Raw genomic sequence first — 47,896 nt, forward strand, 5'->3', positions numbered from 1 at the left:
CGTCGCGCACGCCGCCGCGTTCACCCTGCCGGTGTGTCCGGTGAGGGAGTCGCCGAGTTGTCGCCTGGTGGTCAGGTCCCAGACGCGCACGCTGTGGTCGCTGGCCCCGGTGACGGCGATGGGTCGCCCGTCCAGCGTCGCGCACGCCGCCGCGTTCACCCTGCCGGTGTGTCCGGTGAGGGAGTCGCCGAGTTGTCGCCTGGTGGTCAGGTCCCAGACGCGCACGCTGTTGTCGCTGGCCCCGGTGACGGCGATGGGTCGCCCGTCCAGCGTCGCGCACGCCACCGCCAGCACCCAGTCGGTGTGTCCGGTGAGCGGGTCGCCCAGCTGGACGCCCGTGGTCAGGTCCCAGATGCGCACGGTGTGGTCGTCGGCTCCGGTGACGGCGATGGGTCGTCCGTCCAGCGTCGCGCCCGCCACCGCCAGCACCCAGTCGGTGTGTCCGGTGAGCGGGTCGCCCAGCTGGACGCCCGCCCTCAGGTCCCAGATGCGCACGGTGTTGTCGCTGGCCCCGGTGACGGCGATGGGTCGCCCGTCCAGCGTCGCGCCCGCCACCGCCCGCACCCAGCCGGTGTGTCCGGTGAGCGGGTCGCCCAGCTGGACGCCCGCCCTCAGGTCCCAGACGCGCACGGTGTGGTCGTCGGCTCCGGTGACGGCGACGGGTCGGCCGTCCAGCGTCGCGCACGCCACCGCCCGCACCCAGTCGGTGTGTCCGGTGAGGGGGACGCCCAGTTGGACGCCCGCGGTCAGGTCCCAGATGCGCACGGTGTGGTCGTCGGCTCCGGTGACGGCGACGGGTCGCCCGTCCAGCGTCGCGCACGCCACCGCGTTCACACTGCCGGTGTGTCCGGTGAGGGTGTCGAGGCCTGCAGAGTTGAGGTTTCCCCCCGTTGCCGCGACTGCTGTCCAAACGCCGGCCTCGATCTTTCTGTCGAGTGCTTTCGACAGTGTCGTGGCGTTGTGGCGTGTTGCGTCCAGAGCGAGGAGTCGGCGGCGGGTGGTGGGGTCGGTGTGGCGGTGGACGCCGATGGAGGCGCGGTAGACGGCGCGGGCCAACAGTGCCTCGCCCGTGTCGGCGCGGGGGAGCGTGGTGACGAGCGCGGTCGGGTCGCCGTGGACCAGGTACTCGGTGTCGACGAGGAGTTCGTCGAGGCGGCCGGCGTGTTCCGCGTGCGCCGGGGCGTGGCGCAGGAGGTAGGGGGGTGCGGTGTCCCAGGTGCGGATGGGGCCGTCGTGGGTGGTGTGGCCGGCGAGGAGGTGGTCCAGGACGTCGCCGGGTGTGGGGGCGAGGGTGTCGGTCGTCGGCTGCCGCGTGAGGTGGTCGACCAGTCCTTGGTGGAAGAGGCGGTACAGCAGGGTGCCGTCCCGGTCGGGGGTCGCGCGCAGGTAGAAGAGGGCGTCGGGCATGAGTGTTCGGGCGCGTTCGGGGTCGAGGTCGGCGAACAGGCCCGCGAGGGGCAGGGCCACGTCCAGGGGCATGCCCTCGCCCTGGGCCAGGGCCAGGGCCGCCAGGATGGCGCGCATGCCGGGACCGCGGGCGTGGGCGGCCAGGTCCAGGTCGAGCACCGACGGAAGCGTCGTGGGTGCCGAGCGGCCCAGTTCCTCGGCTCCGTCGACGCTGTCCGGGGCGGGAATCTGTGCCAGGTAGCGGGTGAAGATCTCGGCCACCAGGAATGCCCCCCACTCGGCCCGTTGCCCCGGGCGTGGGGCGAGGCGGTCGGCGACGGCGTGGGCGAGGTGGTGCCGGATCGCGCGCATGCGGGGCAGGCCGTAGGCGGGAATGTCGGACAGGCGGCCGTTCAGGTGGTTCGCCACGTCGTCGCGGACCTCGCCGGGATCGGCGTCGTCCAGGTCCACCAGCCCACTTGCGGCACCTGCGAGGTGGAGCAGAGACGTGAACATCGGCCACGGCCGCGTGCCCACCAACAGGCGCACCACAGGTTCGCCGTCCGCGCGTGTGGCGCGTGCCAGACGGACCAGCTCCGCGCACATCGTCACCGGGTCGGACGCCTCGTCCAGGGCATCCACGATCACCGCCGGTACCTCGCCTGCGTCCGGCAGCAGACGCACGAGCGCGGTCGCGTCGACCAATACATCCGGCGTGGCGTTCAGGCCCAGCTGACGTGCCATCGAGGCGAACACCTCGACTGCGGTGCGTCCTCGGGCGTGCACTGCGGCCAGTCGGTCGTTGACCGAGGGGCATCCCAGCGGGTCGCGGGCCAACCGTTCACGGACCTGTGGTGCCACCGCGACGAGTTCGGGGTGCGCGGCGCACGCCAACGTGCCCAGCAACGCCGACTTGCCGACCCCGGGATTACCCGTGACCACCCGAAGACCACCGGCCTCGACGTCGTCCAACCACGGGCCGAGCAGGTGCAATTGGGAGCGCCGGCCGGTGAACCGGGTGCCGGCCTTGTCGGTGAAGTGCCGCGCGTCCCCGGGATCGAGGAACACCCGCAACGCCGGTTCCACGTCGGCCACACGCGCTGCGGCGGGGTCGTAGGCGAGATTGGGAAAGAACGGCAGGTCGGGTTCCTCCGCCGCCAGGACCATCGCGGTGCTCTGCACGTTCTGCACCATCCCGGGCGTCCGGTCCACCCGTTGACGGATCCGCCGCGCCACTTTCGAGAACGGCACGTGCGACCGCGCGGGGTCGGTGTCCAGTCCGGTGCGGGCGACCTCGTCGAACACCTCGGCGAGCGCGACGCTGAACCGCCCGTCGTAGGCGTCCTCACCGGCGCTGGAGGCCGCGATCACCCATGCGTTCGCCGGCGTGTCCGAACTGTGCACCATGTGCCGCCGCGTAGCGGCGCGGCCGGCCCGGCACAGGTCGAACAGGAACAGCGTCGGAGTGCCCAGCCGCTGCGCGTCGTCCACCCACTGCGTGATGTTCGTACCCCTGCCCACACACGCGTCCGCCGGCACCACGTCCACCCGGTCCGGATTGGCGGTGTCGGTGTCCCCGTGGGAGGCGACGTAGACCACCCGTGTGGTCCCGATCGCGTCATCGACGGCCGCGCGCAGCACCGGGGCGCCCACGTCCTTGTGGACGTCGGTCGCGTACCCGAGCCGGGTCAGAGCCGCCGCGACGGGCGGAACCACCTCGTCGACGAACGGCAGGTCCGCCCACACCGACGCACCCACCGGGATCTCGCCACCGGTGTCGGCCGCTTCGAAGCGCCCGATCCCCACCACCAACGCCCGCACCGGACCCACCCGCGCCCCCGCTTCCGAAAAGGAACACCCAGCGTGCCAGGCATCGGTCGACCACACCCGCCAAACGAGAGCAACGCGCCGAGGGTCAAGGCCGTTACACGACCGGAGAAGCCCCCTCGCATGTCTCGTGAGACGTCGCGAAGGCGAAGCCTGGGACGGGACTCGGTGCGTTGCCTCGATCGACGCCTACGGCAGTGTGCGGTTGGCGACCCGATCCGGGCACGACGCGAGCGCCACCCACCCGGAGTCGGCCGCGCTCGGCGCACGAGCGGACGGTCGCGCGGCGGTGTTGAACGGGGAGGTCGTGGCTCTGGACGCGGCCGGTAAGCTCGACTTCGGTCGGTCGCAACGACGGATGGACATGAGCATCGGCGCCTGCGCGACGGCCGGCGGTCGAAACGCCGGCGCACCCGACGATATTCGACGTAATGTTCGACGGTTGTCTCGCGGGCGTCATGCCCGAGCCGTCCGGGACGTTGCTCCGGGACACGCGAGAGGCCCTGCGGAGCTCCGTGCACGCGCATGTGGCTGCCATCGAATCCGGAACCCCGGAGCAAGAGGTGCTCGCGGAGGCGGGCGTCGCTCGTGTCATCCAGGCGATCGCCGACATGCCCGAAGGGGAGACGGCGCTGCGGGAATCGGCCGAAGGCGAGGACCTCGCCGTGCGGTACGTGGTGGCCGGCCTGTGGCGAGGACTCGATCGGTCCGCGGCCCTGCGCATCCTTCGAGATATGGACCTCGACTACTCCCGCCCCCTGCTCAGCTACTCCGCGCAGATGGCCGCAGCGCTGCTCCTCTCCGAGGGTGCTTGACGGAGGTACAGGGGGCCAAGGAGGTCGCCATGTGGCTCAGCACGTCGCTCAGCCCGCCGTCCCCGGCAGGCTGATGCGGGCGATGGTGCCGTCGCCCTCCGGGGCCGGTTCCAGGGCCACCGTGCCGCCCGCGTCGGCGACGGTGCGGGCGACGATGGCCAGGCCGAGGCCGGAGCCGGGGAGGCCTCGGGCGGCGGGGGCGCGCCAGAAGCGTTCGAAGACGTAGGGGACGTCGGCGGCGGCGATGCCGGGGCCATGGTCGCGCACGGTGAGTTCGCCGTCCTTGAGCCGGACCTGGACACTCCCCTCGGCGCCGCCGAACTTGAGTGCGTTGTCCAGCAGGTTGACCATCGCCCGCTCCAGGGCGGCGAGTTCGCCGCGCACGTACCAGGGGCTGATGTCCACCTCGATCCGCGCGTCCGGCGCGCGCAACCGGGCCCGGTCCACCGCGCGTTCGATCGCGGTGTGCAGCGCGGTGGACGTGGTCGGCGGCGCGCTGGGGATGTGCTCCGGTCGAGCCAGCAACAGCAGATCGCCGACCAGGTCGGAGAGTTCGACCAGTTGCGCCTTGACGTTGCGCAGCAGGCGTTCCTTGTCGGCGGGCGGGATCGGCCGCCCGGTCTGTTCGCTGCGCAACAACAGGTCGGTGTTGGTGCGCAACGACGTGAGCGGCGTGCGCAGTTCGTGTCCCGCGTCGGCGATCAACCGCTGCTGGCGCAGCCGGGACGCCTTGAGCGAGGCGGTCATCGCGTTGAACGAGCGGCCCAGGCGCGCGATTTCGTCTTTGCCCGCGATCGGGATCACGGTGTCCAGATCCTCGGTGCGGGCCACGTGCTCGGCTGCCTCGGTGAGCCGATCGACCGGTCGGAGCGCGGCGCGCGCCACCAACAGGCCCAGCGTCGCGGCGCCCAGGATGCCGATCGCGCTGACCACCGCCAGCCACACGGCGAGGCTGTCCAGCGAACTCTCGATTTCGCCGAGCGGCCGGGATACCGACACCGCCGTGTCCCGGCTCACGTGTTGCGTCATCACCCTGACGTGCTTGCCGTCCTTGGTCGTCGCGTCGTGGAAGACCACCTTCGTGTCGTCCACCGCGTTCGCCGCCGCGATGACCTTGTCCGCCGCGCTCACCGGCACCGGGGCGACCGGGTCGGTCGTGGTGCCCAACTGCGTGCACGACCACCCGTCGGCCCTGATCACCTGGTAGGTCAACAGGCCGCGCTGGAACGGCGGTGCGGGTCGGCCGCAGATGTCGGCGATGGTGGCACTGGGCCCGCCGCGCGGGTTCAGGAACGGTGTCCCGGTGGTGGCCAGGGTCCGGTCCATCTGCTCGCGCAGTTGGTTGCGCGTCAGTACCCAGCACGTGACCGCGGCCGCCGCGACGGCGAGTGCGACGGCGAGCGCGGTGAGCAGCGCCAGGCGGGCGCGCAGCGGCAGATGACGATGCATCAGGCCGGCGTCTCCACCGCACGCAGTACGTAGCCGACGCCGCGCACGGTGTGCACCAGCCGGGGCAGCCCGCCCGCCTCGGTCTTGCGGCGCAGGTACATCACGTAGACGTCGAGCGAGTTGGACGCGGGCTCGAAGTCGAACCCCCAGACGTTGCGCAGGATCTGCTCCCGGGTCAGCACCTGGCGCGGGTGGGTGAGCAACAATTCCAACAGGGAGTACTCCGTTCGGGTCAGGTCGATCGCCCGGCCGGCCCGGGTGACCTCGCGCGAGGCGGTGTCCATCCGCAGGTCGGCGAAGGCGAGGGCGTCGTCCGCCGCCTCGCCCGGGCCGGACATCGCGCTGCGCCGCAGCAGCGCCCGCACCCGGGCCAGTAGTTCGTCCAGTTCGAACGGCTTCACCAGATAGTCGTCCGCGCCCGCGTCGAGCCCGGTGACCCGGTCGCCGACCGCGTCGCGGGCGGTGAGCATCAGCACCGGGAGCGTGTCGCCCCGGGCGCGTAGTCGCCGGCACGCGGTGAGGCCGTCCATCCGCGGCATCAGCACGTCCAACAGGACCAGGTCCGGCGCGTCGCCGGTGATCGCGGTGAGCGCGGCCACGCCCTCGTCGGCGAGGGTGACCCGGTAGCCCTCGAAGCGCAGGCTGGATTCGAGCGCCTCGCGTACGGCGGGTTCGTCGTCGACGACGAGGATGTGCGGCGGCGTTCCGGTGTCGGCGGCGGGCGTCATGGCGACTCCTTCATTCGGCGGACTCGGGGGACCGTTACTGCGGGTGGCCCCACGGTCGCACGCGGATACCCTCCGTGTGGATTCGGCACAAAGCGTGTCGTGCCAATGTGCGCGCTCGACATGAAAGGAACATGAAAGCGACGCGGTTCGATCGCAGGTGACCCGCTCATGTGAGGATCTAGGGCCACAGCACCAGTATCGCGACGGGCAACCACTGCCGGTCGCGGCGCTGGGCTCGCGCGGCACGGGCCACCCCCGCTCGTCGCGCCCACCGCCCGAACCCCGGAGGAGAACCCGTGGACGCCGAGCCGGTACGCATCAACCTGGACGCCGAGCCGGGACACCCGACCCCGACCGACGACCCGGTGCACATGACCCTGGACGACGGCATCGCGACCATCACGCTCGATTCGCCCGCCAACCGCAACGCGCTCTCCGCACGCCTGGTCGCCCGGCTGCGTCACCACCTGGCCGAGGCCGGTGTGGACGAGCGGGTGCGCGCGGTGGTGCTCACCCATACCGGACCGACCTTCTGTTCGGGCATGGACCTGCGCGAGGCGGCCGCGGGCGGCATGGCCCACGGGGCGGAGCAACTGCTCGCGCTGCTGCGCCTGGTGGTGGAGGTGCCGGTGCCCGTGGTCGCACACCTGCGCGGCAACGCGCGGGCGGGCGGCATCGGTCTGGTCGGCGCCGCCGACCTGGCGATCGCGCCCGCGCAGGCCACGTTCGCCTTCACCGAGGCGCGCCTGGGGCTCAGCCCGGCGGTGATCTCGCTGACCACGGCGCCGCGGATGGACCCGCGCTCGGTGTCGCGGTACTTCCTCACCGGGGACGTTTTCGACGGTGTGGAGGCCGAGCGGATCGGGCTGCTCACCCGCGCGGTCGACGGCGCCGGCGGTGCGGACGACGCGATCGCGGCGCTGGTCGCCTCGTTCCGACTGTGCTCGCGGCAAGGGCTGATCGAGTCGAAGAAGCTCACCACCGGCGCGGTACGGGCCGGCTTCGACCGGGACGGCCGAGCCCTCGCGCAGCGCTCCGCCGAGTTGTTCGCCTCCGCGGACGCGACCGAGGGCATGGCGGCCTTCCGGGAGAAGCGCGCGCCGAAGTGGGTGACCGGGTGAGCAGTGGGCGATGTGCGGCGACCCGTGGTCGGCGTGCGGCGAATCGGCCGACCATCGAGGGGCGGCGCGCCGTGACCCCGAGCGACTCACCGCGTGTGCTTCGGTACCGAGTGTGAGCGGCGAACTTTTCCCGCTGCCCCGGGAGCGGGCCGAACTCGCGCCCGGGGCCTGGCACGTACCGGACTGGCTCTCGCTCGACGAGCAGCGCGAACTGGTGGTGGCGGCCCGGACGTGGGCCGCGCCACCGGCCGGCATGCGACGCGTGGTGATGCCCTCGGGCGGCGTGATGAGCGTGCGCAGCGTGAGCCTGGGACTGCACTGGGAGCCGTACCGCTACACCGAGCAACTGCCCACCGGCGAGCGGGTGAAGCCCTTTCCGCCGCTGCTGGGCGCGTTGGCCCGGCGGGCGGTGGCCGACGTGTACGGGTCGACCCCGACCGACCCGTACGACATCGGCCTGGTCAACTTCTACGACGCGGACGCGAAAATGGGCCTGCATCGGGACGCGGACGAGGACTCGCCTGCTCCGGTGGTGTCGCTGAGCATCGGTGACGCATGCGTGTTCCGCTTCGGCAACACCGAGACCCGCACCCGTCCGTGGACGGACCTGGAACTGCGCGGCGGCGATCTGGTGGTATTCGGCGGCCCGTCCCGGCTCGCCTACCACGGAGTGCCCAAAATCCGTCCGGGTACCGGGGATTCGGCCACCGGCCTGGCCGCCGGTCGGCTCAACATCACCATCCGGGCGTCGGGTCGACCCGCCGGATGATTCGCGCGACCGGAGTCGGTCGCGACCGCCCCGGGACGGACACGCACGACCCGTCCCGGGAGCCGGCCCGGCGCGCGAGGGAGTTGTGCCCGAACTCCGTGGTTTCCGAGCGTGGGACGGGGTTGACGGATCGCGCCCGGGATCCCCTGCGAAGCCGGCCGGTCCAGGCCCTGTCCGGCGGATCCTGGCGGGTCCGCCCAACGGCGGCCTACGGCTATTGCGCTGCCGCCGCCGCGAGCGCACCCAGGGCCATCCGGCGCAGCATCGGCGCCAGGATGCGCTGCGGGGTGCGCAGGGTGTGCGGGGTCGAGTTGATCAGGCCGAAGGCGGCATGCACCGCCGCGCGCGCCTCGCGGTCGTCGAGTCGGCCCGGGTGGGCCTTGAGGGCGACCTCGACCCAAATCTCCACGTAGGCGCGCTGCACCCGGCGGATCCGATGCCGCTCGGCCGTGGGCACCTGGTTGAGCGCGTGGTCGTGCAGCGTGATCAGGTCCGGATGGCGCAGCGCGAACTCGACCTGGCCCTCGATCAGCGCGGCCAACGCCTGCGCCGGTTCCTCGATCGCCGCCCGCTCCAGGCCCCGGGCCAGGAGTTTTTCGCTGATGTCGACCAGCAACTCGGTCAGCATCGCCTCCTTGCCCCGGAAATGCTTGTACAGCGCGGGGCCGCTGATGCCCACCGCCGCGCCGATGTCGTCCATGCCCACGCTCTGGTAGCCGCGCTCGGCGAACAGCCGGGCTGCCACCTGCAGGATCTGCTCTCGACGGCTCACGGTCATGTGTCCATGCTAGACACCCGGATTAACCGTGGTTAACCTCGGGGGCAGGTGAACGAAGGTTAACTTGAGGCGGTGTCATGGAGAGCGTGCTCGGCACAGCCGCCGACCCGGGGGCGAAGACGTACCGGGCCAACGCGGAAGCACACGAACGCGCGGTCGGCGAGCTGCACGACCGGCTGGCGGCCACCGCCCTGGGCGGCGGTGAACGGGCTCGGGAGCGGCACACCGCACGCGGCAAACTGCTGCCGCGCGACCGGGTGGAGGCGCTGCTCGACCCGGGCACGCCGTTCCTGGAGGTCGCGCCGCTGGCCGCCGACGGGATGTACGGCGGGGACGCGCCGGCCGCCGGGATCATCGCGGGCGTCGGCCGGGTGGCCGGCCGCGAGTGCGTGATCGCGGCCAACGACGCGACCGTCAAGGGCGGCACGTACTACCCGATGACGGTCAAGAAGCACCTGCGGGCGCAGGAGATCGCGCTGGAGAACCGGCTTCCGTGTTTGTACCTGGTCGACTCCGGCGGCGCGTTCCTGCCGATGCAGGACGAGGTCTTCCCGGACCGGGACCACTTCGGCCGGATCTTCTTCAACCAGGCGCAGATGAGCGCCAAGGGCATTCCGCAGATCTCCGCGGTGCTCGGCTCGTGCACCGCCGGCGGCGCGTACGTGCCGGCGATGAGTGACGAGACGGTGATCGTGCGCAACCAGGGCACGATCTTCCTCGGCGGCCCGCCGCTGGTGAAGGCCGCGACCGGCGAGGTGGTCAGCGCCGAGGAGTTGGGCGGCGGTGACGTGCACGCCCGGATCTCGGGCGTGGTCGACCACCTCGCCGCCGACGACAAGGACGCGCTGCGGATCGTCCGCGACATCGTCGGCACGCTCGGAGCCCGGCCGCAACTGCCGTGGGATGTGCGCGAGATCGAGCCGCCCGCGGTCGATCCGGCCGGGCTCTACGGCGTGGTGCCGCCGGACGCGCGCACGCCCTACGACGTGCGCGAGGTGATCGCCCGGATCGTGGACGGCTCGCGCTTCCACGAGTTCAAGGGCGAGTACGGCACCACCCTGGTCACCGGGTTCGCCCGGATCCACGGCCACCCGGTGGGCATCGTCGCCAACAACGGCATTTTGTTCGCCGAATCCGCGGTCAAGGGCGCGCACTTCATCGAACTGTGCGACCAGCGCGGGGTGCCGCTGGTGTTCTTGCAGAACATCACCGGCTTCATGGTCGGCAAGGACTACGAACACGGCGGCATCGCCAAGCACGGCGCCAAGATGGTCACCGCCGTGGCCACCACGCGCGTGCCCAAGCTGACCGTGGTGATCGGCGGCTCGCACGGCGCGGGCAACTACTCGATGTGCGGCCGCGCGTACAGTCCGCGCTTCTTGTGGATGTGGCCCACCGCCAAGATCTCGGTGATGGGCGGCGAGCAGGCCGCGACCGTGCTCGCCACCGTCAAGCGCGACCAGGTCGAGGCGAGCGGCGGGAGCTGGACCGGCGAGGAAGAGTTCAAGCAGCCGATCCGCGACCAGTACGAGCGGCAGGGCAACGCCTACTACGCGACCGCGCGGTTGTGGGACGACGGGATCATCGACCCGCTCGACACCCGCACCGTGCTGGGGCTCGCGCTGACGGCGTGCGGAAACGCGCCGCTGGCGCAGCCGCAATTCGGTCTGTTCCGGATGTGAGGGGTCACGACGTGTTCGAGGCTGTACTGGTCGCCAACCGAGGCGAGATCGCGGTCCGGGTGATCCGCACGCTGCGCCGGCTCGGGGTGCGTGCGATCACCGTGTACGGGCCGGGCGACGCCGACGCGCGGCACGTGCGCGAGGCGGACGTGGCGGTCGCGGTGCCCAGCTATCTGGACGTCGACGCGGTCGTCGCCGCGGCGGTGCGATCCGGCGCTCGGGCGATCCACCCGGGATACGGATTCCTCTCGGAGAACGCCGTGTTCGCCGCCGCCGTGGAGCGGGCCGGACTGGTCTTCGTCGGACCGCCGGCGGGCGTGATCGAGCTGATGGGCGACAAGATCCGGGCCAAGGAGACGGTCGCGGCCTTCGGCGTACCGGTGGTTCCGGGCGGCGGCGCGGCCGGCATGGGCGACGGCGAACTCGCGGATATCGCCCGCGAGATCGGCTTCCCGGTGCTGATCAAGCCGTCGGCGGGCGGCGGTGGCAAGGGCATGCGCCTGGTGCACGACGGCGCGCTGCTCGCGGAGGAGATCGCGGCGGCCCGGCGGCAGGCCAAGGGCGCGTTCGGCGACGACACGTTGCTGATCGAGCGTTGGATCGACCGGCCCCGGCACATCGAGATCCAGGTGCTCGCGGACACCCACGGCACGGTCGTGCACCTGGGTGAACGCGAGTGCAGCCTGCAGCGCCGGCACCAGAAGATCATCGAGGAGGCCCCGTCCGCCCTGCTGGACGCGGACACCCGGGCCGAGATGGGCGCCGCCGCCGTGCGCGCCGCGCGGGCCTGCGGCTACGTGGGCGCGGGCACCATCGAGTTCATCGTGCCGGCCGAGAATCCCGGCTCGTTCTACTTCATGGAGATGAACACCCGCCTTCAGGTCGAGCACCCGGTGACCGAACTGGTCACCCGGGTCGACCTGGTGGAGAGCCAACTGCGGATCGCCGCCGGCGCCGCGATCGGCAAGTCCGACGTGTCCATGCACGGCCACGCGGTCGAGGCCCGGATCTACGCCGAGGATCCCGACCGCGGCTTCCTGCCCACCGGTGGTCGGGTGTTGACGGTGTGTGAGCCGGACATGGAGGGCGTCCGGGTGGACTCCGGGCTGCGCGAGGGCGGCGAGATCGGCAGCTCCTACGACCCGATGCTGGCGAAGGTGATCGCGTACGGCGAGGATCGCGCGACGGCGATCACCCGCCTGCGCGCGGCCCTCGCGCAGACCCGGGTGCTGGGCGTGACCACCAACCTCGGCTTCCTGTACCGCCTGTTGGGCGACCCGGCGGTGCTCGCGGGCGACCTGGACACCGGGCTGGTCGAGGCCAGGACGGACGAGTTGACCGGGCACCCGGCGCCGCCGGAGGTGGCCGTCGCCGCGGCGCTCGCGGCGCGCGCCGAGCGCAACACCGGCACCGGCTGGGTGGATCCGTTCTCCGCGCAGACCGGGTGGCGGGTCGGCGGGCCGGCCTGGGACACGCACGTGTTGCGGATCGGGCCGGGCGAGCCGATCGAGGTGCGGGTGCGCGACGGGGAGGTCTCCGTGGACGGCGGCCCGCCGGTGTCTGCGTCGGTGCAGGTCGTGCCCGGTGGGCTCGCGGTCGAGCACGACGGCTTGACCAAGCGCTTCGACTACGTGGCCGAGACGTCCGGGGTGCGCTGGCTCGCGTACGGCCCGGACACCTGGCGGGTGAGCGAGGTGGACACCATCCGGGCCGAGGCGGCCGGCGGCGCGGCGGCCAGTGGCGCGTTGACCTCGCCGATGCCGGGCACGGTGACCGTGGTCAAGGCCGCGGTCGGTGATCGGCTCACCCGTGGCCAGACGGTGGTCGTGGTGGAGGCGATGAAGATGGAACACGCGCTGACCGCGCCCTTCGACGGCGTGGTCACCGAGATCGGCGCGCCGGCCGGCGCGTCGGTGGCGATGGATCAGACGCTGGCGGTGGTGACGCCGGAGGAACAGGCCGCACCACTCGACGGGTCGCCCGCGGAACCGGGCGGCGAGTCGCTCGGCGAGTCGCTCGACCGGGAGGCGAAGGGCTGATGACGCGACAACTGCCGGACATCCACCGTGAACCCGGGCTGCCGGAGCGGGTGTTCATCCACGAGGTGGGTGCCCGCGACGGATTGCAGAACGAGTCCGGTGTGGTGCCCACCGAGGCCAAGGTCGAGTTCGTCCGCCGGCTGGCCCGCGCGGGTCTGGGCACGATCGAGGTGACCAGTTTCGTACCGCCCAAGTGGGTGCCCCAACTCGCGGACGCCGCGGAGGTGTTCGCGGCGGTACGGGCGGACGCCGAGATCGCGACGGCGGACCGCCGGCTGCCCGTCCTGGTGCCCAACGAGCGCGGCTTCGACCGCGCGCTGGAACTGGGCGCGAGCCGGATCGCGGTATTCGGCAGCGCCACCGAGACCTTCGCCCGGCGCAACCTCAACCGCACGGTGGCCGAATCGCTGGACATGTTCCGCCCGGTGGTTGAGCGGGCCGGTGCCGCCGGGATCGACACGCGCGGCTACCTGTCCATGTGCTGGGGCGACCCGTGGGAGGGCCCGGTACCGCTCGACCAGGTGGTCCGGGTGGGCAAGGCCCTGGTCGAGATGGGTTGTTCGCAGCTCAGCCTGGGCGACACGATCGGCGTCGCCACGCCCGGACACGTCACCGCGCTGCTGACCGCGTTCGCCGAGGCGGGCGTGCCGGCCGAGAAGATCGCGGTGCACTTCCACGACAGCTACGGCCAGGCCCTGGCCAACACGCTCGCGGCGCTGCGCTTCGGCGTGGCCACCGTGGACGCCTCGGCCGGCGGCCTGGGTGGTTGCCCATACGCGGAAAGCGCGACCGGCAACCTGGCCACCGAGGACCTGGTCTGGATGTTGCACGGTCTGGGCATCGAGACCGGCGTCGACCTGGGCGCGCTGGTCGCCACCAGTGTGTGGATGGCCGAACTGCTCGGCCGCCCCAGCCCCTCGCGCGCGGTCCAGGCACTGGCGGGCAAGCGCGTGGACGCACACGGCCTGGTGTTGCCCGACCCGATCTCCTAGCGCCGCACCACCGTCGGCTGCCGATGTCCGCAGCCGACCGACCCACCCCCCACGGCCCGGTGTCGCCACGAGCGCGCCGGCCGCCCCGCCACCGAATCCGGGAGCCTGCCCCATGCTGGACCACCGCCTCGACGACGAGTACGAGCAACTACGGAGTACCGTCGCCGAGTTTGCCAAGGACGTGATCGCGCCCGCGATCGGCGAGCTGTACGAGAAGCACGAATTCCCGTACACGATCGTGCGCGAGATGGGGCGGATGGGGCTGTTCGGACTGCCGTTCCCGGAGGAGTACGGCGGCATGGGCGGCGACTACCTCGCGCTCGGCCTGGTGCTCGAGGAGTTGGCCCGGGTCGACTCCTCGGTCGCGATCACCCTGGAGGCGGCCGTCTCGCTGGGCGCGATGCCGATCCACCGGTTCGGCACCAAGGAGCAGAAGGAGACCTGGCTGCCCAAACTGACCAGCGGCGAAATGCTCGGCGCCTTCGGCCTGACCGAGCCCGGCGGCGGCTCGGACGCGGGCGCCACACGCACCACCGCGCGCCTGGACGAGGCGACGGGGGAGTGGGTGATCAACGGCGGCAAGTGCTTCATCACCAACTCCGGCACCGACATCACCGGCTTCGTCACGGTCACCGCGGTCACCGGCACCAAGGGCGACGGCGGCAAGGAGATCAGCACGATCATCGTGCCCGCCGGCACCAAGGGCTTCACCGTCGCGCCGCCGTACTCCAAGGTCGGCTGGAACTGCTCGGACACCCGCGAACTGTCCTTCACCGACGTGCGCGTCCCGGCCGAGAACCTGCTCGGCGAACGCGGCCGGGGCTACGCCCAGTTCCTGTCCATCCTGGACGAGGGCCGGGTGGCCATCGCGGCGCTGGCCACCGGGTTGGCCCAGGGCTGCGTGGACGAATCGGTGCGCTATTCCGGCGAACGCGAGGCATTCGGTCGGCCGATCGGCGCCAATCAGGCGATCGCCTTCAAGCTCGCCGACATGGAGATGCGCGCGCACAACTCCCGGTTGGCCTGGCGGCACGCGGCCTCGCTGCTGGTGCACGGCGAACGCTTCAAGAAGGAAGCCGCGTTGGCCAAGCTCTACAGCTCGGAAAGCGCCGTGGACAACGCCCGCGACGCCACCCAGATCCACGGTGGCTACGGCTTCATGAACGAATACCCGGTGGCCCGCTTCTGGCGCGACGCCAAGATCCTGGAGATCGGCGAGGGCACAAGCGAGGTCCAGCGCATGCTGATCGCTCGCGAACTGGGCCTGCCGCGCTGATCGCGGCAGGGACCGCGGTGAGACATCGGGGCCGACCTTCCCGGACGCGCGTCGTCCCGGCGGGTCGGCGTCGGTGTCCGGGGCGGGCGGTCTCACAGCGCGACGCTTTCGTGGCCCCACCCGGCAACCGGCCATGGGCTCAGGCCGGGCCGGCCGGCAGGCGGTCCGCGATCGCCGACCAGTCCACCGGTGCGTCGCCGCTGTGTGGCCGGCCGGTCGGGGCCAGGTGGATCGTGACGCCGTGCGAGGACAACGTCTCGATGCTGCCGGCGTAGGCCGGGTGTGCGGCGAGAGTGTCGTTGAACCACGGGACGGCCACGGTCGGGAGGCGCGTGCTCAGCCATTCCGCGAGGGTGCCCAGGGCGACGTTGTCGGCCAGGCCCAGCGTCCATTTGTTGAGCGAGTTGAACGTCAGCGGGCACGCGAGCAGGGCGTCGGGTGCGGGGAAGGGACGTTCCTCGCCCGGTCGGCGGTCGCGGGTGCGTGGCCGGCGGCCGGCCACGGCGCTGAGGGTGTCGAGGCTGTTCGACAGCCAGTCGGCCGCCGTCGGCGTGAGGATCAGGCAGGGGTCCCATCCTCGCGCTCGCACCTCGGCGAGGAGCGTGGCGATGTCGAGGACGGGCGGCGCCGCGCCCGCGACGATGTACAACACCCGGGATTCGCTCATGCGTCGGAGCATAGGAGGGGACCGTGCCGCGTCCACGGATGGCCGGCCGGCTTCGTACCCGACCTGATGCGCGCCCGGTGGCGTTGAGGCCGCAGACACCGTTCGCAGGGGCAGGGATCCGGCTACCGGGTTTCGGCCTGGCTCGGTCGCGGTGTGGGTGGTGCAAAGTGCGGTCACGGGGCTGGATGCGCTCCGGGGGCGGCGAGCGTGACTACGACGGGAACCCCGTCGGGGGTTGCCATTCGTGATCGAGGAGCCCGTACACGACGGAGTCTCGCCAGGCGCCTCGGACGTGGACGTGTTCGCGGATGGTGCCTTCCCGGGTGAATCCGGCGCGTTCCATGGTGCGCCCCGAGACCTCGTTCAACGGGGCGCGAGCACCCCGGATTCGGTGGAGATCGAGCCGCCGGAAGGCAAGAGCGGCGAGGAGGTGCACGGTCTCGACGCCGTACCCCTGTCCCCACGCGTCCGGACGGAGGGCGAATCCGATGGTTTCCGTCTCGGCGAACAAGGCCGGGAGTAGGAAGGCGATGCGACCCATGCCGTCGCCGGCGGTGTTGATCGGCAGCGGGTCGGCCAGGGAACGCACGCCGATGTTCCTCTCGCCGAGGTCGTGGACGAGGTTGAGAACTTCGCGCAGGTTCCGGCTGAGCCGGCCGCCGTGGCAGGTGGCGATGGCCGACCCTTCTTGCGAGGTGAATGGCGTTCACCTAGGGTGGTGAACGCCATTCACCTTCGAGGGAGTTTCGCTGTGCCCGCTGATTCGCATCCGTCGACGTCGCCGACCGCCGACCGTGGCGTCATGGCCGTTCTGGCGGCCGGCGGCATCGTCACCACGCTGGTGCAGACCGCGGTCGTGCCGCTGCTGCCGCTGCTGCCCCGTCTGACCGGCGCGGCGCCGGTCGATGTCGGGTGGGTGGTCACGCTGACGCTGCTGACCGGCGCGGTCGCCACCCCGCTGCTGGGGCGTGCCGGGGACATGTACGGCAAGCGGCGGATGTTGCTGCTCGCGCTCGGGGCGCTCGCCGCCGGGTCGCTGGTGTGCGCACTCGCCTCCACCCTCCCGTGGCTGTTGGTGGGGCGGGCGCTCCAGGGTGTGGGGGCGGCGGTGGTGCCGCTGGCGATCAGCTTCCTGCGGGGTGTGCTGCCGCCGCAGCGGACGGGTTCGGCGGTGGCGCTGATGAGTTCGACGGTGGGCATCGGTGCGGCGCTCGGGCTGCCGCTGGCCGCGCTGCTGGTGCAGTACGCGGACTGGCACGCGATGTTCTGGGCTATGACCGTGCTCTCGACGGGAGTGCTCGCCCTGGCCTGGCGGCTGCTGCGGGAGGAGCCGGTCCGGTCACCGGGGCGTTTCGACCTGCCGGGGGCGCTCGGGCTGAGTACGGGGCTGGTGCTGCTGCTGCTGGCGCTGTCCAAGGCGGGTGAGTGGGGCTGGGGAAGTCGGCGGACGCTGGGACTGTCGGGGGCAGCGCTGCTGATCCTGACCGGCTGGACCTTGCACCAGCGCCGTGCGCCGCGACCGCTGGTGGACGTGCGGCTGGCGACGCGTCCGGCAGTGCTGCTGCCGCACCTTGCCGCGTTGCTGGCCGGGTTCGCCTTCTACGCCAACTCCCTGGTCACCGCGCAACTGGTCCAGGCGCCCCGGGCCACCGGGTACGGCCTGGGGCTCTCAGTGGTGGCGGCGGGTGCATGTCTGCTGCCCAGCGGTGTGATCATGGTGCTGTGTGCTTCCTTGTCCGCCCGCCTGTCCGCAGCCCGCGGGGCCAAGGCCACCCTCACCCTGGGCACGGTGATCATCGCGGCCGGCTATGGTCTGCGCTTCGCCGACAGTCGGCAATTGTGGGCGGTCATCGCGGGCGCGGCCGTGGTCTCGGTCGGCACGGCGCTCGCCTACTCCGCCCTGCCCATGCTGATCATGCGGGCGGTGCCGCTGGAGCAGACCGCTGCGGCGAACGGCCTCAACGTCCTCATGCGCACCATTGGGCAGGCCCTGTGCAGCGCGGTGGTTGCCACCGTGCTGGCCCAGCACACCCGCCTGTTCGCGGACACGGCGGGCGTGACCGTGGCGGCGCCGACCCTGGACGGGTACCGCATCGCCTTCGCCGCGGCAGGCGCGGTTGCGCTGTCGGCCTGCGCGGCTGCCTGCCTCATCCCGCGCCGGCCGCGACCCGCGCTGTCCCCCCTCCAGGAGACTGAACAAGATGCCCGACCCGAACTCCGCCTCCCCGCGCGGCGCCCGCCCGCGAACGACGTCCAAGAACCCGCCGACACCGGCACCGCCGCCGACGCCCGACCCGGCCCCGACCCGGCCGGCACGACCGCGTGACGCCGACGCCCGCCGCGCGGACATCCTCGCCGCAGCCCGGCGCGCCTTCGCACGCCACGCCTACGCCGACACCACCATCGCCGCCATCGCCGACGACGCAGGCGTCAGCCCGGCGCTCGTGATGAAGTACTACGGCACCAAGGAACACCTGTTCACCCAGGTCTTCACCTTCGACGCCGACGCCACCGCCCTCTTCGACGCCCCCCTGGACCGCCTCGCCCGGCACATGGTCCTGCACCTGCTCGCCACCCAACGCGGCCAGACCCGCGACCCGATCCTGCGCATCGCCTTCTCCCGCCACCACCTGGAGCTCGGCGGACAGGCGCGAGCCAACTTCCGCACGCAGGTCATCGACGCCCTCGCCGCCCGCCTCCCCGGCCCAGGTGCCCCGCTGCGAGCGGAGATGGCCATCGGCGTGCTGCTCGGCCTCGGCGCCCTCTACGCGACCGTCCAAGCCGACCGGCTCACCCAACTGGACCCCGACGAAGTCGCCGACCTGTACGTTCCACTCCTGCAACCCCTGCTTGGGACCCCTGCCTGATCCTCACGTAATCCGAGCGCAGGCGCTCTCCACATCGGAATCGCTGGAACGCATCAAAAAAGGTGAGACCGGCGCCTACTCGAACCGCTGGTTCACGATCCGCTGACGTCGAACTCCCGGACGGGCGCCACCTCGACCACTACCTGATCCGTCAACGGCCCGTCGCCCTCGCCACGATCGTGGACGAGCAGGACCGGGCCCTCCTGCTGTGGCGCCGCCGTTTCATCACGGACACGTGGGACCGTGTCGCGTCCACGGACGTCGGCCGGTCCCGTACGCGACCGGCGCGGATGCAAAAGAGCGCCGGACGAGCGGATTTGGCCCGTCCGGCGCGTGGAGGCGGCCGGCTCCGTATTACCCCTTCGTGGCCATCGCCCGCAGGAAGAAGGTCAGGTTCGCCGGCCGCTCCGCGAGGCGCCGCATGAAGTAGCCGTACCACTCGGCGCCATACGGAAGATAGATCCGCATCAGGTCGCCGCGCTCGACGATGCGCGCCTGCTCCTCCGGACGGATCCCGTACAGCATCTGGAACTCGAAGCTGCCCGGCGCCCGCCCGGCCAGGTCCGCGAGGTGTCGCGCGATGGCGATCAGGCGCGGGTCGTGCGAGGCCACCATCGGATAGCCCGCGCCCCCCATCAGAATCCGCAGGCAGCGCACGTACGAGCGGTCCACCTCGCCCTTGTCCTGGAACGCGACCGACTCCGGCTCCTGGTACGCGCCTTTGCACAGCCGCACCCGCGAGCCCTCGTGGGCCAGGTCCCGGCAGTCCTGCTCGGTGCGGCGCAGATACGCCTGGAGCACCGCGCCCACCCACGGGAAGTCCGCGCGCAGCTCGCGCAGGATGCCCAGCGTCGAGTCGGTCGTGGTGTGGTCCTCCATGTCCAGGGTGACCGTGGTGCCCACCCGCGCGGCGGCCACGCAGATCCGCCGGGCGTTGTCCAGCGCGATCCGCTCGCCGTCGCCGGGCAGGAACTGCCCGACGGCGGAGAGCTTGACCGACACCTCGGCGCTGCGCGCGAGCCCGGTCTCGCCGAGCGCGCCGAGCAGCGCCTCGTACGCGTCCACCGTCGCATCGGCCTGGGACCGGTCGGCGGTGTCCTCGCCGAGGTGATCGAGCGTCACCTTCCGCCCGGACTCGACGAGTTCGTGGGTCACCCGGATCGCGTCCGCGAGCACGTCGCCCGCCACGAAGCGGTCCACGATCGCCCGGGTCGGCGGCAGGTGCTCGACCAGCGAGCGGGTCCGCGGCGAGCGCGCCGCCGCGAGGATGGGGCTGCGGAGCATGTTCTTCTCCCGAAATACCGGTGGGGTGAGGGTGGGTCAGCCCATGTGCGGGTAGCGGTGGTCCGTCGCCGGGACGAACGTCTCCTTGATCGAGCGCGAGCTGGTCCAGCGCATCAGGTTCTGCATCGCGCCGGCCTTGTCGTTGGTGCCGGACGCGCGTCCGCCGCCGAACGGCTGCTGACCCACCACCGCGCCCGTGGGTCGGTCGTTGATGTAGAAGTTGCCCGCCGCGAACCGCAGCACGTGCGCCGTGTGGGCGATCACCTCGCGGTCCTGCGCGATGATCGCGCCGGTCAGGCCGTACGCGGACACCGACTCCATCTGGGTGAGCATCGCCTCGTACGCGTCGTCCTCGTAGACGTGCACGGCCAGGATCGGGCCGAAGTACTCGTCCTTGAAGATCTCGTGGTCGGGGTTCGCCGAGACCAGCACGGTGGGTCGGACGAACCAGCCGACGCTGTCGTCGTAGCTGCCGCCCGCGACGACCTCGACCGTGTCGTCGGCGTGCGCGCGGTCGATCGCGGCCTTGTTCTTGGCGAACGCGCGCTCGTCGATGACCGCGCCCAGGAAGTGACTCAGGTCGGTGACGTCGCCCATCGACAGGCCGTCGACGGTGGCCAGGAAGTCGTCCTTGAAGCCGCTCTCCCAGATCGAGCGCGGGATGTAGGCGCGCGAGGCGGCCGAGCACTTCTGGCCCTGGTACTCGTACGCGCCGCGCACCAGCGCGGTCCGCAGCACATCGTGGTCGGCGCTGGGATGAGCGACCACGAAGTCCTTGCCGCCGGTCTCGCCGACGATCCGCGGGTAGGTGCGGTAGCCGGCGATGTTCTCGCCGACCGTGCGCCACAGGTGCTGGAAGGTGGCGGTGGAACCGGTGAAGTGGATGCCCGCGAGCGCGGGGTGTTCGAGCGCGACCTCGGAGACCGCGATCCCGTCGCCGGTGACCAGGTTGATCACGCCGGCCGGGAGCCCGGCCTCTTCGAGCAGACGCATCAGCAGCACGGCCGAGAAGGTCTGGGTGGGCGAGGGCTTCCAGACCACCACGTTGCCCATCAGCGCCGGCGCGGTGGGCAGGTTGCCCGCGATGGCGGTGAAGTTGAACGGGGTGATCGCGTAGACGAAGCCCTCCAGGGGCCGGTGGTCCGTTCGGTTCCACACGCCCGGGCTGCTGATCGGCTGCTCGGCCAGCACCCGGCGAGCGAAGTGCACGTTGAAGCGCCAGAAGTCGATCAGCTCGCACGAGGAGTCGATCTCGGCCTGCTGCGCGTTCTTGCCCTGGCCCAGCATGGTCGCGGCGGCGATCGTCTCGCGCCACGGCCCGGCGAGCAGGTCGGCGGCCTTGAGGAAGATCGCCGCGCGGTCGTCGAAGGACAGGTCGGCCCAGGCGGGCGCGGCGGCCAGGGCCGCGTCGATCGCGTCCTGGGCGTCCTGGGTGCCGGCGTGCGCGAAGGTGCCCAGGCGGGCGCCGTGGTTGTGCGGCTGGACCACGTCGCCGCGCTCGCCGGAGCCCATCCGGCGCTCGCCGCCGATGGTCATCGGGAGGTCGATCGGGGCCGCGGCCAGTTCCTTGAGCTTCGCTTCGAGGCGGGCCCGCGCGGGGGTGCCGGGGGCGTAGTCGTGTACCGGCTCGTTGACCGGGGCGGGGACCTGGGTCACAGCGTCCAAAACGGCGCTCCTGTTCGGTGATCCGGATGTCCGGCGATCCGGGCGTCCGGCGGTGCGGTGGTCCGGGTGTGCGGCAGTCCGGTGGTCGGGGTGTTCGGCGGACGAGGCGTTCGGCAGGCGAGGTGTTCGGCGCGCTGCCGAATGCCTGATCCACGACGAAATCGGGCATGGCTCTCGCGCTCAACGGTAGGCCGGACGCGACCTCCGGTGTTTATCCGATCGGCTAAACTCGAAACTCCACGCTTGACCCATCGGCCAACATCCACGAAGGGGCCGAAAGTGCCCGAAAGCGGCGTCCCGCTCCGCGAACTGCTGGCCGCCCTCGGCGGCCCGGTCGGCGACGGCCCGGTCCGGGTGGCCGCAGCCGGCGGCGGCCTGGAGGGCCTGGTCCGGCATGTGTCGATCCTGGACCCCGAGGAGGAGCCGCACGCGATGCCGGGCGACCTGCTCCTGGCGGTCGGCCTGCGCGGCCGGGCGGCGGCGGGCACGGTCCGGGCAGCGGGCGCGGCCGGCGCGGTGGCGGTCGCGGTCAAGGGCGAACACGCGGCGCTGCGCGAAGTGGCCGACGCGGCGGGTGTGGTGCTGCTCTCGGTGCGCCCGGAGGCCCGCTGGGAGCAGGTCGCCGCCCTCGCCCACGCCGCGTTGGACGAGCGGCCGGACGCCGAACCCCCGGACGGAGGAGACCTGTTCTCGCTCGCCCAGACCACCGCGATGCTCACCGGTGGCGGGGTGAGCATCGAGGACAGCGCCAACCGGGTGCTCGCCTACTCGCGCGCGACCGGGCCGGACGAGGCGGACGAGCTGCGCCGGTTGTCCATCCTGGGCTGGCAGGGGCCGGAGGAGTACATGGCCCGGCTGCGCGACTGGGGCGTCTTCCACCGGCTGCGCACCACGGCCGAGGTGGTCGCCGTCGAGGAGCGCCCGGACCTGGGCATCCGCCGCCGGCTCGCGGTGGGCGTGCACGCGGGTGGGCGCTGGCTGGGCACGATCTGGGTACAGGAGGGCCGGCAGCCGCTCGCCGAGCGGGCCGAGGAGGTGCTGCTCGGCGCGGCGAGGGTGGCCACGCTGCACCTGGTCCGGCGACGTACCCGGCTGCCCGCCGAGGCCGGCGTGACCCGGGAGAGCGTCGCGGGCCTGCTCACCGGCGCGGTCGCGGCCCGGACCGCCGCCGTGCAGCTGGGTCTGGACCCGGTGCGGCCGGTGCTGGTCATCGGCTTCGCGGTACAGGCGAGTACGCCGGACGAGTCGTCCCAGGAACTGGCCCGGACCGAGTTGGCCAACCTGGTCTCGGTGTACGCGGCGGCCCGGCACAGCCACGCGCAGGTCGCGTCGCTGGGCCCGCGGTTGTACGTACTGCTGTCCGCGCCGCCGGCCGAATCGGTGGCGCTCGGTTGGGCGCACGAGATCGCCGAGGCCGCGCACGGCCACCTGGACCTGGCGGTGCGCGGAGCGGTGGGCGATCCGGCGCCGAGCCTGGCCCGCACGGTGGCGGCTCGGGAATCGGTCGACCGGGTTTTGGACGCGATGGCGGCCGGCGGCGTGTCGGCCGAGGTGGCGGCGCTGTCCGAGGTGCGTCCGGAGGTGCTGTACGGCGAGGTCCAGGCGCTGCTGACCGACCAACGGCACATCCGGGACCCCCGGTTGATCGCGCTGCGGGCGCATGACGCCGAGCACGACACCCAGTACGCGGACTCGGTGCTGGCCTGGCTGGACGCACTGGGCGACGTGCGTGCCGCGGCGGCGGGGCTGCACATCCACCCCAACACGCTGCGCTACCGGATCCGCCGGGCCGGCGAACTCACCGGCCTGGACTGGACCGACCCCAAGACCCGCCTGCTCGCCGCGTTGCTGCTGCGGCTGCCGGAGTGAGGGTGAGTCGGGGGCGGTCCGATGAACGGGCGACGCATGCCGGATCGTTCGGTGCACGGGCCGTGGGACGCGATCGACCCGGTGGACGAGCCGTGGTTTGCGGGCGGTCCGGCGAACGGGCGGGGGGCGCCGCTCCGTTCGGCGAAAGAGCCGCGGTTCGCGGGCGGTCCGGCGAACCGGCCACGGGCGCGTCGTTCGGCGAACGAGCCGTGGGACGCGATCGGTCCGGCGGACGGGCGGTCGGCCGCGACCCGCCCGACAGCGGAACGCTCAGACCCTGATGCCCAGTTCGGCCAACAGGTCCAGGCTCACGTACTCGCCCCCGGTCCGCGACGCAGGTCCGTCGCACAATTCGAGGGTGGCGGAGACCATTTGGTCCATGGTCTCGATCTGATCGGGCCGCAACTGCCCGCCGACCAACTCCTCCGCACCCTCGCTGAGCACCGCGGCTCGCGGCTCGATGGTGTTCACCCGGATCCCGGTCCCGTACAGCTCCGCGGCCAACGCGTTGGTGATCCGGTTCAACGCGGCCTTGGACGCCCCGTACACCGCGGTCTTGGTACCCAGCACACCCGGTTCGAACGGCGGCCCCGCCCACGGCCGCGCGGTGCCGCTGCTCACGTTCACGATCCAGCCCTCGCCGCGGCCGGCCATCGCCGGCACCACCGCCTGACACAACTCCATCGGGGCAAGCACGTTCACCTCGAAGTGCAGCCGGGCACGTCGCTGCGGATAGACCCGCAACGACGCGTAGGAGGCCATCGCCGCGTTGTTGACCAGGATGTCGATCGGCCCGCCGAGCCCGTCCTCGGCGGCGGGTACGATCCGGGCCCGCTGCGCCTCGTCGGACAGATCGGCCACCACCACCGCGCTGCGCCGGCCGTGCCGGGCGATCAGCGTCTCGGTCCGCTCCAACGACCCGGCCAGGTTCCCCTGACGCAACGTCCGTGCGGTGACCGCCACATCGGCTCCCTCGGCAGCGAGCCGCACCGCCAACGCCGCACCGATTCCCCTGCTGGCCCCGGTGATCAATGCTCTACGTCCCTCGAACCGCTTGGCCACGGCGTCCCTCCCCTGGTTCCGGACAACTGCCTGCCGACACCATCCTCACAACAGTGGACTAGGTCAACCATCAGAACCGGAAATCCCACGACCCGGGATCCACGTTCGGGCCGCCACCGGCCGAATCGCATCCCACGAGTTCGCCCGGATCGATCCCACCGACGGCTGCGATACGGCCACTGCCGCAAAGCCGTCTGAGTAGGCTGTGCGCTTGATGTTCGCGTGATCGTCGGTAACTCGGGGGAGATACGACATGAGGGTCAACAAGCAGCTCGGCATCCTGGGCGCGGCGATCGTCCTGGCCGCCGGAATCGGAACGGCCGTCGCCCTCAGCGGCGCGGACGGGGATGGTAAGAGCTCGAAGGCGGCAGGGCCCGTGCCGGCCTGGTGCCTGGACTCACCCACCGACTATCACAGCCCGAACCACGGCGGTTGCGTCATCATCGCCGGCTGCCAGCACATACATAAGATCTTCGACCTGGACGACATCCTGGCGAAGGAGAACCCGATCGGCTCGTCCGGCTACCGCGGCGATACCGACGTGGCCGCGGTACTCAAGCAGATCCGGGACCTGACCACCGAGGAACTGAACACCCCCAACATTCCCCCGCCGATCAAGCGCGCCCGCGAGTCGGACATCGGCCACCTCACCCGGGCGATCACCCTGTACGAGGAGAAGGGCGACTGGACGCGGGCCAACCTCGACCGGACGCTGGACATGAAAGGGGGAGCCATGGCTTGCCTGAACCTCACGGCCGATCTGCACAACCCGGCGGCCTCTCCCAACGCGTTCAAGTAGAGCCCTGGCCTGCTACCGAGAACCCGGGAATTCATGAGCGTGCACGCAGGGGTGCTGATCGCAGGGCGGTACCGGTTGGTCGCCAGACTCGGCGGCGGCGGCATGGGCGAGGTCTGGCAGGCGCGCGACCTCAGTCTGAACGTCGACGTCGCCGTCAAGACCGTTCGCAACGTGGCGGAGGATCCCGAACGGCGCAGGGCGGCAATCGCCTACGCCCGGAAGGAGGCACAGCACGCCGCCGCGCTCCGGGACCACCCCAACATCGTGGCCGTCCACGATGTCGTCGAGCACGACGGCGCACCGGTCACGATCATGCGCCTGGTGCAGGGGCGGTCCGTGGCGCAGTTGCTGGACGCCGCACCGGGCGGGCTGGACGAGGCGACCGTGGAGCGCATCGCCCTCGGGGTGCTGGACGCCCTCGACGCGGCACACCGCGCCGGGATCCGCCACCGGGACGTAAAGCCACCCAACGTCATGGTCACCGACGCCGGGCATGTGTTGCTCACCGACTTCGGCATCGCCAAGCACGGTGCCGACACCCGGATCACCCGCGACGGGGCGGTGGTCGGTACGGTCGCGTACATCGCCCCGGAACGCCTGATGGGCCAGGATCTGCCGGCCGGGGACGTCTGGTCCCTGGGCGTGACGCTCTATCAGGCGGCCACCGGGATCTCCCCCTTCGAGCGCGACTCGGCCCCGGCCTCCATCCACGCCATCACCCACCACCAGCCGCCGCGCCCCGCAGCCGGTGCCCTGACATCGGCGATCGTGGCGATGCTCGACAAGGATCCCTCGACACGGGCGGGCGTCGCCCAGGTCCGCCGGATGCTGGGCGACGAGGTGGTGGCGATCCCGCGCAAGCGCGAATGGCTCGCGCCTGCACTGTCGGTCGTCGCCGTCACAATGGCCGGGCTGCTGGCCTTCGCAGTGACCAACGCGCTCAAGGACGACTCCGACACCCCCGAATCCATGCCGTCCGACCGTGGCACCAGCACGCCCGCCGCCACCACACCCGTCACCACCGCCCCGACGGTGAGCACCAGCCCCAAGTCCGCCAAGGCCACCGGCAGTCCCGGGCCGGACGCGAGCTTGTGCACCGCAGCGGTGACCATCTCGTCCAACGCACTCCAGCTGTCGATCATCGGGATGAACGACCCCAACAACAGCCCGGTCGACCGGATGACGTCCGCGGTGCAGCCGCTGCGGACCGGGACGACCCAGGTCAACGAGGTCGCCGGTCACGCCACGACGCCGGCCGCCAAGGCGAAGATCCAAGCCATGGCCAACGACCTGACCGCGATGGCGGACGCGCTCTACGCGCAACTCCCGGCCATCCGGAGCGGGCAGGACTTCAACACCAAGGCCGCCGACCTGGCAGGCAAGCAACTGCGAACCGATGCGGGCGACCTCGGCAGCATCTGCTGGACCTGAGCCGGAACCACCGTCGTCCGTGGCGAGCGCATCGAGCTGCCGAACACGCTTGCGGAGAACCACGCCGTTCTCCCCGAGGACCGCCGCGAGGAGTTCGACAAGGACATGTACGAGACCCCGCTCGATCGGCTCGAACGCGATGCCATCCTGCACTGGGCGCTCCCTCCGGAAGTGCAGGAGGACGGTGAGGCCGTGCACGCGCGTCTCAAGGCCGGCGACTTCTTCAGCGGCTGCGCGGACCGAGACGGTAGCGCGATCACATGAGCTACCGCGTGCAATACACGAACCCGGACGGGATGCGACTCGGTTCGGGTGACGTCCGGGCATCGGTCAGTGGGGGATGTCCACCGGGGGTAGGACGTCGGCTGTGGGGGAGAAGCGGGTGGGGATGGCGAAGGTGCTCTTGGTGGGTGGGGGTTCCTGGTGGTCGGCGGCGGAGTCGGTGCGGCGGAGGACGACCAGGCCCGCGATCGGTGGGGGAGGGGCGTCGGGGGTCAGGAAGGGCTCGTCGGCGACGCCGGCGAAGGCCTCGCGGGCGGTGGTTGCCGGGTCGGGAGCGGCGTACTCCAGGATGTCGGCGCCCAATCGGCGGCCGGTGTTGCGCAGGTGCAGGTAGGCCGTCGTGCAGTCCTCACGCTCGACGGTGCCGCAGGCCTCGGCCAGTGCGCGCTCGTAGGCGGCGTGCACCTCGGGCGGGGTGGCCGCCGGGGTGATCCCGAGGACGTCGTAGGGCGATCGCTCCGATGCGGGCATGTTCCGTGCTCCGAGGTGCGCTTGGTGGGGAATATCGATCAATCGCTCAGTAGTAGCCGTGGATTCGGGCTCGGATCTCGTCCAGGATCTCCCGGGTGCCTTCGGTCGGGTGGTATTCGTTCGCGCGCTCCAGGTGTACGAGCGCCGTGTGGTTGTGGCCCATGTTCGCTTGCCGAACCCCCTCGTTGTGCAGCGCCAGGGCCAACAGCACGGTGTTCTCGGGGGTCGACGGGATCGCCTCCAGGGTGCGGATCGTGTCCTGATAGCGCTCCTCGCGCAGGTACACCGCCACCAGCGCGTCCCGCAGCCTCGGTTCCTCGTGCTCGCCGAGCGCCCGCGTGAGCACCTCGATCGCCTCGTAGGCGCCGTCCTTGGCGAGCAGGTCGTAGGCCCGGTCCACGACCACCACGATCCACGCCTCGCGCAGCGACTCGATCTCCAAGCCGTCGGCGATCTCGCGGCGCAGCAGTTGCTCCGCGACCTCGTAGTGCCGCGCGTAGTAGTGGTTGAACGCCAACGCCCGGCGGATGGGCGGGTCGTCGCCGTAGTGCCGGGCCTCCTCCAGGAGATCGATGGCCCGGTCGAAGTCCTCGTCCCGCTCGCGCGCCTGCGCCGCCTCCACCAGCAGCGCGGCCACCCGACGGCGAGCCTCGGCCGCGACCGACGAGCCGGAGACTGCCGAGCCGGTGACCGAGGGTCCGGAGACCGCCGATCCCGAGACCGGTGAATCCGCGACCGCCGATCCCGGGGCCGAGGATCCTGCGGTCGAAGGGCCCTCCCCGGCACCCGCGTCCGCGAGTTCGAGCGCCTCGCGCATCGCCGCCACCGCCTGCTCGCGCGCACCGCCGCGCAACGCGAGTCGCTCGGCGCTCAGGAACAGCGCGTTGGTCAGCCCGATCCGACCCGCCTCACCGGGATCGAGCGCGTGCGCTTCACGCATCGCCACGACCGCCTCCGCGACGGCCGCGTCGGTGTTCCTCGCCAACAGCTCCATCACCAGCCCACGCAGCGCGCCGGCGGCAAGCGCCCGTACCGACTCGTCGTCCGGAGTCAGCTCCAGCGCCCGGCGGACCAGCGCGATCGCGTCGCGGTACAGCTTGCGTTCGTGCTCCCGCCGGGCGAGTTGCGCGTAAGCCCCGGCCAATGCCTCGCGCAGGCCCGGCCCGTCCGGAGCCAAGGCCCATGAGCGTTCCAACAGCCTGGCCGTCTGCCCGTGTTCATTCGGGTCGGCGGCCAACACGGCCTGTGCGGCCCGAACTCCGACCTCGGCCGCCAGGTTCGTTGCATCGGCCGGGATCGGCGCGGCCTGCTCCAGACACGCCAGGGCCTGCGCCCATTCCCCGCGCTCGCCCAGATACCGGGCCCGGGCCAGATGTGCCCGAGCAAGCAGCGCGGCCACGCCGGGCGTCGCGGCCGGCCCGGCCAGACCGGCCAGTGCGGTCAGGCCGGTGATCGCCTCGTCGAACCGGCCCGCGTCGATCAGGTGGTGGTACACGCCCAACGGGCCGAGCAGGTCGGCGGTGTGCGGATCCACCGCGGCCAGGACGGCGGCGGCGAGTTCGCGGCCCGCCGGTGAGCCGTGCTCGGGGTCGGCGACCCGCGCCAGGAACAGCGGACCGCAGGCGATCGAGGCCGGCGCCGGCTCGGTGTGCGCGACGCGTTCGGTCGCGGCCACCTCCAGCGACCAGCGCTGCGCCAGTTCGCGGTACAGCGCGGCCACCGCGCCCTCGCTCTGCCCGGCGCGCTCACCCAACTCGCGGTGCACCCGCTCGATCTGCTCGGTGCGCGCGGTCCGGATCTGTTCGGCGGAGATCTCCCGCCCGGTGCGTGCCTCCAGGTCGATCCAGAACCTCGGGCTGTACAGCACCGCAGCCCAAGTACCGCACACCAGCTGCCACATCGCGGTGGTGTGCCCCGCGCCGCCGGCCGATCCGGCGCGCAGCGCGGACAGCGCCAGACACTGGAGGTTGCGCACATCGGTGGGTACCGCGCGTTCCAGGTCGAGCCGGATCGCGATCGAGGCGTCGTGCCGATCCGCGCGGGCGTGCGCCAGCGCCTGCCACGAGCGCAGCAGCGGCCTGGCCCGGCGTACCTGCGGCAACTCCGGCACCAGCCGCGCGGCCCGCTCCACGTCCGCCGCCGCAGCCACCAGGTCGGCGCTGTGCACGGCGGCCCGGCGCACATACACCCGGGCCGCGATCAGCCGTCCTTCCTCGGTCGCCCCGGGGCCGGCCAACACCTGTTCCAGGCCCGCCAACGCCGTGTCGTGGTCGCCGCGTTGGGCGCGCAACAGCGCCAGCAGGTGGTGCGCCGAGGTACGGTCGTCGCCGCGGGCCCACCGGATCAGCTCGGCCTCCGCCGCATCGCCCGCCCCGGCCCGATGGGCGCACGCGGTCAACGCGGCCAACATCGAGTCCACGCAACCACCACAACGCGCGGGCAGTTCGCCGCCGGCTGCCCCTGGAGCGCTCAGCCCGCCGATCCCGCCGTGCCCACCGACCCCGTCGACGTCACCGATCCCGCCGACCACACCAAGCCCGCCGAAGCCATCGACCCCACCCAGCACCCCATGGTCCCCGCAATAGGCCCGTCCGCACTGGCCACAAGCCGCCCGCGCCGATGCCGCACATCCCGCCGTCTCGCACATCGCCGCGCGCGGTTCCGGCTCCACCGGCCCGGGCACCACCAGCGCCTGCCGGTACGCCTCGGCCGCGTCGCCCCACCGGCGGCCCCGCGCGGCATGCATCCCGCGCACCGCCCACGCGGCCGGTTCGGCCTCCACCAGCGCGCCCAGCGGCACCGTGCCCGCGCCGAGCGCCAGCCGGGCCAGCGGTGCCAGGTGCCCCACCCGCGGATCGGCCACCGGATCGAGCGCGGCCGACAACCGCACGGCGACCGCCGGTTCGCCCGCGTACAGCGCCGCGATCGCCAGATGCACCCGGATCCGCCGATCCCCTGGCACCAGCGCGACCGCCGCGCCCAGCCGATCCCGCGCGGCCGTCAGCGGCGCGCCTCGATCGCGGCCGAACCGCAACAACTCGGCACCCTCGCGAAACAGCGTCTCGGCCAGCGCGACCCGATATCCCTCGTGGTCGGGAAACGCATCCCGACACGCCTGCCAGTGCTCGCGCGCGAGCGCGTGGTCGCCGGCGGCGAGCGCGGCGCGGGCCAGCAAATCCCTTGCGGTGGCCACGTTGTGTGCGCGGATCGCGTCGTTGACCCCGCCCGGCGCCGCCCACAACTCGTCCGCTCGCTCCACCCGGCCCAGCCGGGCATATCCCAGGCCCAGATGGAAGCGCGCCGAGCCGGTCGGCTCGGTACGCACCGGCGCCAACACCTCGATCCCGTCCGCGACCCGGCCCGCCGCGATCCGGGCCGCGCCCAGGCGCACGACGCCCGGTGTCCAGTCCGGCCGAGTCGCCAGCCCACCTTCGTACGCCTCGGCGGCGCCCGGGAGCTCGCCGGCGTGCTCGCGTACCAGGCCCAGCCCGAAGCGGGCCGGCGCGTACCCCGGGTCGAGCCGGGCGGCTATCTCGAACTCGCGCTGCGCCAGCGTCCATTCGTCCTCCAGGACGGCCAGTTGCCCGCGCGCGTAGTGGGCCCGCGGATCGTCCGGCGCGGCGGCCACCGCAGCCTCCGCGTCGGCCCGCGCCGCGCCCAGGTCGCCCTCGTCCCGATAGGCGATGCCCCGGAACAACAAAGCCTCGGCGGCCAACGGCGAATCGTCGTCCACCCGGTCCAACACCCGCCAGAACGAGGCGATGGCATCCTGCCGCCGCTCGCGTCGCAACCGAACGCACGCCTGCCGGTGGTGCGCGAGTGCGCTGTCGTCGCCCGCGTCGATCGTCGCCGAGAACGCCGCGTCGGCCGACTCCACTTCGCCGATAGCGCTGTAGGCGCGGGCCAGCAGGTGGTGCTGCGCCGCGTCGCGCTCGCGGACCTCGGCCAGGTGCACCACCGCGCGCGCCGCGTCGCCCTGCTCGAACAGTGCGCGACCCAGGCCGAACCGGGCTCGCGCGTGGTCGGGTTCGGCGGCCACCACCCGCTCGAAACAGGGCGCCGCCGCCGCGAAATCGTCGTCCTGGTCGTGCAGCGTGCCCAGAGTCAGGTTGGCCCCGAGGTGGCGGGGCTGCTTCGCCAGCACCCGCCGCAGCACCGGGAAGGCCGCCGACCGATCGCCGCGGGCCAGGGTGAGCGTGACGAACTCCATTTGCACGTCGGCGTGTTCCGGCAACATTTCGGCCGCCCGGCGCAGCGGCTCCAGCGCCGCCGCGTCCCGGCCGAGGGCGTGCTGGGCGCGGCCCAGCCCGAGCCATGCCTGCGCGTGGGCGGGGGCCAGAGTGCAGGTGCGGGTGAGCAGGCCCACGGCGGCTTCGAGCGCCGCATCTCGGGACACCTTGTCGGCGGGCTTGCGACGCAGGTGGGTCAGCGCCATCGCGTACAGCACCTCGGGCCGCTCCGGCTCGATGGTCAGCGAGCGCTCGAACGCGGCGAGCGCCTCGTCCGGCCGACCCGCGTCGCGGTACAGCCTGCCCAGTTCGTAGCCGGTGGCCGCGCGTGGCACGAGCCGGTCGGCGCGCTCGAACGCGGCGATCGCCTCGGCCGCCCGACCGAGGTCGCGCAGCGCGCAGGCACGGGCGTACACCGCCCATTCCAGCCGTGGTGCCCCCGCCTCGATCCGGCCCGCGAGTTCCTCGACCGCGATCAGTTCGCTCTTCGGCAGGCCGGTGGCGACCACGCACCTGGCCTCCAGGAAGTCGTACGCCACATGGTCGGGGTCGGTGTCGGTGCGGGTGACCAGCTCCACGCAGATCGCGACGTCCAGCGGCCCCGGTTCGGCCCGCCGGGTCGCTTGGGCGGCGGTCAGCTCCAATGCGGCGACGGGCAGTGCGGTCAGCGCGAACGCGGTGCGGAAGGCGGTGATCGCGTCGGCCGAGCGGCCCTGCCGGCCGGCCACCTCGCCGAGTCCGATCAGCGCCCGCCCGTGCGTGTCGGCGAGCGTGTCCGGGGTGCCGGGCTTGACCAGCGCGTCCGCGACGCGTCGATAGCCGCGCTCGGCCGCAGCGAGCCGGCCCGCCCGGTGTGCGGCCTCGGCCTGGGCCAAAAGCGTCTCGGCGCGGGCCGCGATCGAGGCGGGTCTGCGGCGGAAACCGAACCACATCAGAGCAGCCACCAAGGCGATGAGGGCCGCGACGGCGGCGAGAAGCGGGACCGTCATCGGGCGGCCCACGGGGTATGCCGAACTTCGTCGATCAACGGGTCCCCCGACCGTTTATCCCAACACCGTTCACGCAGATATCGAGCGCTCATGCTAGAACACCGACTATCCGACTTTCAGGTGCTCGGCGGGCCCGGGTTGGGCAAAATCGCGCCGCACGCGGACATGGCGGCCTCGGCGCGGTGAGCGGTGCCGACTACGCTCGGTGGCCATGACCACCACACCGCCCCCGGATCCACCCACCGAGCAGGATTTCCGCCGGTTGCTGGAGTGCACCGGCGCCGACATTACTCCCGGACTGACCGCGGACGAGTTCGATTCGGTGGAAAAGCACTTCGGTTTCCGGTTCGCCGCCGATCACCGTCTGTTGTTGTCGCTCGGCCTGCCGATCGGAAAAGGCTGGCCGAATTGGCGCGACGGCAACGCGCGCGGCCTCAAGGCTCAACTGGGTTGGCCGGGCGAGGGGGTGCTGTACGACGTGGAGCACAACGCGTTCTGGCCGGCGGCGTGGGGCGCGCGCCCGGCGCAGCTGCGGCACGCGCTCAAGTCGGCGCGCTATCACCTGGCTCGGGTGCCGACGATGGTGCCGGTGTTCGGCCACCGCTACCTGCCCGGCGCCGAGGGCCAGTGGGACCACCCGGTGTTGTCCGTGATGCAGACCGACATCGTGGTGTACGGCGCGAACCTGGCCAACTACCTCGCGGTGGAGTTCGCCGACGGCAGGATCGAACACGCGCCGGTGACCGTGCCGTTCTGGTCGGACCTGGTTTCCTGAGCGGGTACGTCCGGCGCGCTCCGAAGGCGTGAACGGAGCCTCGGGCACGACCTCGGCCTCGTGAGCCGACAGCCCTGACCGCTTCGAAAGCCTCGACAGCCTCGGCGGCTCCCGCGACCCCGACCGGCCCCGTCTCGCCGTGTCGACACCCGCCGGCGGCCGCGGGCTCAGTCGGTGAGCCGGGCGTGGTTCGCGTCCGGCAGCCAGTCCCGGGTCGGGTCGTGGTCGAGCCAGCGCTCGCGGGCGCCTATCCGGCCGAACTCGCGGAGCAGATCGGCCAGCCGAGGATGCGGCCGATCCGCATTCCACAGCAGGGACCAGGCGTACAGCGGGGCGGGCTCGACCAGCGGGATGGAGCGCACGTCGCGGGCGCCGGCAGGCAGCGGGCGATCGGCGGGCAGCAGCGCGAAGCACGTGGGGTCGGTCCGCAGGTGGTCGACGAAGTGCTCCAGGCCCAGGTTGGGCCCGGTCGCCCACCGAAGGCGTCGGCGAATCGTTCGAGGAAGTCGAGCCGATCCACCGCTGCCGGGCACCACAGCACACTGCCACGCCCTTCGACGGGCCCGGCCAGGGATTCCTGATCGACACCGCGCCGCGCGCCGACTATCACCACGTGGTCGGCCGGGTGATCGACGCCTTGGCGACCCGCGACGACGTCGACACGACCGCCGGCGTGGGCCTGGTCGGGATGAGCCTGGGCGGCTTCTACGCGATCCTCACCGCCGCGCACGAACCGCGAGTGGTCGCCACCGTCGCGGTGAGCGGCCCGTACCGCCTCGACTGGGCCGAACTCCCGCCGTTCGTGCGGGAGACGCTCACGGTGCGTACGGGAAGCACGGGTGCCGCCGAGGAGTTCGTGCGCGGCGTCGATCTGGCCGACATCGCCTCGGGCATCGGCACGCCGCTGCGGGTGGTCGAAGGCGGTGACGACATTACGCCCGGAGTCCTTTCCGCCGAACGTGTCGGTCACGAGGCGCCGTTGGGCGGGGTGCTCGTGCTGCCGCACGGTGATCACCTGGTGTGCGACGCACAATCCGGGTGGCTTCCCGACACCGCCGACTGGCTCACCGACCGGCTCGGGTAGCCGACGGCTTCAACCGGTCAGGCCCGCGTCGTGGGCGATCAGGCCGGCCTGGGTGCGGTTGGTGCAGTCGAGTTTGGTCAGGGTGCGGGATACATACGCCTTGACGGTCGCTTCGGTGAGGTGCAGGCGCCCGGCGATCTGCGAGTTGGACAGCCCCTCGCCGAGGCAGCCCAGGATCTCGGTCTCCCGGACGCTGAGATCACGGATCGTGTGCCGGGCCGCCCGGCGCGCGCTGTCGCGGGCCGCGCTCGCGCCGATCAGATTGCGGGCGGCGGCCGGCGACAACACCGTGTGGCCGTCGGCGGCCACCCGCAGCAGCGCGATCAGTTCCTCGGGAGGGGTGTCCTTGAGGAGGAAGCCGACCGCGCCCGTGTGCAGCGCGCGGAGCACGTGGTCGTCGGTGTCGATCGTGGTCAGTACGACGACCCTGGGCGGTGTGTCGAGTCGAACCATCCGGCGCAGCGCGGAGAGCCCGTCCACGCCGGGCATGTGCAGGTCGAGCAGGACCACGTCGGGGCGGTGTCGGACCACCTGCTCCAGCGCCTCCGCGCCGTCGTACGCCTCGCCGACGATCTCGATGTCCGGGGCGCCGCCGAGGATGGTGCGCAGGTGTGCGCAGACCATTCGTTCGTCGTCCACAAGCAGGAGTCGAATCATGCGGCACCTTCGTGGAGGTCTCGGTGGGTTCGGTCGGTGGTGACGGGTGTGGCGATCGGGACGAGTGCCTCCACGACGAAGCCGCCGGTTTCGTCGGGTTCGGCGCGCAGCCGGCCGCCCAGGAGTTCGACGCGTTCGCGCAGGCCGAGCAGGCCGGTACCGCCGGTGCCGAGGTCGACGTCCGGGGCCCGTGCCCCGGCCGTGTTCGCGACGGTGATGCCGATGCCGGAGGGCTCGTACCGGATCGACACCTCGACGTGTGCGCCGGGCGCGTGTTTGTGCACGTTGGTCAGCGCCTCCTGCACCACACGCCGCACGGTTCGTACAGCCGCCGGTGCGTCGGCATCGTCCGGGGTGCCGGTCACGGTCAGCTCGATGGGCACGCCGGCCGTTCGCGAGTCGGCGATCAGATCGGATACGTCCAGCCCGGTCGCCCCGCCGCCGCGCGCGCTCGCGCCGGCCGGCGACGGGTCGTCGGGGTCCCGCAGCACCGCGACCAACTCGCGTAGCTCGGCCAGCGCCTGACAGCCCGTCAACCGCAACTCCTCGGCGGCCGAACGCACGTTGTCGCGCTCGGCGATCGTGCGCGGACCGGGGCAATCAACAAAGGGAGCACCGGCGTCGGACGGCGATGCCTCGCCACGCCTTCGTGTTGTTGATCCGCCGCTCGACAATGATCCGCGCGGCTGCGGTTCCTCACCGGTGAGGGGCAATCGCGATCGTCGAGACGTCACTCGGCAACGCGGTTCTCGTGGTAAGCGTGCTACGAGCACAGACCTTCCGAACTGCTGGAGGCCGGGGTCGGACCTGCGCTGGATCGGTTGCACGACGAAGCCCCGTCACGTGGGTGACGGGGCTCGGTCGGCTGGTGGGTCAGGCAGCGCGCAGCGTGGACAGCAGGGCCGACCAGGATGCGGGGGTGACCACCAGGTGACCGACACTCGGGTCCTTGGAGTCCCGGACAGGCACGGCCGAGAAGCCTGGGGCGACCTCTACGCACTCCGCTCCTTGAGGGGCGCTGTAGGTCGACTTACGCCACATCGCGTGACCGAGTTCGGGCTCAAGGGTCATGTTCTGAACTCCTCTATCGCTGCCTTGATCATTTCCGCCGAGTCCTTGGGCGACGGGGCGCGGGCGCACACGCGATCGTACGCCCCTTGCCGACGCCGGACTTCCTCCATGTCTTCGATCAATTGCCCGCTGTCGCTGCCTTCCAGCCATACACCGGTGGTTCCGTCGGCCAGTGTCATCAGCACCGTGGTTCCGCCGAGAAGCGGATGCCCGCCGAGCTTTGACGGCCACACTTGAATCGTCGTTCGGATCGTGTCGACCTGCGGCAGAAGCGACGCGAGCTGCCGATGTGTTGTCTCGTGGCTTCCGATCATCCGGTGCAACACGGCTTCGTCAAGTACGGCCGAGTAGGCGGGCGGATCATCGCGGGTGAGGGTGGACTGCCGTGCGATGCGCTCATTCGTGGCGTCGTCGATCTCTTCCTCTGTCTCGTACACCTCGCCATTGAGAAGCAACGCCCTTGCGTACTCGGGTGTTTGCAGCAGTCCGGGAACGACCTGGGGAGCGTACGTGCCGATCCGTACTGCCTTGGCCTCGTAGTCGCTCAACAAGCGCCACCTACCAGGGTGGCGATCGTCCTTGATCATCCGATACATGGACTGGAACATGAGCCCGGTTGCGAAGAGTTCGTCGAGCTTCGAGGGAATGTCGGATGGGATCGACCTTCGCGCACGCTCGAATCGCGACAGCGTCGATGTGTCGTAGCCGAGCTTCCCCGCAACGGTTTCGAGGGACAATCCGGCGGCTTCGCGATACTCCCGAATCAACTCGCCGTAGGTGCCCCGAGGGCCGGCCCCGGGGTCAATGGGTCGTGGCTTGAATCGCACACCCGTTCTCCTTGCCCTTGCCAAAAAATAATGCCCACGGCTCCGAGCTTTCGAGCGTACAGAGAGTGGCGTCATCATCGCCTTACTCCCCGTGAAGTCATGCGGAGCGACGAAAGGCGTGCCATGCACTCTCCGCCCGAGGACGGCAATCCGGAGCGACCCAAGAGTGACGGGGCGGGGCTCGTGGTTCATCGGATCAAACTGATCCGAACTCGTTTCCCGCGTTCATCCGAGCGAACTGGCAGTTCGGCGCCGTGGCCATGGGGTGACGACCTGCCGGGCCACGAGCCTCCGTGTGCGTGCTCGCCGAACTGCCGGTATTTGCACGCTGACCACTGAGCCGTTTCGTGTTCAGCCGAGAAGGAGAACCAGCGCGGCCGTATGCCGCCGCCTTTCAACCGGCAGCGGCCGGGCGTCTCGATTCCAGGCGTGAGCCCGGCCGCTGCCTCCATCTATCCACCGTGAGGCAGTGATGGAGATTCAAGAATATTCAGCGATCCGTCTCGGTTCGCGTGTTCGGCACATCGACGAGCATGCGGATCTGCCGGAAGGGACGGTCGTTGCGCTTCCTCCGGCGTCGGAGCGGGTTGCCGTCGTGCAGCCGCATCCGGCAGGACGGTCGCCCTACCTGTGCCCGATCGGTCATCTGGTCGAGGTCGACTTGGATGCGGAACTGGTCAAGGCAGTACGGCAGTTGTGGCACGTCGATCAGTTCGGCCGTGCTGTGGGTGCGCCGCTTTCGGTGCCGATCGAGCCCGGGGCCGAGTCCGTGCGGGAGGCGATGTGACCAGGCGCTACCTGTGGCGTGAACTGCCCTGCCAGGTGATCACGTTCGTGGAAAAGGCAACCGGGCCCATCCTCTCGGTCGAGTCGATCGCCGGGCCCCACACCAGTTCCTTCGCCGCGCTCGTCGGCACTCCCGCCGGCCTCGTGTTCGTCAAGGCTGCCGAGGAGGCCACCGCCCCCCTGTCCGCCCGGGCCCAGACCAGCGAGATCGCGGCGAGTGCCGTCACGGGCGTGCTGTCTCCGCGCCTGTTGCACCACGGCGCGGTCGACGGTGGCGGGTCCTCGTGTTCGAGCACGTCGAGGGTCGGCCGGTGCGGCTGTGTCTCGGCTCGCCCGACATGGCTCAGGTGGTCGGCGTGGTGGATCGCATCGGGCGCGTCCAACCGGGTCGCAGTGCCGGGTTGCCCACGCTGGTCGGTCGGCTGCGAGAGCACCTGCCGCCCGCCCGGTCCGGCCCGCTGTGCGGCAACCGCCTCCTGCACACGGACCTGACCTCGGCCAACATGATCATCCGATCCGACGGCCGACTCTCCGTCGTGGACTGGGGCCAGGTGGCGCTGGGCCCACGGTGGGCGGAGATCGGTTACCTCGGTGCGGCGTTGTTGGGCGAGGGCCACAACCTCGGTGAGATCCGTCGCTGGATGTGGCGATTCCCCGACTGGCGCCGTACACCCCTCACCGCCCGCCGAGCGCTCGCCGAGGCGATGATCGGCCACACCGACGGCCGCGACACCTGGTGGATCAGCCTGGTCGAACCGCCCATCGCGGGCTGACGCGCGTCCCGGCCCCTCGGCCGCAGGAGGCTGCCCCATGGAGACGGCATTCCGTCGCGATTGCCGCAGGTGGCCGCCTGGTGCGGGTCCGAGGCGATTCGGCGGCGTGCCGTGGTGCTGTTCGGCCCGTGGTCGGCGGGTTCGACGCGCGTAGGGCCGAGGTGATGGCCGCGGAACCGACACAATCCCGCAGCGTGCTCACGCGCATCGGATCTGCGAGGCACGTAGGCGGAAGCAGCTCGCATCTGCAAGGATGATGGCCCGCATGCGGCGGCTTCTGCCGGCGTATACGGGTATCGGCTTCGCTCTGTGCGGGAGGCGCTCGTGGTTAGGATCCCGGCCGTGAACATGTTCGGGATCGGCGATGCGGCGGCTCTGCTCGGAGTGAGTGCGGACACGGTGCGGCGGTGGGTGGACTCGGGTCGGCTCGACGCGCGGCGGGACGAGAACGGTCGGCGGGTTGTGGAGGGTGCGGCGCTTGCCGCGTTCGCCCGCTCGGTGGCGGCCGGCGACGCCCGCGCGGACAGCGAGCGGCTCGGTTGGTCGTCGGCGCGCAACCGCTTCCGCGGCATCGTCACCGACGTCCGCAAGGACACGGTGATGGCCCAGGTCGAGATCCAGGCCGGGCCGTACCGGGTGGTCTCGCTGATGAGTGCCGAGGCCGCGGACGAACTCGGCTTGGAGGTCGGGGTGCTCGCCACGGCAGTGGTGAAGTCGACGAATGTCATGGTGGAGCGGACCGAGGGCGCGCGCGAGCACTCCCTCGAATAGCGGGGAGTGCACACACGATGGGCGCAATGGGCACGGTGCGGGCCGGACGTGCGGTCTCGGCCGCGCTGCTCGCGGGGGCGTTGATCACGCTCGCCGGATGCGGCAGCGACGACAAGGACAAGGACGACAAGAAGGTCGGCGGGGCCACGCCGCCGGCCGGCGCCAACGCCTCCGCGCCCGCCGCCGACGCCAAGCAGCTCAAGGGCACCGTCAACGTGTTCGCCGCGGCCTCGCTGACCGAGACGTTCACCGCGCTGGGCAAGCAGTTCGAGGCCGCGCACCCGGGTGTGACGGTCAAGTTCAACTACCTCGGCAGCTCGGCGCTGGCCGCGAGCATCGACCAGGGCGCGCCCGCCGACGTGTTCGCCTCGGCCGACGAGAAGAACATGAAGCTCGTCACCGACGCCAAGAACGCCGACGGCACGCCCACCGCGTTCGCCAAGAACACGTTGCAGATCGCGGTGGCGCCGGGCAACCCCAAGAACATCAAGTCGCTCGCCGACCTCAAGCAGAACGGCCTCAAGGTCGCCCAATGCGCCTCGCAGGTCCCATGCGGCGCCGCGGCCAAGACCGCTCTCGACGCGGCCGGCGTCAAGTTCACCCCCGCGACGCTCGAACAGGACGTCAAGGCCGCGCTCACCAAGCTCACCCTCGGCGAGGTGGACGCCGCACTCGTCTACCGCACCGACGTCAAGGCGGCGGGCGCCAAGGCGGTCGGCGTGGACTTCCCCGAATCCGCGCAGGCGGTCAACACATACCCGATCGTTCCGCTCGCCAAGGCGCCCAACGCCGACGCGGCCAAGGCGTTCGTGGCCTTCGTGTTGTCCGAGCCCGGCCGCACGGCCCTGACGGCGGCGGGCTTCCAGGCACCGTGATCGAAGCTCCCCAGGTCCCCCACGGCGAGCGAGCCGGACGCGCGCGGGCCATCCGCACGTGGGCCCAGCGCCGGCCCGCCGTACGCGAGCGGGCCGAACGCTCCCGACGCGGCGGCGCACCGTTGGCACTGCTCGTGCCCGGCCTGATCGGCCTGGTGTTCCTGGTGCTGCCGCTGGTTGGTCTGCTGGTCCGGGCGCCGTGGAGCGACCTGGGGAGTCAGCTCGGCAGTACCGAGGTCCGCGAGGCGCTCAAGCTCTCGCTGTTCACCGCGACCGTGGCCACCGGCATCGTGCTGGTCCTGGGTGTCCCGCTGGCCTGGCTGCTGGCCCGGACCGACTTTCCCGGCCGCCGGCTGGTCCGCGCACTGGTCACGCTGCCGCTGGTGTTGCCGCCCGTGGTGGGCGGTGTGGCGCTGCTCCTGGTGCTCGGCCGCAAGGGCATCGTCGGCGAGTGGCTGGACGACACCTTCGGCTACACGCTGCCGTTCACCACGACCGGCGTGATCGTGGCCGAGGCGTTCGTGGCGATGCCGTTCCTGGTGATCAGCGTCGAGGGCGCGCTGCGGGCGGCCGACCCGCGCTACGAGGAGGCCGCCGCGACGCTGGGTGCGTCCCGCTGGACCGCGTTCCGCCGGGTGACCCTGCCGCTGATCGCGCCGGGCGTGGCGGCCGGCGCGGTACTCGCATGGGCGCGCGCGCTCGGCGAGTTCGGCGCGACCATCACCTTCGCCGGCAACTTCCCGGGCAAGACCCAGACCATGCCGCTCGCCGTCTACCTGGCCCTGGAAAGCGATCCGGAGGCGGCGATCGTGCTCTCCCTCGTGTTGTTGGCGGTGTCCGTGCTGATCCTGGCCGGCCTGCGCGAGCGCTGGATGACCACCTCGTGACCGGCGCGGACGAGACGAGCGCCCCGAACCAGGCGACCGGCCCGAACGATGCGACCGATGCGACCGGCACGAAGGCGACCGGTCCGCACGAAGCGACCGGCGGCCCGGAAGAACCGAGCACCCCCGGCCTCGACGCCCACCTCGTCGTAGCCCGCGACGCCTTCCGCCTGGACGTGCACCTGACCGCCGCGCCCGGCGAGGTGGTCGCCCTGCTCGGCCCCAACGGCGCCGGCAAGAGCACCGCGCTGCGCGCCCTGGCCGGTCTCACCCCGCTCGGCGCCGGCCACACCCGGCTCGCCGGCGTCGACCTGGAGGACCCGAAGCGGCGGCTGTACACACCGCCCGAGCGGCGCCCGGTGGGCGTGGTCTTCCAGGACTACCTGCTCTTCCCGCACCTGTCCGCGCTGGAGAACGTCGCCTTCGGCCTGCGCTGCCAGGGCGTCGGCCGACGCGAGGCCCGGAGCCTGGCGGCGGACTGGCTGGACCGGGTCGACCTGGCCGAACACGCGGGCGTCAAACCGGGCCGGCTCTCCGGCGGGCAGGCCCAGCGGGTCGCGCTCGCCCGCGCGCTGGCCACCCACCCGCGACTGCTGCTCCTGGACGAGCCGTTGGCCGCGCTGGACGCGCGCACCCGGGTGGCGGTGCGGGCGACGCTGCGCCGGCATCTGGCCGACTTCGACGGGGTCGCGGTGGTGATCACCCACGACCCCTTGGACGCGATGGTGCTGGCCGACCGGCTCACCGTGATCGAGGCGGGCCGCGCGGTCCAGACCGGCACGCCGGCCGAGGTGGCCCGGCATCCGCGCACCGACTACGTGGCGCGCCTGGTGGGTCTGAACCTGTACCGCGGCACCACCTCGGCCGGCGGCGTCGACCTGGCCGGCGGGCAGCGCCTGGTGGTGGCCGAACTCCCGGACGCGGTCGAGGTGTTCGTGGCCTTCTCGCCGGCCGCGGTGACGCTGTACCGGACCCGCCCGGACGGCAGCCCGCGCAACCTGTGGCAGGTCGAGGTGGACGGCATGGAGCTGCACGGCGACACCGTCCGGGTCGAACTGACCGGCCCGGTACCGCTGCTCGCCGACGTCACACCGCTCGCGGTCGCCGAACTCGAACTCGCGCCGGGCAAGCCGGTATGGGCGGCGGTCAAGGCAACGGAGGCGCGAGCGTACCCGGCCTGAGCGGTGCACCCGGCGCAGGCGCCCCGCCGTCCCCGGGCGCGCTGACAGTCCCGGGCGCGCTGACAGTCCCGGGCACGACGATCGTCCCGGGCACGACGACCGTCCCCGGGCGCGATGACAGTGCGACCGTGCACCATGGTGTCCGTGAAGAGCCTGACCACCACGGAAGCGACTCGCGCGCGGATGAGTCGCCAACGCAGCAAGGACACCGGCGTCGAGGTCGCGTTGCGGCGCCTGCTGCACGCCATGGGCCTGCGCTACCGCGTGCACCGCCGCCCGCTCAAGGGCGTCCGCCGCGAGGCGGACGTCGTCTTCGGCCCGACGAAGGTCGCCGTCTACGTCGACGGCTGCTTCTGGCACGGATGCCCGAAGCACGCGACCTGGCCCAAGCGCAACGCCGATTTCTGGAAGACCAAGATCGAGGGAAACCGCACCCGCGACGCGGACACCGACCGACGGATGGCCGAGGCCGGTTGGCTGGTCGTACGCGTCTGGGAGCACGAGGACCCGGTCACCGCAGCGGCCAGGGTTCGGGATGCCGTGATCGCGAGGCGCGTGGCCGGCTAACCTGTCCGCATGGCACGACCCATCACCATGATCGACCTGTTCGCGGGCTGCGGTGGAATGACGTCCGGATTCGCCGCCGCGAAGGGCTTTCGGCCGGTCATGGCGGTCGAGTGGAACCTGCACGCGGCCGCGACCTACGCCGCCAATTTCGGCGAGGCGCACATGCGCTGGGGCGATATCGCGGAGATCCCGGACAAGGACATCCCGCGTGCCGACCTGATCATCGGCGGCCCGCCCTGCCAGGGCTTCTCCAACCTGGGCAGTCGCAACGTCGAGGACCCGCGCAACAAGCTCTGGAAGGAATACCTGCGCTTCGTGCGCCGGGCCAGGCCCAAGGTGTTCGTCATCGAGAACGTGGACCGCTTCCAGAAGTCCGCCGAGTTCGCGCTGTTGCTCGCCGAGGCGCAGCCCGGCGGCCTCCTGGAGGGGTACGTGCTGACCGACGCGCTGCTCCCGGCGGTGGACTACGGCGTCCCGCAGCGCCGCAAGCGCGCGATCGTGATCGGCTCCCGGATCGGCGAGATCGCCGTCCCCGAGCCGACCCACGGCTCCGGCCGGCCGCAGCGCTGGAATACCGTCCGGGACGCGATCGAGCACCTGCCGCGCGTGCCCGGGACGACCAGCCTGCCCGTCTCGAAGACGGAGTTCTTCGGCCGTAGCGTGCCCGGCGTGTTCAAGGAGGCCGACCTGCACCTGGCCCGCACGCCGATCGAGCGCTCGCTGCTGCGCTACGACTGCGTCCCGCCCGGCGGCGGCCGCTTCGACCTGCCGGACCACCTGCTGCCGGACTGCTGGCGGAACAAGAAGACCGGTACGACGGACGTGATGGGCCGGATGCGCTGGGACCACCCGTCGCTGACCATCCGGACCGAGTTCTACAAGCCGGAGAAGGGCCAGTACCTGCACCCGCAGTGGAACCCGGACGACCCGACCGACCGGGTCAACCGCCCGATCACGCACCGCGAGGCGGCCCGGCTCCAGTCCTTCCCGGAGACCTTCGTGTGGTGCGGCTCCAAGACCGAGATCGCCCGACAGATCGGCAACGCGGTGCCGCCGCGGCTCGCGGAGGCGATCGCTCGGCATCTGAAGCCGCGGTTGCAGGCGGCGCGGTAACGCGGAGCAAGGGCGGCAGGGCGGGAACAGGTGTCGTAGCCAGAGCCGAGGCGCGGTGGAGCGAGCAGGCTCGGTAGCGCGAGAGCCGGCGCCGTGACGCGAGAGCCGGCGTGGCAGGGCGAGGGCTCGGAGGGATCGCTCCCGCCGGCCGAGGCTCAGGTGCTCGGGGTACCTTCGGCGTCGCTCGCCTCCGCGTCCAGGCCGTACATCCGCGGTGGCAACTGCTGCTCCGCCCAGTCGAGGTCGGCGTCCAGGTCGAGCCAGATCCGGTCATGGCGGTCGGCCGGAGCGTCGAGGTGGATCGCGACCCACGTGAAGATGCCGCACACGGTGGTCCGGGCCCGGTCCGGCGCGGCGATCTGGGCGGCGAACCAGACGGCCACGCCGGCGCGGGTGGGGATCAGGTGCTGCTCGTCGTCCGGGGCCGGTCGGCCGGTGGTGGCGCAGCGCGGCGGTTCGAGGATCTTCATCCAGGTCAGCGTGGCGCCGGGAGCCTGGTCCTCGAAGCATTCGGTGACCGACTCGCGGATCGCGCCGACCGGGTCCTCGCCGAGCCAGCCGAACCACGCGTCGTTCTCGACCAGCTTGGCGAAGTCGTCCTGCGGCGGCCCGTGCCGCGGGTTCTCCCGGTACTCGCCGGTCAACAGGCCGTCCGGCCCGACCACCCACGCGCCGCGGATCGCCTCACCGGGGACATAGCCGTTGGGGTCGTCGGCGAATGCCGGGTCGATCTCGGCGACCGAGCCGCCCGGGCTCTGCGCGGCTGCGGCGAGCAGTCCCGGGTCGTCCGGGACCTGGCGACGCGTCACGGATTCGCTCGCCGAGGACTCGCCCATGTGTGCCACTCTCCCGCGTTGTCGATGGCGTACCGGGTCGATCGGTTCGGCCCGGGACGGGTGCGCAATTCTCGCGCATGCGGCGCGGGCCCGGCCGACCGGCCCGCGACGGGGCCGGTACCCCGCCGAGGTGGATCCGACGGTGCCGGCAGGTCAGCGGCCCCACGCGGTGGTGATCGCGGCGGTGTACCCGGCGGCACGTTCGCGGGCGTCGGCGGCTTCCGCGGGTTTGCCCAGGGCGTCGGCCAGGCGCGCCCGGCCGAGCCAGTTGTACGGGCTGGTCGGACGCACGTTGACCCGTTCGCTGAGCAGCGTCCGGGCCAGATCGTGCCGGTCGGCCCGCAGCGCCGCCTCGACCAGGGTCTGCTGGATCGCGTCGCGCTGGGCGTGGCTGCCGCCGTAGGTGTTCAGGCGGTGCCGGATCGGGACGAGGGTGTCGACGGTGTCCGCGTACCGTCCCTGCTCGAAGGCCACCAGCGCGCGGCAGACCGGCAGGCCGACCTCCGCGGTCATCGCGTGGTTGGCCACGCCCGGGTGCGGATCGGCGAGCCAGGTCTCGCGGTCACGGACCACCGCCTGCGCGTCGGCGATCCGGCCGGCGCCGAGGTAGGCCATCACCGCGTGGGTGTCGTTGAACGCGTAGTACGGGCCGTCCGCGCGGGCCGCCCACGCGTCGGCGAGCCGGTTCCAGCGCCCGGCCTGCCGGCTGCCGACGAGGTGGATGCGCCACAACAGGGCCGAGGCGTCCAGGAGTTCCATCGCCAGGCCGGCGGACTTGTCGTGGTGCAGGACCGCGTCGTAGACGGCCAGCGCGCGGTCGATCGCACCGGCCTCGATCGAGAACAGGCCGTAGTGCCACCAGTTGTGCACGTTCAGGTAGTTGCCGCCGGTCCAGTCGGCGGTGCGGGCATCGAGGTAGCGGATCCCCTCGGCGAACCGGCCCTGCATCTCGTACGTGTGCACGATCGCGTGGATCGCCCACACGTCGCGCGGATTCGCCGCCACGGCGGCCAGCCCGGCCTGTTCGGAACGCGCGTAATGGCCGGCCTCCTCCAGGCCGAACGCGGCCATGCCCAGCACCGGCCCGTAGTGCGGATCGTCTCGATCCCACGCGCTGAGGGCGCCGCCGACCCGGTCGCGCAGCCGGACGGCGTCACCGGTGAGGAAGTCGATCTGATGGCCGATCAGCAGCGCGAGCGCGTCCCGGGGATACGCCACGACCACCTCGTGCAGGATGTCGCCGGCCAGGTGGATGTCGCCCGCCAACCACGCGTCGGCGGCCCGCATGTGCGCGACCTCGCGGGCGCCGACCCTGGTCGGGGTGGGCACGAAGGCGGCGTAGCGCTCGCGCGCCGCGCCGGCATCGACCGACTCGGTGCCCAACAGGCCGAGATAGGCCGCGAATGCGTTTGCCATCGGTGCACCCGGGTCGGCCGACAGCGCCGCCTCGACCTCCGTGCTCACCTCCGGCCGGAAGAACAGCAGCGCGTCGAGCGCGCGTTCGTAGTGCCGGATCGCCTCCGGGCCCATGCCGGACAGTTCGAGCCCGTGCCGATCCACCGTGCTCATCGTGGGGTCCTTCCGTCGCGACGATCGACATCGATTAAACACGGCGGGAAGAGCGCTCGGGGTCAGGACGCGGCGGCCTGCCACGCGTCCTGGCACCGGTAGCGGTTGTTGTGCCCGGCCTTCAGGACGGCACGCAGCCGGGCGAGGTCGGGGGTGTCGGCCGGCAGGCGCAGCCGGTCATCGAATCGCCGCTTCCCCCGGAAAGCGGCGTATCGCTCGCCGACACCCGCGCCTGGGCGCCGGCCCGCCTCGACGAACCGCTCACCCTGGCCGACCTCGCCGCGCACGCGAACACCAGCGTGCGCACCCTGACCCGACGCTTCCACGCCGAGACGAGTCTCAGTCCGCTGCAGTGGCTGCTCCATCAACGGGTGGACCGGGCGCGGGAGTTGCTGGAGACCACCGCCCTGTCGATGGAACTGGTGGCCCACCACAGCGGGATCGGCACCACCGATTCGCTGCGCAAACACCTCGTGCGCCGCACCGGCCTGACCCCGAGCGGCTACCGCGCGGCGTTCACCCGGATCCCGGCCGACCGTGCCGATGTCGCCGGCGCGGCTGCCGCCTCCCGCGCCGCCCGGCTGAACGGCCGTCGACGGGTCGGCCCCTGATCGCTTGTCAGCCGGCGGCCGCGTCGGGCTGACGTTTCCGGCGCCGGGGAGCCCGGCGCCGCTCCAGGCGGTCGGTTCGGAGATGGAGAGGCTTCGATTTGCCCTACTCGCGCCTCGAACGACCACAACCTTTACTTTCTGCAACGGTCTGTTGCCTCTCCGTGCGGCGGGCTCGGTCCATTCCGGGGGCAAGTCGTGAAGTACGTCATAGTGTGGTGATCCGACGATGCCTGGCATTCGGGGCCTGCCGCCGGCAACGGCCCACCCCTGTCGGCCGATCCGAGGGCGGCCCATCGGCGGGCCGGGTGGAGCGTCGCGCCGGTCCGGACCGGGGTGAATCGGGCCACCCTTCCGCACGGCCGCGGGCGCCTGATACAGATGGGCGAGTTCCACCGACACATCGGAAGTCTCGCCATGAACCAGGACAACACTGCCGACCTCGTTCCCTTCACGATCGACCTGACCTTCGAGGAGGCCCGGCGACGGGCCGAGGTCGTGGCCGCGCTCGGGCCCGACTGGGACCCGGTGGCCGCCATCCGAAGCGAAGACGAAGCGTTCGCCCTCCTCTATTCGGGCCTGGACCCCGAGCAGCAGCGCATCCACGACATGCTGGTGGCGGCCGGGGTCCTGCCGGGGGAGGAGCCGGGTCGTGCGGCTGCCCATTGATCCACAGGCGGACATCGCCCGTCGCGCCTGGGTGGCCTGCCCCGTCTGTGACGACGCGCGCCACTGCACGACCTGCGCCGACCTCCGCAACTGCGGCGAGCACTGGCGCTATCTGATCTCCAACAACGGGCCGGTCGTCCATCTTCAGTGCCCGCACTGCACACACATGTGGTCCCTGAACACCCGGCCCGGCGTCACCCACCGTGGGGACAACAGCCACTGCTTGTGATGGAACCGGGGCCGCCGACCCACCCCGTACGCCCTGCTCCACCGGGCGGGGGGGGGGGGCGCCAGCCGGGCCGGCGCCGCGCGCCCCCCCGCGCCGCGCGGGGCGGCGCCGCCCCCGCCGCGCCCGCCCCCAACGCCACCCCCA

At 71.8% G+C, this 47,896-nt stretch carries 42 protein-coding genes and 3 pseudogenes; 27 read left to right on the top strand and 18 right to left on the bottom strand.

The window, feature by feature from the left end; all coding sequences use genetic code 11:
• A partial coding sequence (locus tag ABZS54_RS20375; RefSeq protein WP_355537598.1) for a caspase family protein occupies window positions 1–3,207 on the bottom strand: 3,207 nt, incomplete at its 3' end.
• Between the two features lie 437 nt (window positions 3,208–3,644).
• Here ABZS54_RS20375 and ABZS54_RS20380 point away from each other — a divergent pair.
• A complete protein-coding gene (locus ABZS54_RS20380; RefSeq protein ID WP_355537601.1) occupies window positions 3,645–4,028 on the top strand; it encodes a hypothetical protein in 384 nt (127 codons plus the stop codon).
• A 48-nt stretch (window positions 4,029–4,076) separates the two neighbouring features.
• Here the strand turns inward: ABZS54_RS20380 and ABZS54_RS20385 are convergent, their stop codons facing one another.
• On the bottom strand, window positions 4,077–5,477 hold the full coding sequence (locus ABZS54_RS20385) for a HAMP domain-containing sensor histidine kinase (protein WP_355537604.1): 1,401 nt from the start codon (window positions 5,475–5,477) through the stop codon (window positions 4,077–4,079).
• A complete protein-coding gene (locus ABZS54_RS20390) occupies window positions 5,477–6,205 on the bottom strand; it encodes a response regulator transcription factor (RefSeq protein WP_355537607.1) in 729 nt (242 codons plus the stop codon). The genes ABZS54_RS20385 and ABZS54_RS20390 overlap by 1 nt, the downstream gene beginning before the upstream one ends.
• 296 nt (window positions 6,206–6,501) lie before the next feature.
• Between ABZS54_RS20390 and ABZS54_RS20395 the strand changes: the two genes are divergently transcribed.
• Together ABZS54_RS20395 and ABZS54_RS20400 are read left to right on the top strand one after the other, a co-directional pair.
• Window positions 6,502–7,326, top strand: a complete 825-nt coding sequence (locus ABZS54_RS20395) for an enoyl-CoA hydratase family protein (protein WP_355537610.1) — start codon at window positions 6,502–6,504, stop codon at window positions 7,324–7,326.
• A 112-nt stretch (window positions 7,327–7,438) separates the two neighbouring features.
• A complete protein-coding gene (locus ABZS54_RS20400) occupies window positions 7,439–8,095 on the top strand; it encodes an alpha-ketoglutarate-dependent dioxygenase AlkB (RefSeq protein ID WP_355537613.1) in 657 nt (218 codons plus the stop codon).
• Between the two features lie 214 nt (window positions 8,096–8,309).
• Here the strand turns inward: ABZS54_RS20400 and ABZS54_RS20405 are convergent, their stop codons facing one another.
• Entirely contained in the window at window positions 8,310–8,873 is a 564-nt protein-coding gene (locus ABZS54_RS20405) for a TetR/AcrR family transcriptional regulator (protein WP_355537616.1), read from the bottom strand.
• A 77-nt stretch (window positions 8,874–8,950) separates the two neighbouring features.
• Between ABZS54_RS20405 and ABZS54_RS20410 the strand changes: the two genes are divergently transcribed.
• From ABZS54_RS20410 to ABZS54_RS20425, 4 genes are all read left to right on the top strand, one after another.
• A complete protein-coding gene (locus ABZS54_RS20410) occupies window positions 8,951–10,555 on the top strand; it encodes a carboxyl transferase domain-containing protein (protein WP_355537619.1) in 1,605 nt (534 codons plus the stop codon).
• 11 nt (window positions 10,556–10,566) lie between these two features.
• Window positions 10,567–12,594: a biotin carboxylase N-terminal domain-containing protein gene (locus tag ABZS54_RS20415; RefSeq protein WP_355537622.1), complete on the top strand. Its 2,028-nt coding sequence runs from the start codon at window positions 10,567–10,569 to the stop codon at window positions 12,592–12,594.
• A complete protein-coding gene (locus ABZS54_RS20420; protein ID WP_355537625.1) occupies window positions 12,594–13,586 on the top strand; it encodes a hydroxymethylglutaryl-CoA lyase in 993 nt (330 codons plus the stop codon). Before ABZS54_RS20415 ends, ABZS54_RS20420 begins: the two co-directional genes overlap by 1 nt.
• A 115-nt stretch (window positions 13,587–13,701) precedes the next feature.
• Window positions 13,702–14,862 (top strand): acyl-CoA dehydrogenase family protein, encoded by a 1,161-nt coding sequence (locus ABZS54_RS20425; protein ID WP_355537711.1) that lies wholly within the window; start codon window positions 13,702–13,704, stop codon window positions 14,860–14,862.
• Window positions 14,863–15,001: 139 nt separating this feature from the next.
• Here ABZS54_RS20425 and ABZS54_RS20430 read toward each other — a convergent pair whose 3' ends face one another.
• Window positions 15,002–15,529, bottom strand: coding sequence for a flavoprotein (locus ABZS54_RS20430; RefSeq protein ID WP_355537628.1), 528 nt, complete (start codon window positions 15,527–15,529; stop codon window positions 15,002–15,004).
• 211 nt (window positions 15,530–15,740) lie between these two features.
• A pseudogene (locus tag ABZS54_RS20435) lies at window positions 15,741–16,208 on the bottom strand (GNAT family N-acetyltransferase); the annotation flags it as partial.
• Between the two features lie 123 nt (window positions 16,209–16,331).
• Here ABZS54_RS20435 and ABZS54_RS20440 point away from each other — a divergent pair.
• From ABZS54_RS20440 to ABZS54_RS20450, 3 genes and pseudogenes are all read left to right on the top strand, one after another.
• Window positions 16,332–17,855 carry an MFS transporter gene (locus tag ABZS54_RS20440; RefSeq protein ID WP_355537631.1) on the top strand — a complete coding sequence of 508 codons (1,524 nt, stop codon included), beginning with the start codon at window positions 16,332–16,334 and terminating at the stop codon, window positions 17,853–17,855.
• Window positions 17,856–17,877: 22 nt separating this feature from the next.
• On the top strand, window positions 17,878–18,396 hold the full coding sequence (locus ABZS54_RS20445) for a TetR family transcriptional regulator (RefSeq protein WP_355537713.1): 519 nt from the start codon (window positions 17,878–17,880) through the stop codon (window positions 18,394–18,396).
• 43 nt (window positions 18,397–18,439) lie between these two features.
• Window positions 18,440–18,635, top strand: a pseudogene (locus ABZS54_RS20450) (NUDIX hydrolase); the annotation flags it as partial.
• Between the two features lie 115 nt (window positions 18,636–18,750).
• Here the strand turns inward: ABZS54_RS20450 and ABZS54_RS20455 are convergent.
• Both ABZS54_RS20455 and pruA read right to left on the bottom strand, forming a co-directional pair.
• Window positions 18,751–19,680, bottom strand: coding sequence for a proline dehydrogenase family protein (locus ABZS54_RS20455; RefSeq protein ID WP_355537634.1), 930 nt, complete (start codon window positions 19,678–19,680; stop codon window positions 18,751–18,753).
• 36 nt (window positions 19,681–19,716) lie between these two features.
• Window positions 19,717–21,345 (bottom strand): L-glutamate gamma-semialdehyde dehydrogenase, encoded by a 1,629-nt coding sequence (gene pruA, locus ABZS54_RS20460; protein ID WP_355537637.1) that lies wholly within the window; start codon window positions 21,343–21,345, stop codon window positions 19,717–19,719.
• Window positions 21,346–21,624: 279 nt separating this feature from the next.
• Here pruA and ABZS54_RS20465 point away from each other — a divergent pair, with 279 nt between their 5' ends.
• On the top strand, window positions 21,625–23,214 hold the full coding sequence (locus ABZS54_RS20465) for a helix-turn-helix domain-containing protein (RefSeq protein WP_355537640.1): 1,590 nt from the start codon (window positions 21,625–21,627) through the stop codon (window positions 23,212–23,214).
• A gap of 270 nt (window positions 23,215–23,484) precedes the next feature.
• Here ABZS54_RS20465 and ABZS54_RS20470 read toward each other — a convergent pair whose 3' ends face one another.
• The gene (locus ABZS54_RS20470; protein ID WP_355537643.1) at window positions 23,485–24,276 is read right to left on the bottom strand and encodes an SDR family oxidoreductase; all 792 of its coding nucleotides are present in this window, start codon (window positions 24,274–24,276) and stop codon (window positions 23,485–23,487) included.
• Between the two features lie 253 nt (window positions 24,277–24,529).
• Between ABZS54_RS20470 and ABZS54_RS20475 the strand changes: the two genes are divergently transcribed.
• From ABZS54_RS20475 to ABZS54_RS20485, 3 genes are all read left to right on the top strand, one after another.
• Window positions 24,530–25,075, top strand: a complete 546-nt coding sequence (locus ABZS54_RS20475) for a hypothetical protein (RefSeq protein ID WP_355537646.1) — start codon at window positions 24,530–24,532, stop codon at window positions 25,073–25,075.
• A gap of 33 nt (window positions 25,076–25,108) precedes the next feature.
• On the top strand, window positions 25,109–26,506 hold the full coding sequence (locus ABZS54_RS20480) for a serine/threonine-protein kinase (protein WP_355537649.1): 1,398 nt from the start codon (window positions 25,109–25,111) through the stop codon (window positions 26,504–26,506).
• 105 nt (window positions 26,507–26,611) lie between these two features.
• Window positions 26,612–26,770, top strand: coding sequence for a hypothetical protein (locus ABZS54_RS20485; protein ID WP_355537652.1), 159 nt, complete (start codon window positions 26,612–26,614; stop codon window positions 26,768–26,770).
• Between the two features lie 66 nt (window positions 26,771–26,836).
• Here ABZS54_RS20485 and ABZS54_RS20490 read toward each other — a convergent pair whose 3' ends face one another.
• Window positions 26,837–27,259 (bottom strand): hypothetical protein, encoded by a 423-nt coding sequence (locus ABZS54_RS20490; RefSeq protein ID WP_355537655.1) that lies wholly within the window; start codon window positions 27,257–27,259, stop codon window positions 26,837–26,839.
• 46 nt (window positions 27,260–27,305) lie between these two features.
• A complete protein-coding gene (locus tag ABZS54_RS20495; protein WP_355537658.1) occupies window positions 27,306–32,477 on the bottom strand; it encodes a tetratricopeptide repeat protein in 5,172 nt (1,723 codons plus the stop codon).
• Window positions 32,478–32,688: 211 nt separating this feature from the next.
• Between ABZS54_RS20495 and ABZS54_RS20500 the strand changes: the two genes are divergently transcribed.
• Complete coding sequence (locus ABZS54_RS20500; RefSeq protein WP_355537661.1) at window positions 32,689–33,252, top strand: hypothetical protein; 564 nt, start codon at window positions 32,689–32,691, stop codon at window positions 33,250–33,252.
• A 167-nt stretch (window positions 33,253–33,419) separates the two neighbouring features.
• Here the strand turns inward: ABZS54_RS20500 and ABZS54_RS20505 are convergent, their stop codons facing one another.
• Entirely contained in the window at window positions 33,420–33,785 is a 366-nt protein-coding gene (locus tag ABZS54_RS20505) for a hypothetical protein (protein ID WP_355537664.1), read from the bottom strand.
• An 80-nt stretch (window positions 33,786–33,865) separates the two neighbouring features.
• Here ABZS54_RS20505 and ABZS54_RS20510 point away from each other — a divergent pair, with 80 nt between their 5' ends.
• Window positions 33,866–34,336 (top strand): hypothetical protein, encoded by a 471-nt coding sequence (locus tag ABZS54_RS20510; protein ID WP_355537667.1) that lies wholly within the window; start codon window positions 33,866–33,868, stop codon window positions 34,334–34,336.
• Between the two features lie 9 nt (window positions 34,337–34,345).
• Here the strand turns inward: ABZS54_RS20510 and ABZS54_RS20515 are convergent, their stop codons facing one another.
• The 4 genes from ABZS54_RS20515 to ABZS54_RS20530 all read right to left on the bottom strand — a co-directional run bounded on the left by ABZS54_RS20515 (window position 34,346) and on the right by ABZS54_RS20530 (window position 36,891).
• On the bottom strand, window positions 34,346–34,993 hold the full coding sequence (locus ABZS54_RS20515) for a response regulator transcription factor (RefSeq protein WP_355537670.1): 648 nt from the start codon (window positions 34,991–34,993) through the stop codon (window positions 34,346–34,348).
• Complete coding sequence (locus tag ABZS54_RS20520; protein ID WP_355537673.1) at window positions 34,990–35,529, bottom strand: ATP-binding protein; 540 nt, start codon at window positions 35,527–35,529, stop codon at window positions 34,990–34,992. The genes ABZS54_RS20515 and ABZS54_RS20520 overlap by 4 nt, the downstream gene beginning before the upstream one ends.
• A 337-nt stretch (window positions 35,530–35,866) precedes the next feature.
• Complete coding sequence (locus ABZS54_RS20525) at window positions 35,867–36,064, bottom strand: DUF397 domain-containing protein (protein ID WP_355537676.1); 198 nt, start codon at window positions 36,062–36,064, stop codon at window positions 35,867–35,869.
• The gene (locus ABZS54_RS20530) at window positions 36,061–36,891 is read right to left on the bottom strand and encodes a helix-turn-helix transcriptional regulator (RefSeq protein ID WP_355537679.1); all 831 of its coding nucleotides are present in this window, start codon (window positions 36,889–36,891) and stop codon (window positions 36,061–36,063) included. Before ABZS54_RS20530 ends, ABZS54_RS20525 begins: the two co-directional genes overlap by 4 nt.
• Before the next feature lie 469 nt (window positions 36,892–37,360).
• Here ABZS54_RS20530 and ABZS54_RS20535 point away from each other — a divergent pair, with 469 nt between their 5' ends.
• The 8 genes from ABZS54_RS20535 (at window position 37,361) to ABZS54_RS20570 (ending at window position 43,841) form a co-directional block, all read left to right on the top strand.
• Window positions 37,361–37,678, top strand: coding sequence for a hypothetical protein (locus ABZS54_RS20535; RefSeq protein ID WP_355537682.1), 318 nt, complete (start codon window positions 37,361–37,363; stop codon window positions 37,676–37,678).
• A gap of 283 nt (window positions 37,679–37,961) precedes the next feature.
• Window positions 37,962–38,450: a phosphotransferase gene (locus tag ABZS54_RS20540; RefSeq protein WP_355537685.1), complete on the top strand. Its 489-nt coding sequence runs from the start codon at window positions 37,962–37,964 to the stop codon at window positions 38,448–38,450.
• Window positions 38,451–38,792: 342 nt separating this feature from the next.
• Window positions 38,793–39,221 carry a helix-turn-helix transcriptional regulator gene (locus tag ABZS54_RS20545; RefSeq protein ID WP_020550249.1) on the top strand — a complete coding sequence of 143 codons (429 nt, stop codon included), beginning with the start codon at window positions 38,793–38,795 and terminating at the stop codon, window positions 39,219–39,221.
• 26 nt (window positions 39,222–39,247) lie between these two features.
• Window positions 39,248–40,096 carry a molybdate ABC transporter substrate-binding protein gene (modA, locus tag ABZS54_RS20550; protein ID WP_355537688.1) on the top strand — a complete coding sequence of 283 codons (849 nt, stop codon included), beginning with the start codon at window positions 39,248–39,250 and terminating at the stop codon, window positions 40,094–40,096.
• A gap of 122 nt (window positions 40,097–40,218) precedes the next feature.
• A complete protein-coding gene (locus ABZS54_RS20555) occupies window positions 40,219–40,983 on the top strand; it encodes an ABC transporter permease (protein ID WP_355537716.1) in 765 nt (254 codons plus the stop codon).
• Complete coding sequence (locus ABZS54_RS20560) at window positions 40,980–42,161, top strand: ABC transporter ATP-binding protein (protein WP_355537691.1); 1,182 nt, start codon at window positions 40,980–40,982, stop codon at window positions 42,159–42,161. The genes ABZS54_RS20555 and ABZS54_RS20560 overlap by 4 nt, the downstream gene beginning before the upstream one ends.
• Window positions 42,162–42,296: 135 nt before the next feature.
• Window positions 42,297–42,728 (top strand): very short patch repair endonuclease, encoded by a 432-nt coding sequence (locus tag ABZS54_RS20565; protein WP_355537694.1) that lies wholly within the window; start codon window positions 42,297–42,299, stop codon window positions 42,726–42,728.
• Between the two features lie 9 nt (window positions 42,729–42,737).
• A complete protein-coding gene (locus ABZS54_RS20570) occupies window positions 42,738–43,841 on the top strand; it encodes a DNA cytosine methyltransferase (RefSeq protein WP_355537697.1) in 1,104 nt (367 codons plus the stop codon).
• A 155-nt stretch (window positions 43,842–43,996) separates the two neighbouring features.
• Here the strand turns inward: ABZS54_RS20570 and ABZS54_RS20575 are convergent, their stop codons facing one another.
• Window positions 43,997–44,677: a hypothetical protein gene (locus tag ABZS54_RS20575; RefSeq protein ID WP_355537700.1), complete on the bottom strand. Its 681-nt coding sequence runs from the start codon at window positions 44,675–44,677 to the stop codon at window positions 43,997–43,999.
• A gap of 153 nt (window positions 44,678–44,830) precedes the next feature.
• Window positions 44,831–46,246, bottom strand: a complete 1,416-nt coding sequence (locus ABZS54_RS20580; RefSeq protein ID WP_355537703.1) for a tetratricopeptide repeat protein — start codon at window positions 46,244–46,246, stop codon at window positions 44,831–44,833.
• A gap of 89 nt (window positions 46,247–46,335) precedes the next feature.
• Here ABZS54_RS20580 and ABZS54_RS20585 point away from each other — a divergent pair.
• From ABZS54_RS20585 to ABZS54_RS20595, 3 genes and pseudogenes are all read left to right on the top strand, one after another.
• Window positions 46,336–46,857 (top strand): annotated as a pseudogene (locus tag ABZS54_RS20585) (helix-turn-helix domain-containing protein); the annotation flags it as partial.
• Between the two features lie 414 nt (window positions 46,858–47,271).
• Window positions 47,272–47,523, top strand: coding sequence for a DUF6400 family protein (locus ABZS54_RS20590; RefSeq protein ID WP_355537706.1), 252 nt, complete (start codon window positions 47,272–47,274; stop codon window positions 47,521–47,523).
• The gene (locus tag ABZS54_RS20595) at window positions 47,507–47,752 is read left to right on the top strand and encodes a hypothetical protein (protein WP_355537708.1); all 246 of its coding nucleotides are present in this window, start codon (window positions 47,507–47,509) and stop codon (window positions 47,750–47,752) included. The genes ABZS54_RS20590 and ABZS54_RS20595 overlap by 17 nt, the downstream gene beginning before the upstream one ends.
• The last annotated feature ends 144 nt before the right edge of the window (window positions 47,753–47,896 follow it).

This window comes from Embleya sp. NPDC005575 (assembly GCF_040605455.1).
Taxonomy (GTDB): domain Bacteria; phylum Actinomycetota; class Actinomycetes; order Streptomycetales; family Streptomycetaceae; genus Embleya.

What these genes read in the sequence shown, in the direction of transcription:
- ABZS54_RS20380 (WP_355537601.1), top strand. Translation starts at nt 3,645, where the DNA reads ATGTTCGACGGTTGTCTCGCGGGCGTCATGCCCGAGCCGTCCGGGACG.
- ABZS54_RS20385 (WP_355537604.1), bottom strand. Translation starts at nt 5,477, where the DNA reads ATGCATCGTCATCTGCCGCTGCGCGCCCGCCTGGCGCTGCTCACCGCG.
- ABZS54_RS20390 (WP_355537607.1), bottom strand. Translation starts at nt 6,205, where the DNA reads ATGACGCCCGCCGCCGACACCGGAACGCCGCCGCACATCCTCGTCGTC.
- ABZS54_RS20405 (WP_355537616.1), bottom strand. Translation starts at nt 8,873, where the DNA reads ATGACCGTGAGCCGTCGAGAGCAGATCCTGCAGGTGGCAGCCCGGCTG.
- ABZS54_RS20410 (WP_355537619.1), top strand. Translation starts at nt 8,951, where the DNA reads ATGGAGAGCGTGCTCGGCACAGCCGCCGACCCGGGGGCGAAGACGTAC.
- ABZS54_RS20420 (WP_355537625.1), top strand. Translation starts at nt 12,594, where the DNA reads ATGACGCGACAACTGCCGGACATCCACCGTGAACCCGGGCTGCCGGAG.
- ABZS54_RS20430 (WP_355537628.1), bottom strand. Translation starts at nt 15,529, where the DNA reads ATGAGCGAATCCCGGGTGTTGTACATCGTCGCGGGCGCGGCGCCGCCC.
- ABZS54_RS20440 (WP_355537631.1), top strand. Translation starts at nt 16,332, where the DNA reads ATGGCCGTTCTGGCGGCCGGCGGCATCGTCACCACGCTGGTGCAGACC.
- ABZS54_RS20455 (WP_355537634.1), bottom strand. Translation starts at nt 19,680, where the DNA reads ATGCTCCGCAGCCCCATCCTCGCGGCGGCGCGCTCGCCGCGGACCCGC.
- ABZS54_RS20475 (WP_355537646.1), top strand. Translation starts at nt 24,530, where the DNA reads ATGAGGGTCAACAAGCAGCTCGGCATCCTGGGCGCGGCGATCGTCCTG.
- ABZS54_RS20480 (WP_355537649.1), top strand. Translation starts at nt 25,109, where the DNA reads ATGAGCGTGCACGCAGGGGTGCTGATCGCAGGGCGGTACCGGTTGGTC.
- ABZS54_RS20485 (WP_355537652.1), top strand. Translation starts at nt 26,612, where the DNA reads ATGTACGAGACCCCGCTCGATCGGCTCGAACGCGATGCCATCCTGCAC.
- ABZS54_RS20490 (WP_355537655.1), bottom strand. Translation starts at nt 27,259, where the DNA reads ATGCCCGCATCGGAGCGATCGCCCTACGACGTCCTCGGGATCACCCCG.
- ABZS54_RS20495 (WP_355537658.1), bottom strand. Translation starts at nt 32,477, where the DNA reads ATGACGGTCCCGCTTCTCGCCGCCGTCGCGGCCCTCATCGCCTTGGTG.
- ABZS54_RS20500 (WP_355537661.1), top strand. Translation starts at nt 32,689, where the DNA reads ATGACCACCACACCGCCCCCGGATCCACCCACCGAGCAGGATTTCCGC.
- ABZS54_RS20515 (WP_355537670.1), bottom strand. Translation starts at nt 34,993, where the DNA reads ATGATTCGACTCCTGCTTGTGGACGACGAACGAATGGTCTGCGCACAC.
- ABZS54_RS20525 (WP_355537676.1), bottom strand. Translation starts at nt 36,064, where the DNA reads ATGACCCTTGAGCCCGAACTCGGTCACGCGATGTGGCGTAAGTCGACC.
- modA (WP_355537688.1), top strand. Translation starts at nt 39,248, where the DNA reads ATGGGCACGGTGCGGGCCGGACGTGCGGTCTCGGCCGCGCTGCTCGCG.
- ABZS54_RS20565 (WP_355537694.1), top strand. Translation starts at nt 42,297, where the DNA reads ATGGTGTCCGTGAAGAGCCTGACCACCACGGAAGCGACTCGCGCGCGG.
- ABZS54_RS20570 (WP_355537697.1), top strand. Translation starts at nt 42,738, where the DNA reads ATGGCACGACCCATCACCATGATCGACCTGTTCGCGGGCTGCGGTGGA.
- ABZS54_RS20575 (WP_355537700.1), bottom strand. Translation starts at nt 44,677, where the DNA reads ATGGGCGAGTCCTCGGCGAGCGAATCCGTGACGCGTCGCCAGGTCCCG.
- ABZS54_RS20580 (WP_355537703.1), bottom strand. Translation starts at nt 46,246, where the DNA reads ATGAGCACGGTGGATCGGCACGGGCTCGAACTGTCCGGCATGGGCCCG.
- ABZS54_RS20590 (WP_355537706.1), top strand. Translation starts at nt 47,272, where the DNA reads ATGAACCAGGACAACACTGCCGACCTCGTTCCCTTCACGATCGACCTG.